At 56.2% G+C, this 56,176-nt stretch carries 54 protein-coding genes (2 of these 54 cut by a window edge); 16 read left to right on the top strand and 38 right to left on the bottom strand.

Annotated features, from left to right (window positions below; genetic code table 11):
- The 8 genes from AC2FAP_RS12960 to hycA all read right to left on the bottom strand — a co-directional run.
- A protein-coding gene (locus tag AC2FAP_RS12960; protein ID WP_485452946.1) for a formate hydrogenlyase maturation HycH family protein crosses the window boundary here: on the bottom strand, positions 1 to 85 show its 5' end (the start). 326 nt of this gene lie to the left of the window's left edge; 85 of the gene's 411 nt are visible here — the first part of the coding sequence; its start codon is at positions 83 to 85; its stop codon lies off the left edge, out of view.
- Positions 82 to 849, bottom strand: coding sequence for an NADH-quinone oxidoreductase subunit B family protein (locus AC2FAP_RS12955; RefSeq protein ID WP_014171362.1), 768 nt, complete (start codon positions 847 to 849; stop codon positions 82 to 84). Before AC2FAP_RS12955 ends, AC2FAP_RS12960 begins: the two co-directional genes overlap by 4 nt.
- Positions 849 to 1,391, bottom strand: a complete 543-nt coding sequence (locus AC2FAP_RS12950) for a formate hydrogenlyase complex iron-sulfur subunit (protein WP_014171363.1) — start codon at positions 1,389 to 1,391, stop codon at positions 849 to 851. The genes AC2FAP_RS12955 and AC2FAP_RS12950 overlap by 1 nt, the downstream gene beginning before the upstream one ends.
- 94 nt (positions 1,392 to 1,485) lie before the next feature.
- The gene (locus AC2FAP_RS12945) at positions 1,486 to 3,195 is read right to left on the bottom strand and encodes a hydrogenase large subunit (protein ID WP_014171365.1); all 1,710 of its coding nucleotides are present in this window, start codon (positions 3,193 to 3,195) and stop codon (positions 1,486 to 1,488) included.
- Positions 3,196 to 3,210: 15 nt separating this feature from the next.
- Positions 3,211 to 4,134, bottom strand: coding sequence for a respiratory chain complex I subunit 1 family protein (locus AC2FAP_RS12940; protein ID WP_449541292.1), 924 nt, complete (start codon positions 4,132 to 4,134; stop codon positions 3,211 to 3,213).
- 1 nt (position 4,135) lies between these two features.
- Entirely contained in the window at positions 4,136 to 5,950 is a 1,815-nt protein-coding gene (hycC, locus tag AC2FAP_RS12935) for a formate hydrogenlyase subunit 3 (RefSeq protein WP_449541293.1), read from the bottom strand.
- Positions 5,947 to 6,555 (bottom strand): 4Fe-4S dicluster domain-containing protein, encoded by a 609-nt coding sequence (locus AC2FAP_RS12930; protein ID WP_014171368.1) that lies wholly within the window; start codon positions 6,553 to 6,555, stop codon positions 5,947 to 5,949. Before AC2FAP_RS12930 ends, hycC begins: the two co-directional genes overlap by 4 nt.
- 70 nt (positions 6,556 to 6,625) lie before the next feature.
- Positions 6,626 to 7,090, bottom strand: a complete 465-nt coding sequence (hycA, locus tag AC2FAP_RS12925) for a formate hydrogenlyase regulator HycA (RefSeq protein WP_020883831.1) — start codon at positions 7,088 to 7,090, stop codon at positions 6,626 to 6,628.
- A 210-nt stretch (positions 7,091 to 7,300) separates the two neighbouring features.
- Here hycA and hypA point away from each other — a divergent pair, with 210 nt between their 5' ends.
- The 6 genes from hypA (at position 7,301) to flhA (ending at position 13,049) form a co-directional block, all read left to right on the top strand.
- Positions 7,301 to 7,651, top strand: a complete 351-nt coding sequence (gene hypA / locus AC2FAP_RS12920; RefSeq protein ID WP_014171370.1) for a hydrogenase maturation nickel metallochaperone HypA — start codon at positions 7,301 to 7,303, stop codon at positions 7,649 to 7,651.
- A 3-nt stretch (positions 7,652 to 7,654) separates the two neighbouring features.
- Positions 7,655 to 8,518 (top strand): hydrogenase nickel incorporation protein HypB, encoded by an 864-nt coding sequence (gene hypB / locus AC2FAP_RS12915; protein WP_410379476.1) that lies wholly within the window; start codon positions 7,655 to 7,657, stop codon positions 8,516 to 8,518.
- Complete coding sequence (locus AC2FAP_RS12910) at positions 8,509 to 8,781, top strand: HypC/HybG/HupF family hydrogenase formation chaperone (protein WP_044865611.1); 273 nt, start codon at positions 8,509 to 8,511, stop codon at positions 8,779 to 8,781. Before hypB ends, AC2FAP_RS12910 begins: the two co-directional genes overlap by 10 nt.
- Before the next feature lie 3 nt (positions 8,782 to 8,784).
- On the top strand, positions 8,785 to 9,906 hold the full coding sequence (gene hypD / locus AC2FAP_RS12905) for a hydrogenase formation protein HypD (RefSeq protein WP_446491123.1): 1,122 nt from the start codon (positions 8,785 to 8,787) through the stop codon (positions 9,904 to 9,906).
- On the top strand, positions 9,903 to 10,913 hold the full coding sequence (gene hypE, locus AC2FAP_RS12900) for a hydrogenase expression/formation protein HypE (protein ID WP_449541294.1): 1,011 nt from the start codon (positions 9,903 to 9,905) through the stop codon (positions 10,911 to 10,913). Before hypD ends, hypE begins: the two co-directional genes overlap by 4 nt.
- Positions 10,914 to 10,976: 63 nt before the next feature.
- A complete protein-coding gene (flhA, locus tag AC2FAP_RS12895) occupies positions 10,977 to 13,049 on the top strand; it encodes a formate hydrogenlyase transcriptional activator FlhA (RefSeq protein ID WP_020883827.1) in 2,073 nt (690 codons plus the stop codon).
- A 66-nt stretch (positions 13,050 to 13,115) separates the two neighbouring features.
- On the opposite strand, the gene AC2FAP_RS12890 is transcribed toward flhA, so the two are convergent.
- Positions 13,116 to 13,460, bottom strand: a complete 345-nt coding sequence (locus AC2FAP_RS12890) for a nitrous oxide-stimulated promoter family protein (protein WP_014171377.1) — start codon at positions 13,458 to 13,460, stop codon at positions 13,116 to 13,118.
- 174 nt (positions 13,461 to 13,634) lie between these two features.
- Between AC2FAP_RS12890 and AC2FAP_RS12885 the strand changes: the two genes are divergently transcribed.
- Together AC2FAP_RS12885 and mutS are read left to right on the top strand one after the other, a co-directional pair.
- The gene (locus AC2FAP_RS12885) at positions 13,635 to 13,865 is read left to right on the top strand and encodes a SymE family type I addiction module toxin (protein WP_279257796.1); all 231 of its coding nucleotides are present in this window, start codon (positions 13,635 to 13,637) and stop codon (positions 13,863 to 13,865) included.
- A gap of 113 nt (positions 13,866 to 13,978) precedes the next feature.
- Positions 13,979 to 16,540, top strand: coding sequence for a DNA mismatch repair protein MutS (gene mutS, locus AC2FAP_RS12880; RefSeq protein WP_121339778.1), 2,562 nt, complete (start codon positions 13,979 to 13,981; stop codon positions 16,538 to 16,540).
- Positions 16,541 to 16,638: 98 nt separating this feature from the next.
- Here mutS and AC2FAP_RS12875 read toward each other — a convergent pair whose 3' ends face one another.
- The 3 genes from AC2FAP_RS12875 to AC2FAP_RS12865 are packed head-to-tail and all read right to left on the bottom strand — an operon-like array spanning position 16,639 to position 18,905.
- On the bottom strand, positions 16,639 to 16,875 hold the full coding sequence (locus AC2FAP_RS12875) for a non-oxidative hydroxyarylic acid decarboxylases subunit D (protein ID WP_014171381.1): 237 nt from the start codon (positions 16,873 to 16,875) through the stop codon (positions 16,639 to 16,641).
- Between the two features lie 10 nt (positions 16,876 to 16,885).
- Positions 16,886 to 18,313 carry a non-oxidative hydroxyarylic acid decarboxylases subunit C gene (locus AC2FAP_RS12870; RefSeq protein WP_014171382.1) on the bottom strand — a complete coding sequence of 476 codons (1,428 nt, stop codon included), beginning with the start codon at positions 18,311 to 18,313 and terminating at the stop codon, positions 16,886 to 16,888.
- Positions 18,303 to 18,905: a non-oxidative hydroxyarylic acid decarboxylases subunit B gene (locus tag AC2FAP_RS12865; RefSeq protein ID WP_014171383.1), complete on the bottom strand. Its 603-nt coding sequence runs from the start codon at positions 18,903 to 18,905 to the stop codon at positions 18,303 to 18,305. The genes AC2FAP_RS12870 and AC2FAP_RS12865 overlap by 11 nt, the downstream gene beginning before the upstream one ends.
- Positions 18,906 to 19,076: 171 nt before the next feature.
- Here AC2FAP_RS12865 and AC2FAP_RS12860 point away from each other — a divergent pair, with 171 nt between their 5' ends.
- A complete protein-coding gene (locus tag AC2FAP_RS12860) occupies positions 19,077 to 19,484 on the top strand; it encodes a MarR family winged helix-turn-helix transcriptional regulator (RefSeq protein WP_020883824.1) in 408 nt (135 codons plus the stop codon).
- Here AC2FAP_RS12860 and AC2FAP_RS12855 read toward each other — a convergent pair.
- Positions 19,481 to 20,368: a LysR family transcriptional regulator gene (locus AC2FAP_RS12855; protein WP_059306823.1), complete on the bottom strand. Its 888-nt coding sequence runs from the start codon at positions 20,366 to 20,368 to the stop codon at positions 19,481 to 19,483. The two genes, AC2FAP_RS12860 and AC2FAP_RS12855, sit on opposite strands and share 4 nt — an antisense overlap.
- A 107-nt stretch (positions 20,369 to 20,475) precedes the next feature.
- Between AC2FAP_RS12855 and AC2FAP_RS12850 the strand changes: the two genes are divergently transcribed.
- Together AC2FAP_RS12850 and AC2FAP_RS12845 are read left to right on the top strand one after the other, a co-directional pair.
- The gene (locus AC2FAP_RS12850; protein ID WP_182268846.1) at positions 20,476 to 21,684 is read left to right on the top strand and encodes an MFS transporter; all 1,209 of its coding nucleotides are present in this window, start codon (positions 20,476 to 20,478) and stop codon (positions 21,682 to 21,684) included.
- Entirely contained in the window at positions 21,681 to 22,058 is a 378-nt protein-coding gene (locus AC2FAP_RS12845) for a DUF4440 domain-containing protein (RefSeq protein WP_014171387.1), read from the top strand. The genes AC2FAP_RS12850 and AC2FAP_RS12845 overlap by 4 nt, the downstream gene beginning before the upstream one ends.
- A gap of 52 nt (positions 22,059 to 22,110) precedes the next feature.
- Here the strand turns inward: AC2FAP_RS12845 and rpoS are convergent, their stop codons facing one another.
- From rpoS to cysG, 13 genes are all read right to left on the bottom strand, one after another.
- The gene (rpoS, locus tag AC2FAP_RS12840; protein ID WP_013098493.1) at positions 22,111 to 23,103 is read right to left on the bottom strand and encodes an RNA polymerase sigma factor RpoS; all 993 of its coding nucleotides are present in this window, start codon (positions 23,101 to 23,103) and stop codon (positions 22,111 to 22,113) included.
- A 59-nt stretch (positions 23,104 to 23,162) separates the two neighbouring features.
- Positions 23,163 to 24,287: a murein hydrolase activator NlpD gene (gene nlpD / locus AC2FAP_RS12835; RefSeq protein WP_020883821.1), complete on the bottom strand. Its 1,125-nt coding sequence runs from the start codon at positions 24,285 to 24,287 to the stop codon at positions 23,163 to 23,165.
- 116 nt (positions 24,288 to 24,403) lie between these two features.
- On the bottom strand, positions 24,404 to 25,030 hold the full coding sequence (locus tag AC2FAP_RS12830; RefSeq protein WP_020883820.1) for a protein-L-isoaspartate(D-aspartate) O-methyltransferase: 627 nt from the start codon (positions 25,028 to 25,030) through the stop codon (positions 24,404 to 24,406).
- A complete protein-coding gene (gene surE / locus AC2FAP_RS12825) occupies positions 25,024 to 25,785 on the bottom strand; it encodes a 5'/3'-nucleotidase SurE (RefSeq protein ID WP_025203364.1) in 762 nt (253 codons plus the stop codon). The genes AC2FAP_RS12830 and surE overlap by 7 nt, the downstream gene beginning before the upstream one ends.
- The gene (gene truD, locus AC2FAP_RS12820) at positions 25,766 to 26,815 is read right to left on the bottom strand and encodes a tRNA pseudouridine(13) synthase TruD (protein ID WP_014171393.1); all 1,050 of its coding nucleotides are present in this window, start codon (positions 26,813 to 26,815) and stop codon (positions 25,766 to 25,768) included. The genes surE and truD overlap by 20 nt, the downstream gene beginning before the upstream one ends.
- Positions 26,812 to 27,291 (bottom strand): 2-C-methyl-D-erythritol 2,4-cyclodiphosphate synthase, encoded by a 480-nt coding sequence (ispF, locus tag AC2FAP_RS12815; RefSeq protein WP_014171394.1) that lies wholly within the window; start codon positions 27,289 to 27,291, stop codon positions 26,812 to 26,814. Before ispF ends, truD begins: the two co-directional genes overlap by 4 nt.
- The gene (gene ispD / locus AC2FAP_RS12810) at positions 27,291 to 28,001 is read right to left on the bottom strand and encodes a 2-C-methyl-D-erythritol 4-phosphate cytidylyltransferase (protein WP_181216140.1); all 711 of its coding nucleotides are present in this window, start codon (positions 27,999 to 28,001) and stop codon (positions 27,291 to 27,293) included. Before ispD ends, ispF begins: the two co-directional genes overlap by 1 nt.
- A gap of 19 nt (positions 28,002 to 28,020) precedes the next feature.
- Positions 28,021 to 28,332, bottom strand: coding sequence for a cell division protein FtsB (ftsB, locus tag AC2FAP_RS12805; RefSeq protein WP_008499609.1), 312 nt, complete (start codon positions 28,330 to 28,332; stop codon positions 28,021 to 28,023).
- A gap of 166 nt (positions 28,333 to 28,498) precedes the next feature.
- Positions 28,499 to 28,825 (bottom strand): DUF3561 family protein, encoded by a 327-nt coding sequence (locus AC2FAP_RS12800; RefSeq protein ID WP_014171396.1) that lies wholly within the window; start codon positions 28,823 to 28,825, stop codon positions 28,499 to 28,501.
- A gap of 58 nt (positions 28,826 to 28,883) precedes the next feature.
- Positions 28,884 to 29,489, bottom strand: coding sequence for an adenylyl-sulfate kinase (cysC, locus tag AC2FAP_RS12795; RefSeq protein WP_014171397.1), 606 nt, complete (start codon positions 29,487 to 29,489; stop codon positions 28,884 to 28,886).
- Complete coding sequence (gene cysN / locus AC2FAP_RS12790) at positions 29,489 to 30,913, bottom strand: sulfate adenylyltransferase subunit CysN (protein ID WP_449541295.1); 1,425 nt, start codon at positions 30,911 to 30,913, stop codon at positions 29,489 to 29,491. The genes cysC and cysN overlap by 1 nt, the downstream gene beginning before the upstream one ends.
- Positions 30,914 to 30,922: 9 nt before the next feature.
- Positions 30,923 to 31,831 (bottom strand): sulfate adenylyltransferase subunit CysD, encoded by a 909-nt coding sequence (gene cysD / locus AC2FAP_RS12785; protein WP_006811770.1) that lies wholly within the window; start codon positions 31,829 to 31,831, stop codon positions 30,923 to 30,925.
- A gap of 9 nt (positions 31,832 to 31,840) precedes the next feature.
- Complete coding sequence (gene cysG / locus AC2FAP_RS12780; protein WP_333083941.1) at positions 31,841 to 33,190, bottom strand: siroheme synthase CysG; 1,350 nt, start codon at positions 33,188 to 33,190, stop codon at positions 31,841 to 31,843.
- Between the two features lie 246 nt (positions 33,191 to 33,436).
- Here cysG and AC2FAP_RS12775 point away from each other — a divergent pair, with 246 nt between their 5' ends.
- The gene (locus AC2FAP_RS12775) at positions 33,437 to 34,480 is read left to right on the top strand and encodes an aminopeptidase (protein WP_333083894.1); all 1,044 of its coding nucleotides are present in this window, start codon (positions 33,437 to 33,439) and stop codon (positions 34,478 to 34,480) included.
- Between the two features lie 54 nt (positions 34,481 to 34,534).
- Here the strand turns inward: AC2FAP_RS12775 and cysH are convergent, their stop codons facing one another.
- The 3 genes from cysH to cysJ are packed head-to-tail and all read right to left on the bottom strand — an operon-like array spanning position 34,535 to position 38,802.
- Positions 34,535 to 35,269, bottom strand: coding sequence for a phosphoadenosine phosphosulfate reductase (cysH, locus tag AC2FAP_RS12770; protein ID WP_014171401.1), 735 nt, complete (start codon positions 35,267 to 35,269; stop codon positions 34,535 to 34,537).
- A 15-nt stretch (positions 35,270 to 35,284) separates the two neighbouring features.
- Positions 35,285 to 36,997, bottom strand: a complete 1,713-nt coding sequence (cysI, locus tag AC2FAP_RS12765; protein WP_014171402.1) for an assimilatory sulfite reductase (NADPH) hemoprotein subunit — start codon at positions 36,995 to 36,997, stop codon at positions 35,285 to 35,287.
- A complete protein-coding gene (gene cysJ, locus AC2FAP_RS12760; RefSeq protein WP_149376061.1) occupies positions 36,997 to 38,802 on the bottom strand; it encodes an NADPH-dependent assimilatory sulfite reductase flavoprotein subunit in 1,806 nt (601 codons plus the stop codon). Before cysJ ends, cysI begins: the two co-directional genes overlap by 1 nt.
- A gap of 306 nt (positions 38,803 to 39,108) precedes the next feature.
- Here cysJ and queD point away from each other — a divergent pair, with 306 nt between their 5' ends.
- Positions 39,109 to 39,471, top strand: coding sequence for a 6-carboxytetrahydropterin synthase QueD (gene queD / locus AC2FAP_RS12755; RefSeq protein ID WP_014171404.1), 363 nt, complete (start codon positions 39,109 to 39,111; stop codon positions 39,469 to 39,471).
- A 27-nt stretch (positions 39,472 to 39,498) separates the two neighbouring features.
- Here the strand turns inward: queD and queE are convergent, their stop codons facing one another.
- From queE to AC2FAP_RS12740, 3 genes are read right to left on the bottom strand one after another with little or no spacing between them, the layout of a single operon-like run.
- Entirely contained in the window at positions 39,499 to 40,170 is a 672-nt protein-coding gene (queE, locus tag AC2FAP_RS12750) for a 7-carboxy-7-deazaguanine synthase QueE (RefSeq protein ID WP_020883810.1), read from the bottom strand.
- 54 nt (positions 40,171 to 40,224) lie between these two features.
- A complete protein-coding gene (locus tag AC2FAP_RS12745; protein WP_020883809.1) occupies positions 40,225 to 40,932 on the bottom strand; it encodes an N-acetylmannosamine-6-phosphate 2-epimerase in 708 nt (235 codons plus the stop codon).
- Positions 40,932 to 42,491 (bottom strand): maltose/glucose-specific PTS transporter subunit IIC, encoded by a 1,560-nt coding sequence (locus AC2FAP_RS12740; RefSeq protein WP_020883808.1) that lies wholly within the window; start codon positions 42,489 to 42,491, stop codon positions 40,932 to 40,934. Before AC2FAP_RS12740 ends, AC2FAP_RS12745 begins: the two co-directional genes overlap by 1 nt.
- A 166-nt stretch (positions 42,492 to 42,657) precedes the next feature.
- On the opposite strand from AC2FAP_RS12740, the gene AC2FAP_RS12735 reads away from it, so the two are divergent.
- Positions 42,658 to 43,482 (top strand): MurR/RpiR family transcriptional regulator, encoded by an 825-nt coding sequence (locus AC2FAP_RS12735; protein WP_020883807.1) that lies wholly within the window; start codon positions 42,658 to 42,660, stop codon positions 43,480 to 43,482.
- Positions 43,483 to 43,841: 359 nt separating this feature from the next.
- Complete coding sequence (locus AC2FAP_RS12730) at positions 43,842 to 44,951, top strand: SDR family oxidoreductase (protein ID WP_020883806.1); 1,110 nt, start codon at positions 43,842 to 43,844, stop codon at positions 44,949 to 44,951.
- A gap of 51 nt (positions 44,952 to 45,002) precedes the next feature.
- Here the strand turns inward: AC2FAP_RS12730 and eno are convergent, their stop codons facing one another.
- The 5 genes from eno to rlmD all read right to left on the bottom strand — a co-directional run bounded on the left by eno (position 45,003) and on the right by rlmD (position 52,687).
- Positions 45,003 to 46,301, bottom strand: a complete 1,299-nt coding sequence (gene eno / locus AC2FAP_RS12725) for a phosphopyruvate hydratase (protein ID WP_014885045.1) — start codon at positions 46,299 to 46,301, stop codon at positions 45,003 to 45,005.
- 82 nt (positions 46,302 to 46,383) lie between these two features.
- Complete coding sequence (gene pyrG / locus AC2FAP_RS12720) at positions 46,384 to 48,021, bottom strand: glutamine hydrolyzing CTP synthase (protein ID WP_014171412.1); 1,638 nt, start codon at positions 48,019 to 48,021, stop codon at positions 46,384 to 46,386.
- Positions 48,022 to 48,244: 223 nt separating this feature from the next.
- On the bottom strand, positions 48,245 to 49,036 hold the full coding sequence (gene mazG / locus AC2FAP_RS12715; protein WP_020883805.1) for a nucleoside triphosphate pyrophosphohydrolase: 792 nt from the start codon (positions 49,034 to 49,036) through the stop codon (positions 48,245 to 48,247).
- Between the two features lie 69 nt (positions 49,037 to 49,105).
- Entirely contained in the window at positions 49,106 to 51,337 is a 2,232-nt protein-coding gene (gene relA, locus AC2FAP_RS12710) for a GTP diphosphokinase (protein ID WP_014171414.1), read from the bottom strand.
- Positions 51,338 to 51,388: 51 nt separating this feature from the next.
- Positions 51,389 to 52,687 carry a 23S rRNA (uracil(1939)-C(5))-methyltransferase RlmD gene (gene rlmD / locus AC2FAP_RS12705; RefSeq protein WP_182268841.1) on the bottom strand — a complete coding sequence of 433 codons (1,299 nt, stop codon included), beginning with the start codon at positions 52,685 to 52,687 and terminating at the stop codon, positions 51,389 to 51,391.
- 57 nt (positions 52,688 to 52,744) lie between these two features.
- Between rlmD and barA the strand changes: the two genes are divergently transcribed.
- Positions 52,745 to 55,504, top strand: a complete 2,760-nt coding sequence (barA, locus tag AC2FAP_RS12700; protein WP_449541296.1) for a two-component sensor histidine kinase BarA — start codon at positions 52,745 to 52,747, stop codon at positions 55,502 to 55,504.
- 46 nt (positions 55,505 to 55,550) lie between these two features.
- On the opposite strand, the gene AC2FAP_RS12695 is transcribed toward barA, so the two are convergent.
- Positions 55,551 to 56,176: the 3' portion of a glycerate kinase gene (locus AC2FAP_RS12695; RefSeq protein ID WP_025203356.1), read on the bottom strand. Its footprint extends 520 nt past the window's final position; the window shows 626 of its 1,146 coding nt (coding positions 521-1,146); its start codon lies beyond the right edge, outside the window; the stop codon is at positions 55,551 to 55,553.

Below are 56,176 nucleotides of genomic sequence, written 5' to 3'. Positions count from 1 at the left end.
CCACCTGCTGCGCCGCATCCGGCGTGGCATCGTTCTCATCAATAAACTTACGGCTCAGCTGACTGAACACCACCGTTTCACTCATCGGATACGCGCCTCTTCCACCACCTGATTCAGGTTCGCGACGATCTCATTAAGACGAGGATCGTTTTCCGCCTCCAGCCAGCGCGTGACCTGATGATCGCCCTGGCTCAGCAGACGCAGATAATCGTCGGCAATCTGGCGACCATAGCGATACCCCGCGAGTCGGCGCGCCGTGCGATCGACCTTCACGCGCAGCGGCTGCACCATATCCGGGTGCAGAATTGCGGCAGCCTGGTTGTCGCGCTCACCCGGTTCACGGGCATGTATTTTCTGCTCCAGCAGCCCGAGCGCCATGGCAAAACCGTACAGCGTGGCCGCAGGCGTTGGCGGACAACCGGGAATGTAGACATCCACCGGAACAATTTTATCGGTGCCGCCCCAGACGCAGTACAGGTCATGGAAGATGCCGCCGCTGTTTCCGCAGGCACCATAAGAGATACAGATTTTTGGATCCGGTGCGGACTGCCAGGCACGTAATGCTGGCGATCTCATGGCACGGGTAACGGCACCGGTAAACAGCAAAATGTCCGCATGACGCGGCGAAGGCACCACTTTAATACCGAAGCGTTCGGCGTCGAACAGGGGCGACAGCGTGGCAAAGATCTCAATCTCACAGCCGTTGCAGCCGCCGCAGTCCACGCGGTACACATAGGCCGAACGTTTAATGTTTTTCAGCAGCGAGGCCTTCATGCTGGCGATGGATTCCTCCACCGTCATCGGCACCGGAATGCCGTTAGCGTCGCGTGGGCCGATCAGGTTTTCCATCAGCTGGCCTCTCTCATATGACGGGTAATATCGATGCGGTCCGACGGCAGCAGGCATTTCTGCCGTTTGCAGTCCGGGCAGGTTTCAAAGCTTTCGCGATGATGCTCCGCGCGGGCATCACCGTTGTGCTGCAACAGCGCGATGGCGTAGTCGATCTCTTTTTGTACGGCAAACGGGCGTTTGCAGACACGGCAGTTGCAGAGCGCGAAACGCGACTGCTGCAGAAAATCCTCTTTCTTCCAGACCGCCAGCTCGTACTCCTGCGAAAGACGGATCGCCACCGTCGGGCAAACCTCCTCGCAGCGGCCGCAGAAAATGCAGCGCCCGAGGTTGAACTGCCAGGCCAGCTCGCCCGTTTTCAGATCGGTTTCCACCGTCAGGGCATTTGACGGGCAGGCGTTAACGCAGGCAGCACAGCCGATGCACTGTTGCGGGTTGTGCTCCGGCTTGCCGCGAAAGTTTTTATCGACCGGCATCGGCTCCAGCGGATAGCGGCTGGTCACCGTCCCGGTTTTGATCACTTTTTTGATGAAGGTAAACATGTTGACTCCTGCTTATGTGCTGCCTGTGCTCCGCACCCCGGATCTCTCATCAAAAAGAGGGTCAGGGTGAGGGCATCAGCCAGCACAAAATCCCCTATTTCAGCGGCGAGTTCTTACGCTCGATGCTGTAGCGCTCCAGCTCTTTGTACGGCACCACCTGGCTTTTCTTCTTGCGCACATCCACCACCGTCATGCGGTCGGTGCAGGAGTAGCACGGATCGAGACTGCCAATGATCAGCGGCGCATCGGATACCGTATTGCCGCGCAGCATGTAGCGCAGGGTTGGCCAGTTGGCGTAGGTTGCCGCACGGCAGCGCCAGCGGTAGAGCTTCTGGTTGTCACCGGTCATGCTCCAGTGGATATCGTCTCCACGCGGGGCTTCGGCAAACCCCAGCGCGAAGCGGTTTGGAATGTAGGTGAAGCCCTCGACCATCAGCGGACCGCCCGGCAGATTATCCAGACCGAAGTCAATCATATTCAGCGCGGTGAAGACCTCGTTGATACGCACCTTCAGACGCGAAATAACGTCGCAGCCCTGCTCGCTGTGCACGGTCATAGGCAGCAGGCCGTAGCCGACGAACGGATGATCGGCGCGGGTATCGCGGGCGTGGCCGCTGGCGCGAACCATGGGGCCAACGTTACTGAAATCGCGGGCGATTTGCGGCTCCAGTCGGCCAATACCGACGGTACGCTGCTCAATGTTCGGCGTGCTGAGCAGCATATCCACCAGCTCCTGAACGTCGCGACGCATCTGCTGCGCCAGTTGGCGGGTCTGGATCATGTCATCTTTCAGCAGATCGCGACGAATCCCGCCGATCAGGTTCAGACCGTATGTTTTACGCGCCCCGGTCAGGATCTCCGCCATCTTCATGGAGGCTTCACGTACGCGGAAAAACTGCATAAAGCCGGAGTCAAAACCGACAAAGTGACAGGCCAGACCGAGGTTCAGCAGGTGCGAGTGCAGACGCTCCACTTCCAGCAGGATGGCGCGGATCATCTGCGCGCGTTCCGGCACCACAATCCCCATGCCGTTCTCCACCGAGGTGGTGTAGGCGGTACTGTGGGCAAACCCGCAGATGCCGCACACGCGGTCAGAGAGGAACGTCACTTCGTTATATCCCATCCGGGTTTCCGCCAGCTTTTCCATCCCGCGATGGACGTAGAACAGGCGGTAGTCGGCATCAATAATATTCTCGCCGTCGACAAACAGGCGGAAGTGGCCCGGCTCGTCAGACGTGACGTGCAGCGGGCCTATCGGCACCACGTTGTTCTTTTTGCTGCCGAGCTCATTGATGAACGCATAAGTCTCGCTGTCGGTGGTCGGAGCCGGACGCTGACGGTAATCCATGCTGTCTTTGCGCAGGGGATAGAGTTCGTCTGGCCAGTCGTCCGGCAGCACCAGACGGCGCTCATCCGGAAGCCCAACCGGGACCAGACCATACATATCGCGTACTTCGCGCTCGCCCCAGACGGCGGCGGGCACGCGCGGGGTGACAGACGGGTATTCCGGTTTGTTGGGATCCACTTCGACACGCACGGTGAGCCAGCACTTCTCGCCCTGCTCCATCGACATCACGTAGTAAACCGCATAGTTTCCGCACAGCTGACGCTCGTCGTTGCCGAACAACACCGACAGCCAGCCACCCTGCTGGTAGTAGAGAAACTCCACCACTTCCGGCAGGTAGTTCACTTTCACGGTCACCGTTATCTGGTCTTTGGTTTGCCAGGACTCCTCCAGCACCACGCCCGGGAAGGCCTGGTGCAACGCGGCGAGATACTGCTGACCTTTCTTTTCTTCAGACATAAAAACTCTCTTTAATCACGCCACCAGCAAGGAGACGAACGCTAAAAATGCAAAACCAAAACCGGCCCAGGTGATGCGCGACGTCGCCACAAAACGCAGACGCGCCATGCTGTTCTCAAACAGGGCAATCACCAGCACGCCGACAAGTAGCTTGAGCGCGGCAACGACCACCGCCAGCACCAGGCCGGCCGCGGAAAAGTGCGTCATCTGCCCCCACGGGAAGTAGACACCGACAAACATCTGCAGCACCACCAGCTGTTTGAGGCTGATGCCCCACTTCAGCACCGCAAAGCCGTAACCGCTGTACTCAGTCAACGGACCTTCCTGCAGCTCCTGCTCCGCTTCCGCGAGGTCGAATGGCAGTTTGCCCATCTCGATAAACGTGGCGAATGCGCAGGCGCAGAGCGCCAAAAGCAACGGAAGGGAACGGTCCACGGGCCAGTGATACACGGTATGAGTGATAAAGCTGATATGGGTTGACCCCGCGACCTGCGCAGCGACCCACAGGCCGAGCAGCAGGATCGGCTCAACCAGCACGCCGAGCATGGCCTCGCGGCTGGCACCAATCCCGGTAAACGGGCTGCCGGTATCGAGGCCGGCAATCGCGAAGAAGAAACGCGCGATGGCGAAGAGGTAGATAAGCGTAATGAGATCGCCCAGCACCGGCAGCGGCGACCCGACGGTGACGACCGGTAACGCCGTGGCGATGGTGAGCATGACGCCAGCCAGCACAAACGGTGTCAGGCGAAAGACCCACCCTGCCGCGTCCGGGGAAACGCTCTGACGTCCCATCAGCTTGAATAAATCACGGTACTCCTGGAGTACACCAGGCCCGCGACGGTTATGCATCCGGGCACGCGCCACGCGGCTCACCCCGGAGAGCAACGGCGCCATGGCAAATAGCACCAGCGCCTGAAGTATTGCCAGTAACAGACTCATGTCAGGCTCCTCGTGAAATCACAATCACAACCAGTACCGCCAGCTCGATCAACGCCAGTCGGCGGAACAGCACGGGCACGGCAGCGCTCTGCCAGCCCGGCACCCACCCCACCGGGTTAAGCCAGTCCCGCAGTTTCAGCACCGCGGCAAAGTTCTCTTTGACCGGCATGGCAAAGCCGTGCGCTGTGATCACCATGGATTGCTCGTGTGCGTAACCGCAAGCCCAGGCGGTACCGCGTGCTCGAGAGGAGAGGCGGTCGCGTCTGAAGAACAGCATCAGCACGAACGGCAGCAGCGGCGCGGCAATCAGCAGCAGCGCAATCATCGGCTGGGACACCGTGGTATGCGCCGTGGTGAGCGGCAGAGGAATGGCGTTACCCAACAGCGGCAGAAGCCACGGGGCGGCTACCCCGCCTGCGATGCAGCACAGCGCCAGCGCGACAACGCTCGCCGCCATTAATGCCGGCGCACAGCAGGCGTTTTCGGCCTCACGCGTGCGCGGTGCCCCCAGGAAGGTCACGCCGTAAACTTTAGCCATACACATCACCGCCAGCGCACCGGTTATCGCCAGCCCAACCGCCAGCAGCGGGCCGAGCAACCGGGCGATAAACACCTCACTCTGACCGAGTGCGAAGAAGGACTGATAGATAACCCACTCGCCGGCAAAGCCGTTCAGCGGCGGCAGCGCAGCCATTGCCATCAGCCCCACCAGCATGCACAGAGAGATAACGGGCATTTTTTTACCGATGCCGCCGAGTTTTTCGATATCGCGATGACCGGTGCGGAACCAGACGCTACCGGCCCCGAGGAACAGAGTGCTTTTAAACAGGCTGTGGTTGATCAGGTGATACAGGCCGCCGATAAAGCCGGCCGCAATCAGCGCCGGTTGATTGAGCGCCAGCCCGGTAACGCCTGCGCCAATACCCAGCAGGATAATGCCGATGTTCTCAAGGGTGTGGTACGCCAGCAGACGCTGGATATTGTGCTCCATCAGGGCGTACAGGCCGCCGACGAAGGCGGTGATCATCCCGGCGACCAGCAGTACAACGCCCCACCACAGCGGTGGCTGCCCACCGGTGAGCGTTATCGTCAGAATGCCGAACAGACCAACCTTCATGACAACCGTCGAGAAGAGCGCTGCGGCAGGCGCGGAGGCATGTGCATGTGCCTGTGGCACCCAGCCGTGCAGCGGGATAATCCCGGCCAGCAGGCCAAAGCCGATCACGCCAAGGAGCCAGACATCATTCCCCAGCCACTGACCGTTAAGGACGGAGAAGTCCAGCGTGCCGAAGCGCTGCCACACCAGCCAGCAGGCCAGTGCCAGCAGCAACGTGCCAAGACGCCCCAGCGCAAACCACAGTTTGCCGGAGGTGCTACAGCCCGTAAGGAATACGCCGCACAGCGCCATGATCTCGGCCATCACCACCAGCGCGCCGAGGTTGCTGGCAGTCACGGTACAGACCGCCGCGGCCATCAGCAGATTGACCAGCAGACCGTTGGGCTGAGTGTGCTGATGGCGGTGCCAGTCAATATTAAACAGGCTGATAAACACGCCGCACAGACCAAAGGTCACCAGCCAGATGGCATTCAGCGGCGTAATTTCAACGGTGTGCCGTATCAGCGGCATCACCGCTTCGACAGATTGTCCGCCTGTTAATACGAGGCCACCAGCCAGCAGCGTCATCACGCTGCCAACCGCCCCGCCGATACCGGCTATCCAGCCGCTCAGGGTTTTATGGAAAGAGAAGATCAAGGCCAACACAGCGGCGGCGGCAAAATAGGCCACCGCGCTGGTAATCATCATCACCGCGTTCATTTCGCCCCCTCGTTCAGCGCCTGAAGCAGAGAAAGATCGCCGAAATCACTGTTAATGGTCAGCTCACGCTTACGTTTACTGGTGCGAACGATGTCGCGAATATTGACCAGAATCAGCGCCTTCGTCGGGCAGGTACGCACACAGGCTGGCCCTTGTTCATCAAAGCTGCACAGGTCGCATTTGACCGCAACGGCACGCACGCCGGGAACCCAGTCAAGCAGCGTGCTCACTTTCGCTGGCGCAGGTGGCGCTGGCGGCGCTTTCGGGGAGTTGGCATTCGCCGGGATATGCAGCGGACGGCTGCCGGAAAATTCAATCGCGCCGAACGGACAGGCAATGCCGCACAGTTTGCAGCTCACGCACAGACTTTCATTCAGCTGAACCGCCCCCTCGACACGGGTGATGGCATTAACAGGACAGACTCCCGCGCAGGGGGCATCTTCACAGTGGTGGCAGAGCTGCGGCGCAGACTCTTTTTCATTACGCATGACGCGCAGGCGCGGCATGGACTGTAGCCCGTGCTGACGGTGCGTTTCCGAACAGGCCGCCTCACAGGTTCGACAGCCAATACAGACCGTCGAGTCAGCAATTACAAAACGGTTCACCGGGTCATCCTCTGGTGATAGTCATTTTTGACGAAAAACTGTCTTGTCGACACTTCTCGACACGCAATGGTCAGGCCACGTTCGCTGAGGTATTTCCATCCATCAGCTGTTTCAGGTTGACCGGGAGATCGTGTTCAACAGCGGCATACAGGCCGTTATAAACCGGCGCAATTTTTTCCAGATAGTGCTCCAGCACCTGCTGGCGATCGCGGTTACTGACGTGACCATCGACCATCCCGTCGGCCATCAGCTGCGCCTTCGCAATACACTGTTTTTCACCTTCTTTTGTTTCGACGTAGTACTCGATGGTGTGGCTGTTGAAGGTGTCTGCCAGGGTGACGTTTATCGTGAAATGGCCGAAGAGCACAAAGCGCATATCCCCCTGCGCTGCACAGCTCATGGCGTGGTGAAGACGGGCTTTTGACAGGGTGATGCCCTGAACCAGAGAGTTGCAGTAAAGGTGCCACTGCTCCTGTAACTGCTGATGGCGCTGCGCAATGTAATCCGCTTTTTCGCTAATTTCCCAAATAGTCATAAAAGGTATCCGGTTAATGGAGATAGCGGCTGTTAAGCAGATTCCATGCCAGTTTTTAATACATTGATTTTTAACCATTTTAATCAAAAGAAGCGTGTCAATCGCGTCGTGTCGACGTGTCATTTCGACAGCATTGACATCGTCACGCCTTAACAAAAATCAAGCTGGCACCGTTATTGCATTATCGGGGCAATTCATTGAGGAGGCGTCATGCACGAAATCACCCTCTGCCAGCGGGCCGTCGAGTTAATTGAACAGCAGGCGCGGGCAAACAATGCGAAACGCGTCACCGGCGTCTGGCTACAGGTCGGGGCCTTTTCCTGCGTTGAAACCAGCGCCCTGACCTTCTGCTTTGAGCTGGTGTGCCGCGGCACGCTGGCGGAAGGCTGTGAACTTCATATTGAAGAACAGCAGGCGGAGTGCTGGTGCGCGCAGTGTCAGCAATACGTCACTCTGCTTTCATCGAAGGTTCAGCGCTGTCCGCAGTGCCAGAGCAGCGAGCTTCGCATCGTGGCGGATGACGGCATGCAGATCCAACGTCTCGAAATCGAGAAGGAGTAAAATATGTGTAGTACCTGCGGTTGCGCTGAAGGCAACCTGTATATAGAAGGGGATGAACACCGTCCTCACGCCGCGTTTCGCTCCGCACCCTTTTCACCTGCCCCTCGTCCTGCAGCGGCATTAACCGGTATCACCTTCGCCCCCCGACACTCCGCTGCGGGCGACCTGCATTACGGGCATGGCGTCGCCGGTACCCACGCGCCGGGGCTCAGCCAGCGTCAGATGCTGGAGGTGGAAATCAACGTTCTGGATAAAAACAACCAGATTGCAGCACGCAACCGCGCCCGCTTTGCCACGCGTAAACAGCTGGTCCTGAACCTGGTCTCCAGCCCCGGCTCCGGCAAAACCACGCTGCTGACACAAACGCTCTACCGCCTGAACGGACGCATCTCCTGTGCGGTGATCGAAGGCGATCAGCAGACGGTGAACGACGCCGCGCGTATACGCGAAACCGGCACGCCCGCCATTCAGGTTAATACGGGTAAAGGCTGCCATCTGGATGCACAAATGATTGCCGACGCCACGCCTCGCTTGCCGCTGGCGGACAACGGCATCCTGTTTATTGAGAACGTGGGCAACCTGGTCTGTCCGGCCAGCTTCGATCTCGGTGAGCGACATAAGGTCGCGGTGCTCTCGGTGACCGAAGGTGAAGACAAGCCGCTTAAATATCCGCATATGTTTGCCGCCGCTTCGCTGATGTTGCTGAACAAAGTTGACCTGCTGCCGTACCTGAATTTCGACGTGGATAAATGCATGGCCTATGCCCGTGAAGTGAACCCGGAGATTGACATCATGCTGGTATCCGCCACCCGCGGCGACGGGATGGACGCCTGGCTGAACTGGCTGGAGAGCGAACGATGTGCATAGGCGTCCCCGGACAAATTCACGCCATTGACGGGAATCAGGCCCGCGTTGAGGTGTGTGGCATATTGCGCGACGTCGACCTGACGCTTGTCGGCAGCACCGACGAAACCGGCGCCTCACGCCTCGGTCAGTGGGTGCTGGTGCACGTGGGGTTTGCCATGAGCATCATCAACGAAGCGGAGGCCCGCGACACGCTCGATGCCCTTCAGAATATGTTCGGCGTGGAGCCGGACGTCGGGGCATTGCTGTACGGCGAGGAGCGGTAAACCATGCGCTACGTTGATGAATATCGCGCGCCTGAGCAGGTGATGCAGCTGATTGAACATCTGAAAACACGGGCGGCACGGCTGAGCTATACCGCCGAAAAGCCGCTGCGTATTATGGAAGTCTGCGGCGGGCACACGCATGCCATCTTTAAATTTGGCCTCGACCAGCTTCTGCCGGAAAACATCGAGTTTATCCATGGCCCCGGCTGCCCGGTGTGCGTCCTGCCGATGGGACGCATCGACGCCTGCCTTGAGATAGCCCACCAGCCTGACGTGATTTTCTGTACCTTTGGCGATGCGATGCGCGTGCCGGGCAAAAACGGCTCGCTGCTGCAGGCAAAAGCCCAGGGCGCGGATATCAGGATCGTGTACTCGCCGATGGACGCCCTGACGCTGGCCACCCATAACCCCGGTCGCAAGGTCGTCTTTTTCGGGCTTGGTTTTGAAACCACTATGCCCGCCACGGCCATCACGCTGCAGCAGGCCAAAGCCCGCGACATTGATAACTTTTTCTTTTTTTGCCAGCACATTACGCTCATCCCGACGTTACGCAGCCTGCTTGAAGAGCCGGACAACGGAATTGACGCTTTTCTGGCGCCGGGCCATGTCAGCATGGTTATCGGGACGGCGGCCTACGGCTTTATCGCTGAACAGTTCGAACGGCCTTTAGTGGTGGCTGGTTTCGAACCTCTTGATCTACTGCAAAGCGTGACCATGCTGGTTGAGCAGAAAATAGCAGCCCAGAGTGCAGTAGAAAATCAGTACCGCCGTGTCGTCCCCGACAGTGGAAATGTGGTGGCCCAGCAGGCGATAGCCGAGGTATTTAGCGTCGAGGGCGACAGCGAATGGCGTGGACTGGGGCTGATTGCAGAGTCCGGCGTGCGCCTGACGCCAGCCTACCGGTCGTTCGACGCCGAAGCCCACTTCCGCCCGCAGCCGCAACAGGTGTGTGACGATCCGCGGGCCCGCTGTGGCGAAGTGCTCACCGGCAAATGCAAACCCCATCACTGCCCGTTATTTGGCAACACCTGTAACCCGCAAACGGCTTTTGGCGCGCTGATGGTCTCTTCCGAAGGGGCGTGTGCCGCGTGGTATCAGTATCGCAATCAGGAGTCTGAAGCATGAATACGGTTGAAATGGCACACGGCAGCGGCGGCCTGGCGATGCAGCAGCTGATTAACCGTCTGTTTATGGACGCGTTTGATAACCCCTGGCTGGCGGAGCAGGAGGATCAGGCCCGCATTGACCTCTCCACCCTGACCGCGCAGGGCGACAGGCTGGCCTTTTCCACCGACAGCTACGTGATTGACCCGCTGTTCTTCCCGGGCGGTGATATCGGCAAGCTCGCGGTCTGCGGCACGGCAAACGACGTGGCCGTCAGCGGCGCTGTTCCGCGCTTTCTCTCCTGCGGCTTTATCCTTGAAGAGGGGCTGCCGATGGAGACGCTCTCTGCGATCGTCAGCAGCATGGCGCACACGGCACGCGAGGCGGGTATCGCCATCGTCACCGGCGACACCAAAGTGGTCCAGCGTGGCGCAGCCGACAAACTGTTCATCAATACCGCCGGCATGGGGGCGATCCCTGCCGACATTCACTGGGGCGCGCAGCAGCTTGCCGTCGGCGACGTGCTGATCGTCAGCGGATCGCTGGGCTGCCACGGGGCGACGATCCTGAACCTGCGTGAAGGCCTGGGGCTGGACGGAGAATTACGCAGTGATTGCGCGGTACTGACTCCGCTTATCCAGACCCTGCGTTCCCTTCCAGGCGTGAAAGCCCTGCGCGATGCGACCCGCGGCGGGGTTAACGCCGTGGTACATGAGTTCGCGGCGCGCTGCGGTCTGGGTATCGAACTCACTGAACGCGCGCTGCCCGTTAAGCCTGCCGTTCGCGGCTTGTGCGAACTCCTCGGGCTCGACCCGCTAAACTTTGCAAATGAAGGCAAGCTGGTCATTGGCGTGGAGTGCGCGGCGGCCGAATCCGTACTTGAACAGCTGCGGGCACATCCTTTCGGGAAAGAGGCCGCGCTGATTGGTGAAGTGGTTGAGCGCAAAGGGGTGCGCCTGACCGGGTTGTATGGCGTCAAGCGGACGCTGGATCTGCCGCACGCGGAACCTTTACCCCGCATTTGCTAGAACCGCGCCAAAAGCGGTCAGCACTGACTTTCTCTTTTTTGCCAGTTTCTATTGGAAAGCAATATGCCGTATACACCGATGAGCGATCTTGGACAGCAGGGCCTGTTTGACATTACGCGCACACTTTTACAGCAGCCCGATCTTGGCGCGCTGAGCGATGCCCTGACGCGGCTGGTCAGGCAATCAGCGCTGGCAGACAGCGCCGCAATTGTGCTCTGGCATAGCGCAAGCCATCGCGCGAGCTACTATTCAACGCGCGACAATGGCAAAGCGTTTGAGTACGAGGATGAAACCTACCTCGCTCATGGTCCTGTCCGGCGTATTCTTTCCCGCCCGGAGGCGCTGCACTGCAATTTTGAGGAATTCCGCGAAGCGTGGCCGATGCTGGCGCAGAGTCAGTTATACCCGCCTTTCGGCCACTACAGCCTGCTGCCACTGGCGGTGGAAGGGCATATCTTCGGCGGCTGCGAGTTTATTCGTCACACCGACCAGCCGTGGAGCGAGGCGGAATACGAGCGTCTGCACACCTTCACCCAGATTGTGGCCGTGGTCGCAGAGCAAATTCAAAGCCGCGTCACCAATAATGTGGATTACGACCTGCTGAGCCGCGAACGTGACAATTTCCGGATCCTGGTGGCCATCACCAACGCGGTGCTTTCGCGCCTCGATATGGATGAGCTGGTCAGCGAAGTCTCAAAAGAGATCCACCACTATTTCAAAATCGACGCCATCAGTATTGCGCTCCGGGGGCACCGGAAAGGCAAGCTGAACATCTACTCCACCCACTATCTTGATGAGGCAAATCCCGCCCACGAACAGAGTGAAGTGGATGAGGCGGGCACGCTCTCTGAGCGGGTATTTAAAAGCAAAGAGATCCTGCTGCTCAACCTCAACGAGCAGGATGCGCTCGCGCCTTATGAGCGGATGCTGTTTAACACCTGGGGGAATAAAATCCAGACGCTGTGCCTGCTGCCGCTGATGTCCGGCAATACTATGCTTGGTGTCCTGAAGCTGGCGCAGTGTGAAGAGGGCGTCTTTACCACCGCCAACCTGAAACTGTTGCGCCAGATTGCCGAGCGTATCTCCATCGCACTGGATAACGCGCTGGCCTATCAGGAGATCCACCGTCTGAAAGAACGGCTGGTGGATGAAAACCTGGCGCTGACGGAACAGCTTAACAACGTGGACAGCGAGTTTGGCGAAATCATCGGCCGCAGCGATGCCATGTACAGCGTGCTGAAACAGGTGGAGATGGTGGCGCAAAGTGACAGTACGGTGCTGATCCTCGGTGAAACCGGCACCGGTAAAGAGCTGATTGCCCGTGCGATCCACAACCTCAGCAACCGTAACAGCCGCCGCATGGTGAAGATGAACTGCGCCGCTATGCCCGCAGGCCTGCTGGAAAGCGATCTCTTTGGCCACGAACGCGGCGCGTTTACCGGTGCCAGCAGCCAGCGCCTGGGCCGTTTCGAGCTGGCGGACAAAAGCTCGTTGTTCCTTGATGAAGTGGGCGACATGCCTCTGGAGCTGCAGCCCAAACTGCTTCGCGTCCTGCAGGAGCAGGAGTTTGAACGTCTTGGCAGTAACAAACTTATCCAGACTGACGTCCGGCTCATTGCCGCCACCAACCGCGATCTGAAAAAAATGGTCGCCGACCGCGAGTTTCGAAGCGACCTCTATTATCGCCTGAACGTCTTCCCAATCTGCCTGCCGCCCCTGCGTGAACGGCCGGAAGATATCCCTCTGCTGGTCAAAGCGTTTACCGCCAAAATAGCCCGCCGGATGGGCCGCAACATCGACAGTATCCCCGCCGAGACGCTACGTACCCTCTCCTCGATGGAGTGGCCGGGTAACGTCCGTGAACTGGAAAACGTCATTGAACGTGCGGTATTGCTGACGCGCGGTAACGTACTGCAACTCTCCCTGCCCGAAGTTTCCCTGCCCGAAACCCCGGTTACAGCCACCGACGTGGCGCAGGAAGGTGAAGACGAATATCAGCTGATCATGCGCGTGCTGAAAGAGACTAACGGTGTCGTGGCCGGGCCGAAAGGTGCCGCCCAACGTCTGGGGCTAAAACGCACCACGCTGCTCTCAAGGATGAAGCGTCTGGGGATTGATAAAGAGAGCCTGGTGTAGCGTCATTCTGGCTGAGATCCCGCATGCAGGCGTTGGGATACGGTTGTCAGCGAAGCGCCTGAACGGTTACTTTTTCGGGCGATACTTTTCCGGTAATTCCGGTACCGGGCGACGGTCATCCATCAGGTGGCGTACCGTCAGGATGGGATGACGCCATAACATGCGTGGGCCAGCCCAGCGCATCACCTGCTTCATCTCTTCGCGCCTGGCAGGCTGATAGCAGTGAACGGGGCACTGTTTACAGGCGGGTTTTTCCTCACCAAAAACGCATTTATCCAGGCGCTTATTGGCATACGCTTTCAGCGCCTGATAATGCCCCTCTTCCTGCGAAGCCTGAGGACACTGTGTTTCATACAGCGCGATCATTTTCGCGATCGTCTCTTTCTCACGTGCAATGCGTTTTCCGGACATAACGGCTCACCAGACAATAAAGTGCATTTATAATACGCCTTTCAGATACTGATTTCAGGTGTTGCATTCTGTTTTCTGAAGGCTGATTCCAGTATTAAGCCCACGCCTGCAGTAAATCACTGGTATTTTATACAGCATAAGGAATGACCCTTGTCCACGTTGTCCGGAGGCCGTATGCACGAGATCGCTATCACCAAATCCTATCGCCATTTGAAAGTGGGGTATTTCAGAAAGCGTCATGAAGACCGTAACACCAAGATACCCAAACGCTACAGCGTGCATGCGGCGCTGAGCTTAAAGGGCGACTGGCTTGAAAAAGCGGGGTTTACCACCCATTCGCAGGTCAGAGTGGGGGTTGAGCAGGGAAAAATTGTCATTGAGTTAGTGCAGGAAGGCACCTCGTAATGCCGCGACATTTTTCTGCGCCGTACCTTTTTTTCATGCGACAATAGAAGGAACTAACGGCCACTGAGCCGCCCAAAGCGTATTATTTTCAAAGAAATGGACATCATAACTCCATGAGCACAATCGACAATTTCGACGCACATACGCCGATGATGCAGCAGTACCTGAAGCTGAAAGCACAGCATCCGGAAATCTTGCTGTTCTACCGTATGGGCGATTTTTACGAGCTATTTTATGACGATGCCAGACGTGCGTCGCAACTGCTCGACATCTCGCTGACCCGGCGTGGCGCATCTGCAGGCGAGCCCATTCCCATGGCCGGTATTCCGCATCACGCGGTAGAAAACTACCTTGCGAAACTGGTGAATCAGGGTGAGTCAGTCGCCATCTGCGAACAGATCGGCGATCCGGCAACCTCAAAAGGGCCGGTTGAGCGCAAAGTCGTGCGTATCGTCACGCCTGGTACGATCAGCGACGAAGCCCTGCTGCAGGAGCGCCAGGATAACCTGCTGGCGGCACTGTGGCAGGACGGCAAAGGTTTCGGTTATGCGACGCTGGATATCAGCTCCGGACGTTTTCGTCTGAGCGAACCGGCAGATCGTGAAACGATGGCGGCTGAATTACAGCGCACGAACCCGGCAGAACTGCTCTATGCCGAAGATTTTGCCGAGATGGCGCTGATTGAAGGCCGCCGTGGTCTGCGCCGTCGTCCGCTGTGGGAGTTCGAAATTGATACCGCGCGCCAGCAGTTGAATCTGCAGTTTGGCACCCGCGATCTGATTGGCTTTGGTGTGGAAAATGCCCCGCGCGGACTGTGTGCCGCGGGTTGCCTGCTGCAGTACGTCAAAGATACCCAGCGCACCACCCTGCCGCATATCCGCTCGATCACGATGGAGCGGCAGCAGGACAGCATCATTATGGATGCCGCGACGCGTCGTAATCTGGAGATCACCCAGAATCTGGCCGGAGGCGTGGAAAACACCCTCGCTTCTGTCCTCGACAGCACGGTGACGCCGATGGGTAGCCGTATGTTAAAACGCTGGCTGCATATGCCCATTCGCGATACCGGGACGCTTACCTGTCGTCAGCAGACGATTGCCGCGTTGCAGGATCGCTACAGTGAACTGCAGCCCGTGCTGCGCCAGGTTGGCGATCTGGAGCGTATTCTTGCGCGTCTGGCGCTGCGTACGGCGCGTCCGCGCGACCTCGCCCGCATGCGTCATGCCTTCCAGCAGTTGCCGGAATTGCGCAGCCTGCTCGCCGATGTGGATAGCGCGCCGGTGCAGAAACTGCGTGAAACCATGGGTGAATTTAGCGAGCTGCGCGAGCTGCTTGAACGCGCCATTATTGACGCACCTCCGGTTCTGGTGCGTGACGGCGGCGTAATTGCCCCGGGCTACAACGAAGAGCTGGATGAATGGCGTGCGCTGGCCGACGGTGCCACGGACTACCTGGATAAGCTGGAAATTCGCGAGCGCGAACGCCTTGGGCTCGATACCCTCAAAGTGGGCTATAACGCGGTTCATGGTTACTACATTCAGATCAGCCGTGGACAAAGCCATCTGGCCCCCATCCACTACGTGCGCCGCCAGACGCTGAAAAACGCTGAGCGTTACATTATCCCTGAACTGAAAGAGTACGAGGACAAAGTTCTCACCTCGAAAGGCAAGGCGCTGGCGCTGGAGAAACAGCTGTATGAAGAGCTGTTCGACATGCTGATGCCGCACCTTGCAGACCTGCAGTCAAGCGCCAGCGCGCTGGCAGAGCTGGACGTGCTGGTCAACCTGGCAGAACGCGCTGAAACGCTGAACTACACCTGCCCGACCTTTACCGATAAACCCGGTATTCGCATCACCGAAGGCCGTCATCCGGTTGTGGAACGGGTGCTGAACGAGCCGTTCATCGCCAACCCGCTAAGCCTGTCGCCACAGAGAAGAATGCTGATCATTACCGGTCCAAACATGGGCGGTAAAAGTACCTATATGCGCCAGACAGCGCTTATCGCTCTGCTCGCCTATATCGGCAGCTACGTTCCTGCGCAAAAAGTGGAGATTGGCCCTATCGACCGTATCTTTACCCGTGTCGGGGCAGCGGACGATCTGGCCAGCGGTCGCTCAACCTTTATGGTGGAGATGACCGAAACCGCCAATATTCTGCATAACGCGACCGAATACAGCCTGGTATTGATGGATGAAGTCGGGCGCGGAACATCAACCTATGATGGTCTGTCACTGGCATGGGCCTGCGCTGAAAACCTTGCCAATAAGATCAAGGCAATGACGCTGTTCGCAACCCACTATTTCGAGCTGACACAGTTGCCAGAAAAGATGGAAGGCGTGGCAAACGTCCACCTCGATGCGCTGGAACACGGCGATACCATCGCCTTTATGCACACCGTACAGGATGGTGCCGCAAGCAAGAGCTATGGCCTGGCCGTGGCCGCGCTGGCGGGGGTTCCTAAAGAGGTGATCAAACGTGCGCGCCAGAAATTGCGTGAGCTGGAAAGCCTGTCACCGAATGCCGCGGCCACGCAGATTGATGGCACGCAAATGTCGTTGCTAGCCCCGGCTGAAGAGACGTCACCGGCCGTTGAGGCGCTGGAAAATCTCGATCCGGACTCGCTCACGCCGCGTCAGGCGCTGGAGTGGATTTATCGCCTGAAAAGCCTGGTGTAATCTGCACCCGGTGGCGCAATGCTTATCGGGCCTGCCGGGAAGTAGCGGTATCTGAAACAAACAGGCCGGGTAAGGCGAAACCGCCACCCGGCTTTTTTTTAGCGCTTATCGTCGGCCAGTAACGGCGGGATCGTCGGCACCTGTGGTGCGTCATCGATATCCTTCTGCGTCATGCGAAACGCTTGCGGATAATGATCGCGGTGGGTCCGGCGTAACGGCTCCGTGTCACGCCAGGTATACAGACAATGCTGGCACTGATAGACAGTCCAGACCCCTTTCACCGGTGATGTTGCCATCACCTCAATATGCTCATCAGCACAACGTGGACATATCATCTTTTCCTCCTTATTGGCGTGCAGCCAGCATCGCAGTCAGTTTTTCGGCCCAGGCCTTGGTTTCAGGTAAATCCTGTACCGGCTGGCTGAAGTGGCCCCGGTTGTCGGGTGCAACAGGCGTGGTGGCATCAATAATCAGTTTGTCGGTAATGCCTGCCGGGCTGGAGCCCGGGTCCAGTTCAAGCACCGACATATTCGACAACTGCACCAGATCGCCCGCCGGGTTCACCTTCGAGGACAGCGCCCACATCACCTGCGGCAGGTTGAACGGGTCAACGTCTTCATCCACCATAATCACCATCTTCACGTAGCCCAGGCCGTGCGGCGTGGTCATAGCACGTAAGCCGACTGCGCGGGCAAAGCCACCGTAGCGTTTTTTGGTGGAGATAATCGCCAGCAAACCGTGTGTATACATGGCATTGACCGCCTGCACTTCCGGAAATTCTGCTTTCAGCTGCTGGTAGAGCGGTACACAGGTAGCCGGGCCCATCAGGTAGTCAATTTCGGTCCACGGCATGCCGAGGTAGAGGGATTCAAAAATGGGTTTTGTGCGGTAAGACACTTTATCAATACGCACCACCGTCATGTTACGGCCACCAGAGTAGTGCCCGGTAAACTCACCAAAGGGTCCTTCGATTTCGCGCTTGCGGCCTTCAATCACCCCTTCCAGAATGACTTCAGATCCCCACGGTACATCAAAGCCGGTCAGCGGTGCCGTCGCAATGGGATAGGGGCTTTCGCGCAGCGCACCGGCCATCTCATACTCAGATTGATCGTATTTCAGCGGCGTCGCGCCCATAAGTGTAATAATCGGATCATTGCCAAGCGTAATCGCGACCGGCAGATCTTCACCGCGCTCTTCCGCTTTATGCAGATGCAGGGCGATATCGTGCATCGGAACCGGTTGCAGACCCAGCTTGCGTTTTCCCTTCACTTCCATGCGATAGATACCGACGTTCTGCTTGCCGAAGTTATCCGCATCAAGCGGATCGCGTGAAACCACGCACGCTTTGTCGAGATAAAAACCGCCGTCACCGTCGTTCAGACGGAACAGCGGCAGGATGTCGAAAAGGTTAATGCCTTCACCCTCCACCGTATTTTGAGCCCAGGCGGGATCTGCACGGCGCTCTGGCGTGACGGGGAATTTATCCCAGCGGCGAATAAACTCATCAATCTGTTTTTTGACGGGGGTGTTCGCGGGCAGTCCCATAGAAATGGCGTGATTCTGCCAGGAACCAATGGTGTTCATTACCACCCGGGCATCGGTAAACCCGCGAATATTATCGAACCACAGCGCCGGTGCGCCGTCACCAATACGGCCTGTGGCGTTGGCTGCCGCGGCCAGGTCCGGTTCTGCATTCACCTCTTCTTCAATTTTCAGCAGTTGCCCTTGCTCATCGAGCGCCTGCAGGAAGCTTCTCAAATCATCAAATGCCATCTTTATTCTCCTGTGAAAAATGTTTTGCTTCCCGCAACCCGTTCCAGCGGCGCGCTTTTTTGTGCTCCAGACCAAACTGGTCGAGCACGCGGGTCACAATGTGATGGGTGATATCGTCGGCGGTCTGCGGGTGGTTGTAATACGCGGGCATCGGCGGCACCATTGCCACGCCCATACGGGACAGTGCGAGCATATTCTCGAGATGAATGGTGCTGAGCGGGGTTTCACGAGGAACCAGCACCAGTTTGCGCCCCTCTTTCAGCACCACATCTGCCGCACGGCCCACCAGTCCTTCGGCATAGCCTGCGCGAATGCCTGCCAGCGTTTTCATACTGCAGGGAATGACGATCATGCCGTCGGTGCGAAACGAGCCGGATGAGATAGTGGCAGCCTGATCGGCCGGGCTGTGGACAACATCGGCCAGCGCAGCCACATCCTGTGCGGTGTAGGGTGTCTCCAGCTCAATGGTGGTTTTTGCCCATTTCGACATGACCAGATGGGTCTCCACCTCCGGCATGTCACGTAATGCCTGCAGCAACGCTACGCCCAGCGGCGCTCCCGTTGCGCCCGTCATTCCAACTATCAATCTCATTCAGCACCTCAATTAATTCGTTCGCATACGAACATATTAAATACGTTACTCCCGGATCCTGTTTCTGACAATATTGTTCGTACACGATCACATTAATTGCTAAAAATTGCCGCGTTAAAATCCTGGGCAAGAGCGGCTATCATAGGGAGAGAATTTTTCGTCGGAGTGTTCATGGAACTGAGACAAGAGGCGTTTCACCTGTTACGCCAGCTTTTTCAACAGCATACTGCCCGTTGGCAACATGCATTGCCGGAACTGACCAAACCGCAGTACGCGGTATTGCGGTCTATTGCCGAAAATCCGGGGATTGAGCAAGTTGCTCTGACAGAAGTGGCGGTCAGCACAAAGGCGACGCTCGCGGAGATGCTGAGCCGCATGGAGGCGCGTGGACTGGTAAAACGCGAGCACGATCCGGCGGACAAGCGCCGTCGTTTCGTCTTCCTGACGCCGGAAGGTGAAGCGCTGCTTGCCAGCTGTAAACCGCTCGGCAATGACGTGGACGAGGCGTTTTTAGGGCGGCTGAGCAACGACGAGCGGGCGCAATTCTCCGCACTCGTCAAAAAAATGATGCGCGACTAGTTAACCCGGGTGCGCATAAAGTCGATAAAGGTGCGCACTTTCGCAGGCACATGCGTGGCATCGGGATAAACCGCATAGATGCCCTGCCGCGCAAAGGTATATTCCGGTAAAACCGACACCAGCTTGCCGTCATCAAGCGCATGGCGCACCAGCCACGCCGGCAACAGCGCCACGCCACATCCCGCGAGCGCAAAAGCCATCAGCGCCTGAGCACTGTCCGCAAACAAACGCGGTGCTTTTTTAATTTCCAGCGTGGCGGGCTCACCGCTGGCATCGTTCACCTGCCAGCGCAGCGGCGAGGCTAAGCGCTCATGAATAATCCAGTCAGCTTTCGCCAGCTGTTCAAGCGATTCTACAGGATGGTTACGCAGCCAGCCGGGCGTCGCTACGGGGAAAATAGTGAACTGCGTTATCAATGCCGCGTGGTAGCGTGAATCGGCAAGGGTTCCCAGCCGGATGGCGACATCAAAGCGCTCTGAAATCAGATCGGCATGCAGTGAAGACGAAACGTGACGCACGCGAAGGTCCGGGTGTTGCTGGCTAAACTCAGCCAGTAACGGGACCACAACCTGCGAGCCGTACTCCGGTGTGGTGGTGATCCGCAACTCCCCCGTAAGACCTGCATGGTTTGCACGGACGTCGTCCTTCAGGCGTTCCGCGTCCTTTAAAAGCGCGACGCTCCGTTGATGGAAAAGCCTCCCTGCCTCGGTTAACGTCAGTCGACGGGTGGAACGCAGCAACAGGGTGACACCCAGTTCATCTTCCAGCTGGCGGATATTGAAGCTGACCACCGCTTTTGTCAGCCCCATTGCCTCTGCTGCGGCGGTGAAACTCCCGGTATCTGCGACGGCGACAAACATCGCGGTACGCTGCAAATTAATCATTGTCAGCCCTATTACTGTCAAAAATTTTTTGACAGTATATCGCGCTTTATAACGTTTATCCGTACCTCCCTGCCCGATACGATACGCCCCTCACTGGAGGTGCCGCCATGTCGTATCGCAGCAAAGTCGCCGTTGTCTATCTGCTGGGCTTTTTTCTTGATTTAATTAATATGTTTATCGCCAGCGTCGCTTTCCCGGCAATGGCTCAGGCGTTCAACGCCACGCCCTCATCGCTTGCCTGGGTCAGTAACGGCTATATTGCCGGTCTGACGCTCGTCATCCCCTTCAGCACCCTGCTGACGCGCAGGCTCGGGCCGAAGCATGTCATTCTGCTTTCGCTTTTTCTCTTTAGCGCCGCCTCCGTTGCGGCAGGTTTGTCGTCCTCACTTGAGAGCCTGATTGCCTGGCGAGTGCTGCAGGGCATGGGAGGGGGGTTACTGATCCCGGTCGGACAGGCGCTGACCTGGCAACAGTTTAAACCCCATGAGCGTGCCAGGCTCTCCTCAGCGGTCATGCTGGTTGCATTGCTTGCGCCTGCATGCTCACCCACCGTGGGGGGAGTGCTGGTTCAGGCACTCAGCTGGCGATGGATATTCTTTGCCACAACGCCTGTCGCCGCCGTGACGTTTTTCCTGGCCTGCGTGTGGCTTAAGAATGAGAGGTCCCCCGTGAAAGCGAGCAGGCTGTTAAACCTGCCCCTGCTGGCCGACCCGCTGCTGCGTTTCTCCATGCTTGTCTATTTGTGCGTACCCGGCATGTTTATTGGGGTGAACGTCACGGGGATGTATTATCTTCAGAGCGAGGCGCACATGACACCTGCCGCAACGGGGATGCTGATGCTGCCATGGTCTCTGGCCTCGTTTATGGCGATCACCGCGACCGGACGTTATTTTAACCGCGTGGGTCCCCGGCCTCTCATTGTCGTGGGTTGCCTGTTACAGGCGCTGGGCGTTTTACTGCTGCTTAACGTCAGCCCGACTACCACAGTGTTGTTACCTGGCGTCGCGTTTACGTTAATGGGCGCGGGCGGCAGTCTTTGCAGCAGTACGGCGCAAAGCAGCGCATTTTTAACGACGGCGCGCGACGATATGCCTGACGCCAGCGCGCTATGGAATCTTAATCGTCAGATCAGTTTTTTTGCCGGGGCATTCCTGCTCTCGCAGGTGCTGAACCTGACACTGGCGTTTTTCACGCCGCTCGCCGCATGGCACTGGATGTTTAGTGTTGCTGCGGCCATCACATTACTTCCCGTCGTGTACGTCTTTCGTCTTAACAACACGCAGGTGCTTTCAGAGGTGCAACAGGAGAAACCATGACCCATTTCGAACAGGACATTATCGACGTTCACGTTATGCTGGAGAACTGGTTGGGTAAGGGCGAAGGGGATGTTGACGCCCTGCTTGCCCACTTTCAGCCGGATTTTATGATGCTCACCCCAGGTGGCGTCCATTTTGACTATAACGCGCTTGTCGGTTTCCTGGACCTTCAGCGCGGCAGCCGTCCTGGTCTGGAAATTGTTCTTGATGAGATAACGACGCTACAGACGTGGGCCAACGGCGCAGTGCTTCACTACCGGGAAACGCAAACTCGCCCGGATCAGCCCGTCAATGTGCGCTGGTCAACCGCCGTGCTCAATCAGAAGGATGGCAAGATAACGTGGCGTTTGCTGCACGAAACGGCACAACCGTAACGCAAAAGAAAAAGGCCCGTCTCACGACGGGCCTTTTTTGATGAAAGATTGCTTATTCGCGGAACAGCGCTTCGATATTCAGACCTTGTCCCTGCAGGATTTCACGCAGGCGACGCAGACCTTCAACCTGAATCTGACGAACACGTTCACGGGTCAGGCCAATTTCGCGGCCGACGTCTTCCAGTGTTGCAGCTTCATACCCCAGTAAACCGAAACGACGTGCCAGCACTTCACGCTGTTTGGCGTTCAGTTCGAACAGCCATTTGACGATGCTCTGTTTCATGTCATCGTCCTGCGTGGTGTCTTCCGGACCGTTGTCTTTTTCATCGGCCAGGATGTCCAGCAGCGCTTTTTCGGAGTCGCCACCCAACGGGGTGTCAACGGAGGTAATGCGCTCGTTGAGACGCAGCATACGGCTTACGTCATCAACCGGTTTATCAAGTTGTTCGGCGATCTCTTCCGCGCTTGGCTCGTGGTCCAGTTTATGGGACAACTCGCGCGCAGTACGCAGATAGACGTTCAACTCTTTGACGATGTGAATCGGCAGGCGAATCGTACGGGTTTGGTTCATAATCGCCCGTTCGATGGTCTGACGAATCCACCAGGTCGCGTAGGTTGAGAAACGGAACCCGCGTTCCGGGTCAAACTTCTCAACTGCGCGGATGAGACCTAAGTTGCCCTCTTCAATCAGATCCAGCAGAGCCAGACCTCGATTGCCGTAACGACGGGCAATTTTCACGACCAGACGCAAGTTACTTTCAATCATGCGACGGCGCGAGGCAACATCACCACGCAAAGCACGACGTGCGAAATAGACTTCTTCTTCGGCCGTTAACAGTGGGGAGTAACCAATCTCCCCAAGGTAAAGCTGAGTCGCGTCCAGTACACGCTGTGTGGCGCCCTGCGATAACAGCTCTTCTTCAGCCAAATCGTTATCACTGGGTTCCTCTTCTACTAAGGCTTTTTCATCAAAAGCCTCTGCTCCGTTCTCATCAAATTCCGCATCTTCATTTAAATCATGAACTTTCAGCGTATTCTGACTCATAAGGTGGCTCCTACCCGTGATCCCTGAACGAGACACCCTGGCTGGCATGCCCCGTCAACTTATCGCTGCGGCAAATACTGCAGCGGGTTTACGGATTTCCCCTTGTAACGAATTTCAAAATGCAAGCGTGTAGAACTGGTGCCGGTGCTACCCATGGTAGCGATTTTTTGCCCCGCCTTAACTTCTTGTTGTTCCCGGACCAGCATTGTGTCGTTATGGGCGTAGGCACTCAGGTAATCATCGTTATGTTTGATGATAATAAGATTACCGTAACCGCGCAGAGCGTTACCGGCATATACAACACGACCGTCTGCGGTCGCGATAATAGCCTGTCCCTTATTCCCTGCGATATCGATCCCTTTATTTCCTCCCTCGGAGGAAGAGAAGTTTTCGATAACCTTGCCGTCAGTTGGCCAGCGCCATGCAGAAATTGGCGAACTGGAGGTCATACTGCTGGCAGTCGGTTCAGTAGAGCTAACCACAGGTGCCGTAGTCGGTGCTGTGACAACAGTCGCAGTCCCTTTATTATTCGGCAACATTTTGTTAGCAGTCTGATCACCTGAATCCTCAGAATACGTAATTACCGGTTGTGAAGCAACCACCGTGGTGGATTTTTGTGCAGGCTTAACGCTGTTATTTTGCGCAGTGACATCGGCCGCTGAAACGGTGTTGCCAGGCGTGAGCGGCGTACCCGTCGCATTGCCCACCTGGAGCGTCTGGCCGACTTCCAGACCATACGGGGCCTGGACGTTATTACGCTGCGCCAGGTCACGGAAATCGTTCCCGGTGATCCACGCAATATAGAACAGCGTGTCGCCGCGTTTTACGGTATAGGTGCTCCCACCGGTATAGCTACCTTTCGGAATGTTCCCATACTGGCGGTTATACACTATGCGGCCATTTTGAGTCTGCACAGGGTGTTCCACTGGCTGAACCTGTGTTGGCTGCGTAACAGGAGGCTGCATTGGCTGAATGGGCGGATTTTGTTGTGCCGCAGCAGTGCCCATTTTAGGCGGAGGCGTGATCAACATTCCGCTGGACGTGTTACCCGAGCTGCTGGATCCTCCCACGGAACTGACGGGCGCAGGTGCATTATTAGAACTTGTACAGCCTGCCAGCCAGAGCGAAACCAGTGATAATGCCGCAACACGGCTGATGGTGAATTTAGGGCTTCCCGCGCTCATTTATCCCCCAGGAATGTGTTAACTACCAGTGACTTAAAATTTACCGTGATGACACGAATCTTTCGCGCCACACCATACGCTGAATTTGCCTTAATAACCCTGGATAATTCTGAGTCTCAGGCCAACTCCCCCTTTACCAGAGGAACAAAGCGCACGGCTTCCACGGTATCGATAATAAACTCGCCGCCACGCCGACGAACGCGCTTCAGGAGCTGTTGCTCGTCCCCGACAGGCAGAACAAGAATGCCGCCTTCATCCAGCTGCGATAACAGAGCAGCGGGAATTTCAGGTGGAGCAGCCGTCACGATGATCGCGTCAAACGGGGCGCGTGCCTGCCAACCCTGCCATCCATCACCGTGTCGTGTCGAAACGTTATGTAAATCAAGTTGTTTCAGGCGACGACGCGCCTGCCACTGCAAACCTTTAATACGCTCAACGGAGCAAACATGGTGCACCAGATGCGCCAGGATCGCGGTTTGGTACCCCGACCCGGTGCCAATTTCCAGCACGCGCGAATGGGGCGTGAGCTCCAGCAGCTCCGTCATACGCGCCACCATGTAAGGCTGTGAAATCGTCTGGCCCTGCCCGATAGGCAGCGCCACGTTTTCCCACGCTTTGTGTTCAAACGCCTCGTCTACAAATTTCTCACGCGGCACCTGGGCGAGCGCGTCGAGCACATGCTCATCGCGGATCCCCTGAGCGCGTAGCTGTTCCAGAAGAGTTTGTACACGTTTGCTTACCATTGCGCGTTCACTCCTGCGCGATCCAGCCAACCCGACACCACATCATGCGCACTATACGCAGTTAAATCTACATGCAGCGGCGTAACCGAGACATATCCTTCATCAACAGCGGCAAAGTCGGTATCCGGTCCGGCGTCACACTTGTCGCCAGGAGGACCAATCCAGTAAAGCGTATTGCCACGCGGATCCTGCTGCGGGATCACCTGGTCAGCCGGGTGTCGGCTTCCGCAACGCGTTACGCGAATGCCTTTGATTTCATTCAACGGCAGATCCGGCACGTTAATATTGAGGATGCGCCCGGTACGCAGCGGCTCGCGATTGAGCGCCCGCAGGAGAGAACAGGTCACCGCTGCCGCCGTGTCGTAGTGCGTGTGGCCGTTTAACGAAACGGCCAGCGCAGGGAACCCCAGATGGCGCCCTTCCATGGCGGCGGCCACGGTTCCGGAGTAAATCACATCGTCGCCAAGATTGGGCCCGGCGTTAATACCGGAGACGACGATGTCCGGGCGCGGGCGCATCAGCGCGTTCACGCCCAGAAAAACGCAGTCGGTCGGCGTGCCCATCTGGACGGCGATATCACCATTTTCAAAGGTAAAGGTGCGAAGCGACGACTCCAGCGTCAGAGAGTTAGACGCTCCACTGCGGTTACGATCGGGTGCCACGACCTGCACTTCCGCAAATTCGCGAAGGTGTTTCGCCAGGGTCTGTATACCCGGCGCATGGATCCCGTCATCGTTACTCAGCAATATTCGCATAATCACCCGACGTGTTGATAAGTTCCCTGACAACACTGGTGGCAAAGCTACCTGCCGGCAGCCAGAAGCGTAACTCGACGGTTACGTCGTCCCACCAGTTCCAGCTCAACTGTTGCGGATAGAGCAGCATCGCACGGCGTGCCGCCTCGACTTTTTCCCGCACCAGCAATGTTTGTAATGCCTGCATATCAGCGACAGCAGACTGCTCAGCAGCCAGCGCATCGCCCTGCGTACCCCAGTCGCCCGTGCCGGGCAAGGCTGCGGTAATCATCAGCGTTTGAGTATCCACGCGCGACTGCACATCGGCCATTTCTTCAGCCGTTGCCACAAACCAACTCCCGCGTCCCGCTAATTGTAGCGCATCGCCGACAACAACTTGATTCGCGTCCGGTTTTTTCAGCCGTTCGCTCACAATCTGATTAAACAACGCACTGCGGGCCGCCGACAACCAAAAACTGCGTTTATTCCTGTCGCGGACCGGGGCATCGCTTTGCGCCCAGCGCAGTGCGCCGAGCAGGTTGCTGCCGCCGATACCAAAGCGCTGTGCGCCAAAATAGTTTGGTACGCCGCATGCGTTGATAGCGTTCAGGCGTTTTTCCACATCGTCACGGTCCGAAATCTCACGCAGTACCAGCGTAAAATGATTGCCCTTCAACGCGCCCAGACGCAGTTTGCGCTTATGGCGCGCGTATTCCAGTACCTTACAGCCCTCAAGCTCAAATTTGCTTAAATCAGGCATCGTATTACCCGGCACGCGCGCGCAGAGCCACTGTTCGGTGACGGCGTGTTTATCTTTCTGCCCGGCAAAGCTCACTTCGCGGGCATGAATTTTGAGGAATTTTGCCAGCGCATCGGCCACAAAACGGGTATTGCAGCCATTTTTCAGAATGCGTACCAGGATATGTTCGCCTTCGCCATCCGGCGCAAATCCCAGGTCTTCCACCACAACAAAATCTTCAGGGCTGGCTTTCAGCAGCCCGTTCCCCTGCGGTTTACCGTGCAGCCAGGTCAGGTTGTCGAAGTCCGTCATTGGCTTGCCTTCACCAGCAGCGCCACGGCCTCACAGGCAATCCCTTCACCACGACCGGTAAAGCCCAGTTTCTCTGTCGTCGTCGCTTTGACGTTAACATCATCCATGTGGCAACCGAGATCTTCTGCAATGAACACGCGCATCTGCGGGATATGCGGCAGCATTTTGGGGGCCTGAGCGATGATCGTCACATCCACGTTGCCGAGGGTGTAGCCTTTCGCCTGAATACGACGCCAGGCTTCACGCAGCAGCGCACGGCTGTCCGCACCTTTGAAGGCCGGGTCAGTGTCCGGGAACAGCTTACCGATATCGCCCAGTGCCGCAGCACCCAGCAATGCATCGGTCAGGGCATGTAATGCTACGTCGCCATCAGAATGCGCAAGCAGCCCTTTTTCATAAGGAATGCGTACGCCGCCAATGATAATTGGGCCTTCTCCGCCAAAGGCGTGTACATCAAAACCGTGTCCAATTCGCATTATGCCTTCTCCTGATGGGTCGAACGGGTAAGATAAAATTCCGCGAGCTGTAAATCTTCCGGACGCGTCACTTTTATATTATCAGCGCGTCCTTCAACCAGCTCAGGATGGAAACCGCAATACTCCAGCGCCGAGGCTTCGTCCGTGATGGTCGCACCTTCTTTAAGCGCACGCGTTAAGCAGTCGTGGAGTAATTCGCGGGGGAAAAATTGGGGGGTCAGCGCGTGCCATAAATCGATGCGCTCAACGGTGTGCGCGATAGCCTGCTTGCCCGGCTCAGCGCGCTTCATGGTGTCGCGTACCGGGGCGGCAAGAATACCGCCGACCCGGCTGGTTTCGCTAAGCGCCAGCAGGCGCGCAAGGTCATCCTGATGCAGGCACGGACGGGCAGCGTCATGGACCAGAACCCATGGTGCCTCACCGGCGGCCTGAATGCCCGCCAGCACGGAATCGGCACGCTCGGCGCCGCCGTCAACAACGGTAATCTGCGGATGATTTGCCAGCGGTAACTGCGCGAAACGCGCATCACCCGGGCTGATAGCGATAATCACGCGCGTCACCCGCGGATGCGCCAGCAGCGCCGCCACGGAGTGTTCGAGGATCGTTTTATCGCCAATAGAGAGGTATTGCTTGGGACATTCTGTCTGCATGCGCCGGCCAAAACCCGCAGCCGGCACCACGGCGCATACGTCCGAAAAAGTTACTGCCATGTCGTAATCCTGGGCCTGATTATCGATTGTTTTGTGCTGAGCCCTGATTGCGTTTAGACGCATCCGGAACCAGACGATAAAAAGTTTCGCCCGGCTTAGTCATACTGAGTTCATTGCGTGCGCGTTCCTCAATCGCCTCTTGCCCGCCATTGAGGTCATCAATTTCAGCAAAAAGTTGATCGTTTCGCGCCTTAAGTTTGGCGTTTGTTGCCTGCTGAGCCGCGACGTCATCGCTTACCCGGCTATAGTCGTGCAGTCCGTTTTTACCGAACCACAGCGAATATTGCAGCCAGATCAGCAAAGCCAGCAACAGCAGCGTTAGTTTACCCATCCTGCCCCCTGAAAAACGGCATCATCATCCCAAAACGCCCCCAGATCTCTTTGCCGGGGTAACAGAGATGCCGCAACATCGCGGGCAAATGTACCACATTTTTTCCGCAGAATCGCCTTGCTCAATATCGTCACACAGTTGTTTACGGTTTGAATTATGGCTGAAGTTAGCCCATGAGCCACAAAAATAACAGACCAAACATCAGAACCACCGTCACAATCGTGACCACGGTACTGTAAAGGAGTTTGCCATTAAGCAGCGAGTGCAGCGCAATACCGACGACAACCGCCACAGGCATCAGCGCTAGGAAGAAAGGCCAGGTATAGAGAAAGAAGAACAGCGTATTACCGCCATAGATAAGAAAAGGGATGCCCAGGGCCAGCAACCACGAGACGAAGCCGACTATGGCCCCAGGAAAGGACCAGGTCGTCTCGTCGTCGGTCGCTAACGGCTCCGACCCGGTGGTAATAATGTAGTTCTCACTGTTGCGCATAGCTGATCCTGTGACCGTGACTGATCGTTCGGGAAGACAGCTCCCGAACGATACCGTCTCAGGATCTGATAATATCGTCCCGTCTGAGCAGGTCTAATAATTGGCTTACTAAATTTGTTACCAATTGTTGACCTTCCAGGTGAATTTCAGGCGATTCAGGCGCTTCGTACACCGAGTCAATGCCGGTGAAGTTTCGCAGCTCTCCCGCACGCGCTTTCTTATATAGCCCTTTGGGATCGCGCGCTTCGCAAATTTCCAGCGGCGTATCAACAAACACTTCGATAAAGCGATCCTGCCCGACGCGCTCGCGCACCATCTGGCGTTCGGCACGATGCGGTGAGATAAACGCGGTCAGTACCACTAACCCGGCATCCGCCATCAGGCTGGCCACTTCCCCCACCCTGCGAATATTCTCTTTACGATCGTCGTCGCTGAAGCCCAAATCGCTGCACAGGCCGTGGCGCACATTGTCGCCATCCAGCAGGTAGGTACTGACCCCCTGCTGGTGTAGCGCCTCTTCCAGCGCGCCCGCTACCGTGGATTTACCAGAGCCGGATAGCCCGGTAAACCACAGTACCACGCCACGATGACCGTGAAGTTTCTCGCGCTGCGCGACGGTGACCGGATGAGGATGCCAGACGACGTTCTCATCATGGGCGGCCATTACTTGCCTCCCAGCAGATCGCGCGCACCCCAGTGCGGGAAGTGCTTACGCACCAGCGCATTCAGCTCCAGCTCAAAAGCGCTGAACTCAGAGGCCACCGTAGCCTGTTCATTTGGCTCACGCACCATACCGGCACCCACGGTCACGTTGGAGAGGCGATCGATAAAGATCAGCCCACCCGTTACCGGGTTCTGCTGGTAGGGATCCAGCACCAGCGGCTCGTCAAAGGTCACGTCGACCAGACCAATGCCGTTCAGCGGCAGCTCGGTGACGTCGCGCTGGGTCAGGTTATTGATGTCCACCTGGAACTGGATACCGTCCACGCGGGCACGGGTTTTCTTACCCGCGATTTTAATGTCGTAGCTCTGACCAGCGGTCAGCGGTTGTTCGGCCATCCACACCACATCAACGGAAGCCCCCTGCACCGCTGCCAGCGTCTCCTGAGCGTCCACCAGCAGATCGCCGCGGCTGATATCAATTTCATCTTTCAATACCAGCGTGACCGCTTCACCCGCACCGGCTTGCGGCAGATCGCCATCAAAGGTGACGATACGGCTGATGGTGGATTCCACACCAGACGGCAGAACTTTAACGCGCTGACCGACCACCACGGTGCCCGACGCGAGAGTGCCGGAGAAACCGCGGAAATCGAGGTTTGGACGGTTAACGTACTGAACCGGGAAGCGCATCGGCTGGGTGTCGACCACGCGCTGGATCTCCACGGTTTCCAGCACTTCGAGCAGCGTCGGGCCGCTATACCACGGCATGTTCGCGCTCTGGGAAGCCACGTTGTCGCCTTCCAGCGCAGAGAGCGGCACAAAGCGAATATCCAGGTTACCCGGCAGCTGTTCAGCAAACGTCAGGTAACTCTGGCGGATCTCATCAAACTTCTCTTCGCTGAAGTTCACCAGATCCATTTTGTTGACCGCCACCACCAGGTGTTTGATCCCCAGCAACGTGGAGATAAAGCTGTGGCGACGAGTCTGATCCAGTACCCCTTTACGGGCGTCAATCAGCAGGATCGCCAGTTCACAGGTAGACGCACCGGTCGCCATGTTACGGGTGTACTGCTCGTGCCCCGGGGTGTCGGCAATAATAAATTTGCGCTTCTCGGTGGAGAAATAGCGATACGCCACATCAATGGTGATGCCCTGCTCGCGCTCGGCCTGCAGGCCGTCCACCAGCAGCGCCAGGTCGAGTTTCTCGCCCTGGGTACCATGACGTTTACTGTCGTTGTGCAGGGACGAGAGCTGATCTTCGTAAATCTGACGCGTATCGTGCAGCAGACGGCCGATCAGCGTGCTTTTCCCGTCATCGACGCTGCCGCAGGTCAGAAAGCGCAGCAGGCTTTTGTGTTGTTGCGCGTGCAGATAAGCTTCTACGCCGCCTTCATTGGCAATTTGTTGAGCAATGGTCGTGTTCATGGCGGCTCCTTAGAAATAACCCTGACGTTTCTTCAGCTCCATGGAGCCTGCCTGGTCGCGGTCAATCACGCGGCCCTGTCGCTCACTGGTGGTCGACACCAGCATCTCTTCAATGATCTCCGGCAGCGTCTGCGCACTGGACTCCACTGCACCGGTCAATGGCCAGCAGCCGAGGGTACGGAAACGCACCATCTGTTTTTTGATCACTTCGCCTGGCTGCAGGTCGATGCGATCGTCATCGATCATCATCAGCATGCCGTCACGCTCCAGCACCGGACGTTCAGCGGCCAGGTACAGCGGCACGATCTCGATATTTTCCAGATAGATGTACTGCCAGATATCCAGCTCGGTCCAGTTGGAGAGCGGGAACACGCGAATGCTTTCGCCCTTGTTGATCTGGCCGTTGTAGTTATGCCACAGCTCCGGGCGCTGGTTTTTTGGATCCCAGCGGTGGAAGCGGTCGCGGAAAGAGTAGATACGCTCTTTCGCACGGGATTTTTCTTCGTCACGGCGTGCGCCGCCGAAGGCCGCGTCAAAACCGTATTTGTTCAGCGCCTGCTTCAGCCCTTCGGTTTTCATGATGTCAGTGTGTTTGGCGCTACCGTGCACGAACGGGTTAATGCCCATCGCCACCCCTTCTGGGTTTTTATGCACCAGCAGTTCGCAGCCGTAGGCTTTTGCCGTACGGTCGCGGAATTCATACATTTCACGGAATTTCCAGCCGGTATCAACGTGCAGCAGCGGGAACGGCAGCGTACCCGGGTAAAACGCTTTACGCGCCAGGTGTAGCATCACGCTGGAATCTTTACCGATGGAATACATCATCACCGGGTTAGAGAATTCGGCTGCCACTTCGCGGATAATATGGATACTTTCCGCTTCGAGCTGCCGCAGGTGAGTAAGTCGTTTTTGGTCCATAACCGTTCCTTAAGCCAGATTCACCACAGAGGAGCCAAACCCCTCTGAGTCTGTTGTATGTTGAAACCAGGCGAGTGTGCTGTGCAGGTGCACCACTTCCCCTACCACGATAAGCGCGGGCATAGGGGCCTCTTTCGCCAGGGTGGCAAGATCCTGTAGCGTACCGATAGCCACATGCTGATCGACGCGTGTGCCGCGAGAAATCACGGCGACCGGCGTGGTTGCCTCTCGACCGTGTTGAATAAGTTGTTCACTGATGTCCGCCGCCTTCATCGTGCCCATATAGATAGCCAGCGTCTGACGACTCTGGGCAAGATGCGACCAGTCAAACGGGGTGCTATCCGCCTTGTAATGGCCCGTGACAAAGGTCACGCTCTGGGCGTAATCGCGATGAGTAAGCGGTATACCGGCGTAAGCCGTCACTGCGGAAGCCGCCGTGATACCCGGGACGACCTGGAACGGCACGCCCGCTTCAGCCGCCGCCTGCAGCTCTTCCCCGCCGCGACCAAAGATAAACGGGTCGCCACCTTTAAGCCGCACCACCGTTTTGCCCGCTTTTGCCGCCGCCACCAGCATCTGGTTGGTGTCATGCTGCGGTACAGAGTGCTCGCCCGCCCTTTTGCCAACGCAGATTTGTTCTGCGTCACGGCGAATCAATTCGCGCACCCCGTCGGTGACCAGATGGTCATAGAACACCACATCGGCATCCTGAAGCACCTGCAGGCCGCGCAGGGTCAGCAGCCCGGCATCACCCGGCCCCGCACCGACCAGAATGATCTCGCCGCCGCTACTGCCAGGGTTATCCAGCTCATCTTCGAGGATCTGCTGCGCCGCCGTTTCATTCCCGGCATGCATCAGGCTGGCAAAACGACCGCGGAACACGCGTTCCCAAAAGCGACGGCGTTCCGTCACGCTGGTCAGGCGCGTTTTCAGATGGTTACGCCAGAAGCTCGCTTTCTCCGCCATCCGCCCAAGGCTGGTAGGCAAAAGTGCTTCGATTTTTTCCCGCAGCACGCGTGCCAGCACCGGCGCGGTCCCGCCGGAGGAGATGGCCACCAGCAATGGCGAACGGTCAACAATCGACGGGAAGATAAACGAACACAGCGGCCGATCGTCCACCACGTTCACCAGACGGTGACGGGCCTGAGCCGCCTCTGAAATACGGCGGTTGAGCTCACGGTTATCGGTTGCCGCAATCACCAGCACCACGGTGTCGATTTGCGACTCGTCGAAATCCGCCTCGTCGACTATCCGTACCTGCGCCCCCGCTCGCTGCAGAAACGCGATTTTGCGATCGGCAACCTCACCGGTGCCGACTACCAGCACAGGTCTGTCTTTTATCGCGGCAAAAAGGGGCAGATAGTCCACAAGCTACAACTCACTAACAACAAGGAATAGTGGGACTATAGGGGGCGGCTTAGATCGAATGAAATTACGAATTGGAATGAGTAGTTACTCAATGGAATAACGCCGTGGAAAAGCAAAGATCAAAAAGTGCTTAACACGCGAATTTTCGGGCATTTAAGAGCAATTCAAATTGTGTATGGTCGATCACAGTTTCATACTAGGCGGGTTAAAATTTTGCTCTGTTTTTAAGGACTCACTATGTTTTCCGCAACGCGCCACCGTATCGCTGCCCTGGCGCTCGGCGTTTGCTTTATCCTTCCGGCCCAGGCAAAAAATCAGCCCTATGGTGAAATCGCGAATATGCAGGCGCGGCATATTGCGACCGTCTTTCCGGGTCGTATGACCGGCACGCCAGCGGAAATGCTTTCCGCCGATTATATTCGCCAGCAATTTGCTGACATGGGTTACCAGAGCGATATTCGATCGTTTCACAGCCGCTACGTCTATACCTCGCGCAATAAAACAAAAAACTGGCACAACGTGACCGGCAGTACGGTCATTGCGGCGCATGAAGGTAGCGCGGCGGAACAGATCATTATCATGGCGCACCTGGACACCTACGCGCCAATGAACGACGCCGATACCGACAATAATCTCGGCGGGCTGACGTTACAGGGGCTGGACGATAACGCGGCGGGTCTGGGCGTGATGCTCGAACTGGCAGAGCGAATGAAAGACATTCCAACCCAATACGGGATCCGTTTCGTTGCCACCAGCGGTGAAGAAGAGGGAAAACTTGGCGCGGAGAATCTCCTGAAACGCATGAGTGCCGAGGAGAGGAAAAATACGCTGCTGGTGATTAACCTCGATAATCTGATCGTCGGCGATAAGCTCTATTTCAACAGCGGACAGAGTACGCCGGGTACCGTGCGTAAACTGACGCGCGACCGCGCGCTGGCAATCGCCCGCAGCCATGGGGTGTATGCCACCAGCAACCCGGGCGGGAATCCCGATTATCCTCGCGGAACCGGCTGCTGTAATGATGGTGAAGTGTTCGATAAAGCGGGCATTCCTGTTCTGTACGTGGAAGCCACTAACTGGATGCTGGGTAAGAAAGACGGTTATCAGCAGCGGGTGAAATCGAAGGCTTTCCCGGACGGGACGAGCTGGCATAACGTGCTGCTGGATAATCAGCAGCATATTGATAGCGCACTGCCGCAGCGGATTGAACATCGCAGTCGGGATGTGGTTAAAGTGATGCTGCCGCTGGTGAAAGAGCTGGCAAAAGCTGGGAAAGCGTAGAACAGAACATGTCCCTCACCCTTTGTAAGAGGGTGAGGGAAAAGGGAACAGAATTTACCCTTCGTGCAATCCGCACTCGCGCTTAAGTCCAAAGAATCGCGTCTCTTCTTCCGCCATGCCCGGTTCCCATTTACGCGTGGTATGGGTATCGCCCACTGACAGATAACCCTGGTCCCAGAGCGGGTGGTATTTCAGTCCGTGTTTTTGCAGGTACTGGTAAACCGTACGGTTATCCCAGTCGATGATCGGCAGCACTTTAAACACCCCGCGCTGAACCGCCAGCACCGGGAGCGTGGCGCGACTTCCGGACTGCTCGCGGCGTAACCCCGCAAACCAGGTCTGCGCGTTAAGCTCTTTCAGCGCCCGGTTCATCGGCTCGACCTTGTTGATCTCATTGTATTTCTCAATGCCCTCAACGCCCTGTTCCCACAGTTTGCCATACCGCGCCTCCTGCCAGGCCGCGCTTTGCTCCGCGCGGTAGACTTTCAGGTTCAGCCCGAGCTTGTCCGTCAGCTCATCGATAAACTGGTAGGTTTCCGGGAACAGGTAGCCGGTATCGGTCAGGATCACCGGAATGTCCGGACGAATCTGGTTCACCAGATGCAAACTCACCGCTGCCTGAATACCAAAACTCGACGAGAGCACATAATCACCCGGCAGGTTTTCCAGGGCCCATGCCACGCGGCCTTCGGCGTCGAGCTTTTCAAGCTGCGCATTGGTTTCTGCCAGCGCCAGAATGCGATCGACTTTTGGCAGTTCGTTTAGGGCGTTTAGATCGAGTACGGACATAATTACCTCTCGTGTTTACTCCCAGAAATCCCTTGCGGGATCGAGCACCGGGCGAATAATGCCCGCACGCACCGTAAAGTCGCCGAAGCCTTCACCCGCTTCGCGCTCTTTCGCCCAGCGCCCGACAAGCTCGTCGATAGAATCAAGAATTTCCGGCTCGGTGATGTTCTCACGGAACATGCGCGGAATACGCGTTCCGATACGGTTGCCGCCGAGGTGCAGGTTATAGCGACCCGGCGCTTTACCCACCAGACCCAGCTCGGCCAGCATCGCACGGCCACAGCCGTTCGGGCAGCCGGTGACACGCATAACAATATGCTCGTCCGGAATACCGTGTTTTTCCAGAATCGCTTCCACCTTATCGGTGAATGACGGCAGGAAACGCTCTGCTTCCGCCATCGCCAGCGGGCAGGTCGGGAACGACACGCAGGCCATTGAGTTTTCACGCTGCGGCTTCACCGCGTCCATCAACCCATGGTCGCGCGCCAGTTTCTCAATCTTCGCTTTCTGGCTTTCCGGCACGCCGGCAACGATCAGGTTCTGGTTAGCGGTGATACGGAATTCACCTTTATGGATCTTCGCAATTTCCAGCAGACCGGTTTTCAGCGGGCGGCCCGGATAATCAAGAATACGGCCGTTTTCAATAAACAGCGTCAGGTGCCATTTATTGTCGATGCCTTTAACCCAGCCAATACGATCGCCACGTCCCGTAAATTCATACGGACGGATCGGCTCAAACTTAATCCCCGCGCGACGCTCCACTTCCGCTTTGAACGTCTCTACGCCCACGCGCTCCAGGGTGTATTTGGTTTTCGCGTTTTTACGATCCGTACGGTTACCCCAGTCGCGCTGCGTGGTGACAACTGCTTCAGCCACGGCCAGCGTATGCTCCAGCGGCAGGAAACCAAACTCGCTTGCGGTGCGGGCATAGGTTTTCTTGTTACCGTGTTCGATGGAGAGACCGCCGCCCACCAGCAGGTTAAAGCCCACCAGCTTGCCATTTTCGGCAATCGCCACGAAGTTCATGTCGTTGGCGTGCAGATCGATATCGTTCTGCGGCGGGATCACCACGGTGGTTTTGAACTTACGCGGCAGATAGGTCTGGCCGAGGATCGGTTCTTCGTCGGTGGTGGCCACTTTTTCCTGATCGAGCCAGATCTCCGCATAGGCGCGGGTGCGTGGCAGCAGGTGCTCAGAGATCTTCTTCGCCCACTCATAGGCTTCGGCGTGCAACTCGGACTCGTACGGGTTCGAGGTGCAGAGCACGTTACGGTTCATGTCGTTGGCCGTGGCCAGCGCGTCCAGCCCGACAGAGTGCAGCATCTGGTGTACCGGCTTCACGTTCTTCTTCAGAATGCCGTGGAACTGGAAGGTCTGACGGTTGGTCAGACGGATGCTGCCATAAAGGGTATTTTCACCCGCAAACTTATCGATCGCCTGCCACTGTTTCGTGGTGATCACCCCGCCCGGAAGACGGCAGCGCAGCAGCATCGCATGACGCGGCTCCAGCTTCTGTTCTGCACGTTCGGCGCGGATATCACGGTCGTCCTGCTGATACATACCGTGGAAACGGATCAGCAGAAAGTTGTCGCCTTTAAAGCCGCCGGTGAGACCGTCATTCAGATCTTCAGCAATGGTGCCGCGCAGATAGTTGCTTTCCAGCTTCATGCGCTCGGCGTCTGTCAGTTTACCTTCGACCACCAGTGGCCCTGGATGTTTTTCGCTCATTAGTAGACATCTCGCTGATAACGGCGCTCAACGCGCAGCTCACTTAAAAATTCATCCGCCGTTTCGGCATCCATACCGCCGAATTCGGCAATCACTTCCAGCAATGCCTGCTCAACGTCTTTCGCCATGCGATTGGCGTCGCCGCAGACATAAATGTGGGCACCGTCATTGATCCAGCGCCACAGCTCTGCGCCCTGTTCGCGCAGTTTGTCTTGTACATATACTTTTTCTTGCTGATCGCGGGACCAGGCCAGGTCGATGCGTGTCAGGACACCTTCTTTGACGTAACGCTGCCACTCAACCTGGTAGAGGAAATCTTCCGTAAAGTGCGGGTTGCCGAAGAACAACCAGTTTTTACCCGGCGCCTCATCTGCAGCGCGCTGCTGCATAAAGGCGCGGAATGGCGCAATACCGGTCCCCGGCCCAATCATGATGACCGGCGTTTCCGGGTTCGCAGGCAGACGGAAGTTGTCGTTGTGCTCGATAAACACGCGCACTTCACCGTCTTCCTCCACGCGATCGGCCAGGAAGCTTGATGCCCCGCCCGCACGGGCACGGCCTTCGATGTCATAACGCACCACGCCCACGGTGATATGCACTTCGCTCTCCACTTCGGCCTGCGAAGAGGCAATGGAGTAGAGACGCGGCGTCAGCGGACGCAGCAGGGCAATTAGCGCATCCGCATCCAGCTGTGCCGGAGAGAAACGCACCATATCGACAATCGGCGTCGTCGCGGCGTAATGCTGCAGCTTCGCCTTATCCCCCACTAGGGGCAGCAGCGATTCACTGCGCGTTAAGGTGGCGTAATTTTCAACGATGTTTGGCGTGTTGACCGTCAGCTCGAAATGCCACTGCAGCGCCTCAGAGAGCGGCTGCGTGTTACCGTCGACGGTGACAGGCTCATCGCCTTTCAGCCACAGCAGTTCGACCAGCTCTTTAACCAGCGCCGGATCGTTCTGGTACCAGATCCCAAGTGCATCGCCCGGCTGGTAACGCAGACCGGAATCACCGAGATCGATTTCAATATGCCGCACGTCTTTCTCAGAGGCGCGACCGGTAATTTTCTGATTAACTGCCAGGCTCGCTGCCAGCGGTGCCTCTTTGGTATACGGGCTGGTGTGAATATCATTGACTGCACCCGCCGCGGTGACGGCAGCCTGCGCTGGCGTCTCTTTCGGCACGCGTGCTTTCAGCACGTCAACGATGCGCGCACGCCATTCAGCGGCGGCGGTCTGGTATTCCACATCCGCATCAACGCGGTCCAGCAGGCGCTCAGCGCCCAGTTCCGCCAGTTTGCTGTCGAAATCTTTACCGGACTGGCAGAAAAATTCGTAGGAGGTGTCGCCCAAGCCAAACACGGCAAACGCTGTCCCGTTCAGTTTTGGGGCTTTTTTCGAGAACAGGAATTTATGCAGGGCCACCGCTTCTTCAGCCGGCTCACCTTCACCCTGGGTTGAGGCAACCACCACCAGCAGTTTTTCGGACGCGATCTGTTTGAATTTATAGTCCCCGGCGTTCACCAGGTTCACGTTCAGTTTGGCGGCCAGCAGGTCGTCGCGCAGCGCTTCGGCCACACGGCGAGCATTGCCCGTCTGCGAGGCAGAAATCAGCGTAATCGCCGGAATTTCTACCGCAGTTGCCGGTGCAGCAGCCACAGCGCCCGGTTGCTGGTTAAGCATTCCCCAGAAATAGCCGGAGACCCAGGCAAGCTGGGTGGGAGAAAAATCAGAGGTGGCAGCCTGAAGGCGCGCCAGTTGCTCCGGGTTCAGGGGAAGCAAATTTGAAGGTGGGGCCTGTGTTGTCATGCGTCGTTATGTTCCAGTAGCCAAGCGGACTTTAAGCGAATAAATCCAAACTGAAGATAAGGTTAACGGCGAGGATAATAACAATTAAAGAAGGGATGGAAATAATAAATAACCAAATGGACTAACCTGTTTTAGTTATCGTTCTTAACGATAAAAACGATTAACTAACCCATTGAAATTTAGTAATAAAACAGTAGTCCTTTCTCGTATGCACCACGTTGCGGCAACAGAGCCGTTTTAGTTAATGATAAAAATTGTGCTTTCCGGTACTATGCGGCGGTTTTTTCCGCATTACTGAGAGCAATAATGTCCACCACACTGTTTAAAGATTTCACCTTCGAAGCCGCCCACCACCTTCCGCATGTTCCTGAAGGGCATAAATGTGGCCGTCTGCACGGGCACTCGTTTATGGTGCGTCTTGAGATAACCGGTGACGTCGATCCGCATACCGGTTGGATCATGGACTTTGCCGAGCTGAAGGCGGCATTCAAACCGACCTACGATCGTCTGGATCACTACTATCTGAATGATATCCCGGGTCTTGAAAACCCGACCAGTGAAGTGCTGGCTAAATGGATTTGGGATCAGATGAAACCGCAGGTGCCTCTGCTGAGCGCGGTGATGATCAAAGAGACCTGCACCGCAGGCTGTATCTATCGCGGTGAGTAAAAAAAGCCCGGAATATCCGGGCTTTTTTTAGGCGATGTTCAGGTACTTGTGCGTCTGCATCGACAGCCGCCAGTTGCGGGCAATACAGGTTTCAATACACAGGCGCGTGGCATCCTCTTTCTGGCTGATAGGCTGCAGCGCGATGATCCGCTGCTTTTCATCCGTCAGCGTGGCGAGCAGTTCATCCAGCGCTTCGATATCACGCACGCGGCCAACCGGGTGTTTAATCTCATCAGCACGCTCCAGCGCCTGAGAGAGTACATCGTAGCCGCCGCGCATGTTAACTTTCGGCGAAACCGTCACCCAGGTGGTGTGAGAACAGCGCACTTCATGCGTGCCGCTGGTTTCAATCTGACAGCTGTAGCCGTTCTTTTCGAGCAGCTCGGTCAGTGGCGTCAGGTCGTGGATGCAGGGTTCACCCCCGGTAATCACCACGTGGCGCGCCGTCCAGCCCTGACGGCCAATGATCGCCAGCAGATCTTCTGCACTTCCCGCGCCCCACTTATCGCTCTCTTTGGTTTTAGCCAGAATGCTAAACAGCGACACTTCCCGATCTGCGAGTTTATCCCACGTATGTTTGGTATCACACCAGGCACAGCCAACCGGGCATCCCTGTAATCGAATAAAGATGGCGGGAACGCCGGTAAAGTAACCCTCGCCTTGCAGGGTCTGGAACATCTCGTTAATCGGGTACTGCATAGTCATCTCAGTTAAGGGGATAAACGATAAGTATCGCAGATCCCCGTCAGATGGTCATGCTCCATCGGTGCTTTGAGCGCCAATCGCTGCCATAAACCGTGCAGTAATTTGCTGTGGACGGGTGATGGCCCCGCCGACAACGACCATAAAGGCACCAAGTTCCAGGCACCTCGCCGCCCGTTCAGGTGTATCAACGTTGCCTTCGGCCACCACGGGAATGTCGACGGCAGCCAGCACCTCTTTCAGAAACGCGCAGTCATTGTCCGGTAGAGCATGGCCTGCGGTTTCTGTCGTATAACCGTAAAGCGTGGTCCCCACACAATCAAAACCCAGCGCCTGCGCCGTCACGGCCTCTTCTGTTGTGGAAATATCCGCCATCAGGCGTACCGACGGGTACCGCGTGCGGATATGCGCGACCAGCGTCGCCAGGTCTTCGCCGCCAGGGCGCTGTCGCGCAGTCGCATCCAGGGCAATGATTTCCGGAGAAACCGTCATCAGCTCATCCACCTCTTTCATCGTGGCGGTGATAAACACCTCACTATCCGGATAATCGCGTTTGATGATGCCGATAACCGGCAGAGCTACCTGCTGCTTGATGGCTTCGATATCCACCACGCTATTGGCACGGATCGCTGCCGCCCCACCCTGCGCGGCGGCCAGCGCTATTCGTGACATAATAAACGCGCTATGCAGAGGTTCATTCTCCAGCGCCTGGCAGGAGACGACCAATTTTCCCTTCAGGTTATCCAGTACAGTTTTCATTACGATAAGATCTCTTCCACTTCGTTTTTAATAATCGTGACATGCGGCCCATAAATGACCTGAACACCGTTGCCGCGGACGATAACGCCGCGCGCGCCGGTCGCTTTCAGCGCCGATTCATTCACTTTGCTGCCATCCTTCACCGTGACGCGAAGACGCGTCGCGCAGCAGTCCACCTCTTCGAGATTGTCTTTGCCACCTAACCCGGCGATCACTGCAACGGCACGCTCGCTCTGCGAAAAGGTCACTTCATCCGCCATCGCCTCTTTCTCACGCCCCGGCGTGGCAAAATCAAAGCGATTAATCAGATAACGGAACGTAAAGTAATAAAGGAAGAACCACGGCACCCCTACCAGCGGTACGAACATCCAGTGGGTTTTGGCCTCGCCCTGGAGAATGCCGAACAGCACGAAGTCGATAAAACCGCCTGAGAAGGTTTGCCCGATAGTGATGTGTAAAATATGGGCGAGCATAAACGCCAGCCCGTCAAACAGGGCGTGAATGACGTACAGCACAGGAGCAACAAAAAGGAATGAGAACTCAATAGGTTCAGTAATCCCCGTCAGGAACGAGGTCAATGCCGCCGAAAGTAACAGCCCCGCGACGCGTTTTTTGTTCTCCGGCTTTGCCGTGTGGTACATCGCGAGGCAGGCACCCAGCAGACCAAACATCATCGTGATGAAGCGTCCGGACATGAAACGCGACGTGCCTTCATAAAACTGGCGTGTTGTCGGGTCGGCAAGCTGGGCGAAGAAGATCCGCTGCGTACCTTCAACCAACTGACCGTTAACGATCTCGCTGCCGCCAAGCGCGGTCGTCCAGAAGGGAAGATAGAAGATGTGGTGTAAACCAAACGGCCCGAGCATGCGCAAAATGAAACCGTACAGCATCGTCCCCAGATAACCGGTGGCATCCACAAGCCCGCCCAGACCGAAGATCAGCTTCTGGAAATGCGGCCAGATGACGGTCATTAATGCCCCGACAAGTATTGCCGCCAGCGAGCTGACGATCGGTACAAAACGTGAGCCGCCAAAGAAACCCAGGAACTGCGGAAGCGCGATCTTATTGAACCGATGATGTAACGCGCAGGTCACAAGCCCGATGACGACCCCACCAAATACGCCGGTTTCCAGCGTCTGGATCCCCAGCGTCATTCCCTGCCCTACGGCACCCGGGTTCTCAAGCGCCAGTTTTCCGGTCAGGATCAGCAGCGCATTGATGGTGGCATTCATCACCAGAAAAGCGAGCAATGCCGCCAGCCCCGCGGTTCCTTTATCATTTTTTGCCAGCCCGACGGCGACCCCGACAGCAAACAGCACCGAGAGGTTGGCGAACACAATCGAACCGGCACTGCTCATAATGGTAAAGATGGCCTGCAGCCACGCAACATCTAAAAACGGGTAGGCCGTGAGGGTATTGGGGTTTGATAACGCGCCTCCAATCCCCAGCAACAAACCCGCCGCGGGCAAGACGGCGATGGGCAACATAAATGATTTGCCAAAGCGCTGCGCTTTCTCAAACCATCCGCCAGAAGAAGCCCCACTGAACATTTGCATCATTTTTTCATCCCCTCGTGTATAGATGAAAATTTTTACCACATTAATTATTAATAGTGAAAATTATCATCAATAACCAGGAGGACGATCATACTTTTTCGAAATGACTGGCATCTTTCCCCCGCTTTCCGCCACACTAGTCGACAGAAGAATGCATTAAGGATCTCGCATGTCAGACCATGAAAACCTGCTGCTGAAGCTACGCCAGGAGGCTTCCGGGTACAGCCCAACACAACGAAAACTGGGTGAGTTTGTCCTCAACGATCCTGCCCGGGTGCTTTACCTGACGATCACTGAGCTGGCGCGCGAAAGTCATACCAGCGAGGCCAGCGTGACGCGTCTTTGCCGCACGCTGGGCTGTAAGGGGTACACGGAATTCAAAATGGCACTTGCGCTGGACATTCAGCAGGGTCAGCCAGAGCGTCAGGCCGGGGATGAAATTGATAGCGTAGTGGAAGAGTCTGTACAGGCTCTGCAGGATACCGCCAGACTGCTCGACAGAGCGCTGCTGGAAAAGGCGGCGCAGGCACTGCATCAGGCGCAGTCAGTCCAGATTTATGGGGTCGCTGCCAGTGCGATCCTCGGCGAGTATCTGCATTATAAGCTGTTGCGCCTGGGCAAACCTGTGCAGCTCTTCAGCGATATGCACCGTGCAGCCATGAATGCGACCACCCTCTCTAAAGCGTCGCTGGTGGTAGCCATCTCCAGTTCAGGCTCAACGCGGGATTTACTTCACGTCGTAAAACTTGCGCGCAAACGTGGCGTCCCCGTGCTGGCGCTCAGCAATACGCCGCGTAGCCCGCTGGCGTCCCTGAGCGATATGCTACTGGTTGCAGCCAAACCCGAGGGGCCTCTTAGCGCAGGCGCACTCAATGCCAAAGTGGGCGTTATGTTGCTGGTCGAGTTGCTTACCCACTCCCTTATTGCAATAGACGGTCATTACGGCGAGGTCAGCCAACAAACCGCCAGCGCAACGCTTCCGCTGTTGCTGTAAAAAACCTTCGCAGGCTATATATCAATAGCCTGCGAGTTCGTTATTTTAAGTGTACTTAAGCATCCGTTAAATTATTTACCGCATCAATGAATGATGTTACAAAGTATTTTTATAATTACATTTTGACTTAATATTCCCACGACACAGGAAGCACATTAATAATATATAAATCAGTAATTTAAAATAAATATCTTTATAAATTGAATTTTCTTCCCTCCTGCAATGTCCAATCTCACCCCCTGAATTCCTTACCTTAAAATAAGCTTAAGAAACGGTAAGGCTGCCCATTTTTTTATTTAAACGCCGTTTACTTTCGCCCGCCTACAATCCGCCTCATCAATCATAATGAGACGGTATCAATGAAAACCTTACTGATTACAGGCGTGACCGGATTTCTGGGTGGTGCAGTACTTGAAAAAATCCTGACCGGCGAAAGCGCCGTAAATTTACTTCTGCTTGCGCGCGCCAGTGACCCGCAAGGTGGGCTGGCGCGAGTGCAGGAGAATATGCGTAAGTTCAACGTGCCTGAGCATGCACTGGCCTCGCTGAGCGTGGAGAATATCCTCATTGGTGATCTCAGCCAGCCGGAAGCCTTCCTGAACGATCCGCGCCTTGAACAGGTGACGCATGTCGTTAACTGCGCGGCCGTCGCGTCATTTGGCAACAACCCGCTTATCTGGAAGGTGAACGTCGAGGGAACCCTGGCGCTGGCGCGCCGCATGGAACGGGTGTCGACCCTACAGCGCTTCCTGCACGTTGGCACGGCGATGTCCTGCACGCCGGAGCAGGATTCGCTGGTCGCCGAAAGTGCAGAATTCAGAGAGAACGCCGAGCATCTGGTGGAATATACCTATTCGAAATCCACCATTGAACAGCTGATGCGCCAGCACTGTCCTGACCTGCCGCTGCTCATCGCCCGCCCGTCTATCGTCGTCGGCCATACCCGTCACGGCTGCACACCTTCAAGCAGTATTTTCTGGGTCTTTAGCATGGGGTTAATGCTGCAAAAATTCATGTGTTCGATGGAAGACAAAATCGATGTCGTTCCGGTGGACTATTGTGCCGACGCGCTGTTAATGCTGCTTACCAGTAATGCACGTTCAGGGGAAGTGGTACATATTTCTGCCGGGGAAGAGAACAGCGTTCGCTTTGCTGATATTGATAAGGCAATGGCGCAGGCGCTGGAGAAAGCCCCTGTCGGAGATCGATACGCCCAGGTGAGTTACGAAACGCTGGTCAGAATGCGCCGCGAACTGAAGGATATTTTTGGGCCGTGCAACGAGCGCCTGATGCTGAAAGCAATGCGTTTATACGGTGCTTTTGCCACACTCAACGTGCGCTTCAGCAATGATAAGCTGCTTAGCATGGGCATGCCTAAGCCACCCCGCTTTACGGACTATATTGCCCGCTGCGTGCAAACCACTCAGGGGCTGACCATTCCGGAACAAATGGCGGTCGATTTTAAATAGCCTAAAAAATGCCAGTCTTGCGACTGGCATTTTCATTTTAAGGCTTAGCGATTATGCCTGGCCTTTGATCTCTTTACGACCGTTGTATGGTGCTTTTTCGCCCAGTGCTTCTTCGATACGAATCAGCTGGTTGTATTTAGCAACACGGTCAGAACGGCTCATAGAACCGGTCTTGATCTGGCCAGCCGCGGTACCAACAGCCAGGTCAGCGATGGTAGCGTCTTCAGTTTCGCCAGAACGGTGAGAGATAACAGCGGTGTAGCCAGCGTCTTTCGCCATTTTGATCGCAGCCAGCGTTTCGGTCAGAGAACCGATCTGGTTGAATTTGATCAGGATGGAGTTAACGATGCCTTTCTCGATGCCTTCTTTCAGGATCTTGGTGTTGGTCACGAACAGGTCGTCACCCACCAGCTGGATTTTGTCGCCCAGTACTTTAGTCTGGTATGCGAAGCCATCCCAGTCAGATTCGTCCAGACCGTCTTCGATAGAAACGATTGGGTACTGTTTGGTCAGGTCTTCCAGGAAGTGAGTGAACTCTTCAGAGGTGAACGCTTTGTTGCCTTCGCCAGCCAGAACGTATTTACCGTCTTTGTAGAATTCAGACGCTGCACAGTCCATCGCCAGAGTGATGTCTTTGCCCAGCTCGTAGCCTGCTGCTTTAACCGCTTCAGCGATAACAGCCAGTGCTTCTGCGTTAGAACCCAGGTTTGGCGCATAGCCACCTTCGTCACCAACAGCAGTGTTCATACCTTTAGCTTTCAGAACTTTAGCCAGGTTGTGGAACACTTCAGAACCCATACGTACTGCTTCTTTCAGGGATTTCGCGCCAACTGGCTGAATCATAAATTCCTGAATATCAACGTTGTTGTCTGCGTGCTCACCACCGTTGATGATGTTCATCATCGGTACAGGCATGGAGTATTTGCCTGGAGTGCCGTTCAGTTCAGCGATGTGTTCGAACAGTGGCATACCTTTAGCAGCCGCTGCAGCTTTGGCGTTCGCCAGGGAAACAGCCAGGATTGCGTTAGCACCGAAGTTAGATTTGTTTTCAGTACCGTCCAGATCGATCATGATCTTGTCGATGCCAGCCTGGTCTTTAGCGTCTTTGCCAATGATTGCCTGAGCAATAGGGCCGTTTACGGCGCCAACAGCTTTCAGTACGCCTTTGCCCATGAAACGGGATTTGTCGCCATCGCGCAGTTCCAGCGCTTCGCGGGAACCAGTAGAAGCACCTGACGGAGCAGCTGCCATACCGACGAAACCACCTTCCAGGTGAACTTCGGCTTCAACGGTCGGGTTACCACGGGAGTCGATGATTTCACGACCGATGACTTTAACGATTTTGGACATTAGATTTTCCTCAGTACAAGTTAAACTAAAACTCCAGACAAACAACGCGTACCAGAGGTACGCGTTGCCGTTCTAACTTTTTTTACTTCGCCTGACGCTTCTGGTAATCGCTGGCGGCTTTCACAAAGCCTGCAAACAGCGGATGCCCGTCACGTGGCGTTGAAGTAAATTCCGGGTGGAACTGGCAGGCGACAAACCACGGATGGTTTGGCACTTCGATGATCTCGACTAACTGATCATCCCCGGAGCGGCCCGCAACACGCAGACCCGCAGCTTCAATTTGTTTCAACAACATGTTGTTGACTTCATAGCGGTGACGATGACGTTCGGTGATAACCGGCTCGCCATACAGCTTGCGAACGACGCTATCGTCGGACAGCTGGCAGGCCTGTGCGCCAAGACGCATCGTGCCACCCAGGTCGCTCTTCTCGGTACGGACTTCGACGTTACCTTCTTCGTCGCGCCATTCAGTGATAAGCGCCACGACAGGGTACTTACAGTCTGGCACAAATTCCGTAGAGTTCGCGTTTTCCATTCCCGCTACGTTGCGCGCAAATTCGATCAGCGCAACCTGCATACCCAGGCAGATACCGAGGTATGGAATATTGTTTTCACGCGCATAGCGTGCGGTGGCGATCTTGCCTTCTACACCACGGTAGCCGAAGCCGCCAGGGATAAGGATCGCATCCAGATCTTTCAGAATTTCAACGCCACGCGTTTCAACATCCTGCGAATCAATCAGCTTGATGTTAACGGAGACGCGGTTCTTCAGACCACCGTGTTTCAGCGCTTCGATAACTGACTTATAGGCATCTGGCAGTTCAATGTACTTGCCAACCATGCCGATAGTCACTTCGCCAGCCGGATTCGCTTCTTCGTAAATAACCTGTTCCCATTCAGACAGGTTAGCTTCCGGACAGTTCAAGCTGAATCGTTTACAAATATAATCGTCCAGGCCCTGTGATTTCAACAGGCCCGGGATTTTATAAATGGAATCGACATCTTTCATTGAAATAACGGCTTTTTCCGGCACGTTACAGAACAATGCAATTTTCGCGCGTTCGTTCGCCGGAACCGCGCGATCGGAACGGCAAACCAGGATGTCTGGCTGAATACCGATGGAGAGCAACTCTTTAACGGAGTGCTGAGTAGGTTTGGTTTTCACTTCACCTGCGGCTGCCATGTAAGGCACCAGCGTCAGGTGCATGAACAGCGCGTTTTCACGGCCAATATCAACCGCCAGCTGACGAATCGCTTCCAGGAATGGCAGGGATTCGATATCACCCACGGTACCGCCGATTTCAACCAGCACCACGTCGTGGCCTTCGCCGCCCGCAATAATGCGTTCTTTGATAGCGTTAGTGATGTGTGGGATAACCTGAACGGTAGCACCAAGATAATCACCACGGCGCTCTTTACGCAGAACGTCGGAGTAGATGCGGCCTGTCGTGAAGTTGTTACGACGGGTCATTTTAGTGCGGATGAAACGCTCGTAGTGGCCAAGATCCAGATCGGTTTCAGCGCCGTCTTCAGTAACGAACACTTCCCCGTGTTGGATTGGACTCATGGTGCCCGGATCGACGTTGATGTACGGATCCAGTTTCATCATGGTCACATTGAGGCCACGGGCTTCAAGAATGGCTGCGAGGGAGGCTGCGGCAATGCCTTTACCCAGAGAGGATACGACCCCGCCGGTCACAAAAATATAGTTCGTTGTCATGCTGAACCTGAGAAGTTAGGGTGAAACGATGGAATAACCAGGACGGGAAAGTAGTATACCCGAACACGGCGAGCGCCACAAACTTTCATTCTCCGTCTCCTGTTCAGCCAATGACAAACATAAGGAGTGAGAAAATAGCCCCTTTTGGGTAAATGTTTTTGACGCAAATCAAGCGCTTGTCATTTAAAAAATCACACAAATTGCGCTTGATCGCAAAATTTCGTTAGAGATCAGTTTCCTGGCGTTTTACTTCTTGCCAGACTTCTTCCATCGCATCGAGGTCAATTCCGCTCATTTCCAGGCCGCGCGAGGCCACAATCCGCTCAACTTCGCGAAAGCGTCGTTCGAACTTAATGTTGGCTTTTTGCAGGGCGGTTTCCGCTTTTACACCCAGATGGCGAGAAAGGTTGACGGTCGCGAACAGCAAATCGCCCATCTCTTCTTCAAGCTTTGCTTCATCTACCACGGCCTGTTGCGCTTCGTGCATCACTTCGTCGATCTCTTCATGCACTTTTTCCAGCACCGGGCCAAGAGACGTCCAGTCAAAGCCAACCGCGGAGCAGCGTTTCTGAATTTTATGCGCCCGCATCAGCGCAGGCAGGTTCAGGGGAATGTCATCCAGTGCCGAGTGCTGGGATTTCTCCGCGCGCTCGGCGCTTTTAATCTGTTCCCAGCGCGCCAGCACTTCCGCGCTATCACCTGCGGTGGCATCGCTAAAGATATGCGGATGACGGCGTTCCAGTTTGTCGCTGATGGCAGCGCAGATGTCCTCGAAGTTAAAACGCCCCTCTTCCTGCGCCATTTGCGCATAGAACACCACCTGGAACAGCAGGTCACCCAGTTCGCCACGCAGGTCGTCAAAATCCTCGCGTGAAATGGCGTCAAGCACTTCATAGGTCTCTTCGAGGGTGTACGGGGCGATGGTGGCGAAAGTCTGCTCTTTGTCCCACGGGCAGCCGTTTTCCGGATCGCGCAGGCGTTTCATGATGCCAAGCAGGCGGTCGATTTGGGTCATAATTCTGTCCTGATTAAAAATAAATGCCGGGTAAAGGCTACGCCTTACCCGGCTTACAGAAAGGTGGGCTTACCCGCCGTGCAGACGACGTGCGTCAATCACATCCGGGACCTGGTTCAGTTTGCCAAGCACGCGGCCCAGCACCTGCAGGTTGTATATTTCGATGGTCATATCGATGGTGGCAAGCTGCTCGCGCGTATCGCTGCGGCTGGCCACGCCCAGCACGTTGACCTTTTCGTTCGCGAGAATGGTCGTAATATCACGCAGCAGGCCGCTACGGTCGTTTGCGGTGACGCGAACCACCAGCGAGTACCCCGCCGAGTAGCTCTCGCCCCAGACCGCTTCCACAATACGTTCCGGTGCATGCGACTGCAGCTCAGCAAGCTGGTCGCAGTCTGAACGGTGAATGGAAATCCCGCGTCCCTGAGTGATAAAGCCAACGATATCATCACCCGGGATTGGCTGGCAGCAGCGGGCAATGTGGTGCATCAGATTACCCACCCCTTCCACCACAACGCGGCCATTGTCTTTGCTGCGCTGTTGTGGCGCATAGGTTTTCTGCTGCAGCTGCTTCAGCGCCGCCGCATCCTGCTCCGCCGCGCTTGGCTTGTTGAACTGCGCCTGCAGGAAGTTCACCATCTGATTAAGACGGATATCACCGCCGCCAATCGCCGCCAGCAGCTCATCCAGCTCGTTGAAGTTGTAGCGCGGCAGCAGGAATTTCTCGGCCTCTTTCAGGCTTATGCCGATATGTTCCAGCTCGTCGTCGAGGATCTGGCGACCGGCAAGAATGTTCTTGTCACGATCCTGCTTACGGAACCAGGCGTGAATTTTTGAGCGCCCGCGGCTGGTGGTAACATAGCCCAGGTTCGGGTTAAGCCAGTCACGGCTCGGGTTAGGCTGCTTCTGCGTGATGATTTCAATCTGGTCGCCCATCTGCAGCTGATAGGTAAACGGTACGATACGCCCGCCGATTTTCGCCCCGATGCAGCGGTGCCCCACATCACTGTGGATGTGATAGGCAAAGTCCAGCGGCGTGGAGCCTGCTGGCAGGTCGACCACGTCACCTTTCGGCGTAAAGACGTAGACCCGGTCGTCAAAGACCTGGCTTCGCACTTCATCCAGCATTTCGCCGGAATCCGCCATCTCTTCCTGCCACGCAATCAGCTTACGCAGCCAGGCAATGCGGTCTTCATGACCAGAGCGCACGCCACCTGACGTCCCCTCTTTGTATTTCCAGTGCGCCGCGACGCCAAGCTCAGCGTCCTCGTGCATCTGTTTGGTACGAATTTGAATCTCGACCGTTTTGCCGCCAGGCCCCAGCACCACGGTATGAATAGACTGATAACCGTTAGGTTTCGGGTTCGCGACATAGTCATCGAACTCATCTGGCAGATGGCGGAAGTGAGTATGTACTATCCCTAACGCGGCGTAGCAATCCTGCAGACGCTCCGCAACGATGCGCACGGCGCGCACGTCAAACAGCTCATCAAAGGCGAGATGTTTCTTCTGCATTTTGCGCCAGATGCTGTAGATGTGCTTGGGTCGACCATAGACTTCAGCCCGCACATTCTCTTCTTTCATCGACTGGCGCAATCCGCTGACGAACTCCTCAATATAGTGCTCGCGGTCAATGCGGCGCTCGTGCAGGAGTTTTGCAATCCGCTTATATTCTGCCGGGTGAAGGTAACGGAAGCAGTAATCCTCCAACTCCCATTTCAGTTGACCAATCCCTAAGCGGTTCGCCAGCGGTGCATAGATGTTCGTACACTCTTTCGCGGCCAGTACGCGCTCGTCTTCCGGCGCATCTTTTACTTCGCGCAGGTGGGCAACGCGTTCAGCGAGCTTGATGACCACGCAGCGGAAATCGTCCACCATGGCCAGCAGCATCCGGCGAACGTTATCAACTTGCTCAGAGGAGACGGAATCGGTATGTGCGGCTTTGAGCTGGCGGATTGCCGCCATATCCCGTACGCCGTGGATCAACGCCACGACGGATTGCCCGACGCTGTCGCGCAGCACGTCTTCAGTGACGACATCCGCATCGGCAAGAGGGAACAAAAGCGCGGCCTGCAGCGTTTCGATATCCATGTTCAGCATGGATAAGATTTCAACCATCTCCACGCCGCGCCACAATAACAGTTCGGCGTCAGGATGCCCCAGAGTGGTGCGCTGACAGTAGGCCCAGGTTTCGGTTAAGCGTTCACACGACTGCTGGCTGGAAATCCCCAGACTTGCTATCCATTTTTGTGGGTCAAACTCCCCAGCTTTATTAAGATGTGCACTTCTTACCGCAACCATTGTCCTCTCCTTTAGGGACCAGGGCCTGTCGAAGTCGACAAGCCAAACTAATTAGATGTGCTCAAACAACACCATCGATTCCAGATGCCCAGTGTGCGGGAACATGTCCAGCATTGCCAGACGCTGAATCTGGTAACCCGCACGGATTAATGCCTCACTGTCTCGGGCAAGCGTTGCCGGGTTACAGGAAACATAGACCACGCGCCTGGGCGCGAGTTTAATTATATGTTGCATTACACCCGGCGCACCTGCGCGCGCCGGGTCGAGAAGAATTTTGTCAAACCCCTGCGTCGCCCACGGCTGCTGTGTCACATCTTCCTCAAGATTTTGGTGAAAGAATGTCACATTTTGCAAGCCGTTCTGTCGTGCGTTCTCCTGCCCTTTAGCCACCAGCGCCTCAACGCCTTCGACGCCCACAACGCTTGCCGCCTGCCGGGCCAAAGGCAGCGTGAAATTGCCCATTCCGCAGAACAGGTCAAGTACCCGATCGCTCTTCTGCACATCGAGCCACATCAGCGCTTTCTCAATCATTTGCTGATTGACGCCATCATTTACCTGAATGAAATCGCGCGGACTGAACGTTAAGCGTAGCCCGTTTGACGCATACCAGGGCGCTTCACCTGTCAGTTGCTCAAGTATCTCGCTTTGGGGGGCAAGGAAAAGCGCCAGCTCGTGGGAATGCGAAAAGCGTTCCAGTTTTTCGCGATCTTTTTTCGACAGCGGCGCGGTGTGGCGCAGCACCATCAGCGGGCCATTGTTGGCCATGACCAGTTCGACGTGCCCGAGGTGACGAACGCCGTCCAGTCCGCAGAGGCAGGCGTGCACGTCAGGAAGCAATGCCTCAAGACGGGGCACCAAAATGGGGCACTGCCTGATATCGACGATATCGCTGGAGCTGGCTTTGCGAAACCCCATCTCCAGCCGCTCAGTTTTTGGCTGATAGCTCAGGCTCAAACGCGCGCGACGACGATAGCCCCAGGGCTGGTCGGCGATGATCTCGTTGACGTCGTGCTTAAGCAGGCGGGCCAGGGCGCTGCTTTTACTTTTTTGCTGTAATTCTGTGCTGACATGCTGTTGCTGGCAGCCACCACAGACGCCAAAATGCGGGCAGCGAGGCTTCACGCGGTCCGGGCTATCGTTATGACGCTGCTTAACCTGCCCGCGTGCAAACTGGCGTTTATCTTCCGTCAGCGTAATTTCTGCTCGTTCTGTTGGCAGTAAACCTGTTATAAACAGTGTCTTACCATTGTGACGCGCAACCCCCTGGCCAAAGGGATCGAGGTCAGTGGCTTCAACAGTTATGATCTGACGCGTCGTCACGCGTCGCTTTGCAGAGTAGAATTGCGCCATCGCCGAGATTTTTCTCACATAAACATAATTATCCTAATTGTCCCATAACGGAACGCCATGACCAACTACAGCCTGCGCGCGCGCATGATGATTTTGATCCTCGCCCCCACCGTTCTCATCGGTTTGCTGCTGAGTATCTTTTTTGTGGTGCACCGCTATAACGATTTGCAGCGGCAACTGGAAGATGCCGGTGCCAGCATTATCGAACCGCTGGCCGTCTCCAGTGAGTATGGGATGAACCTGCAAAACCGCGAATCGATAGGTCAGTTAATCAGCGTGCTGCACCGCCGTCATTCGGATATCGTGCGTGCCATCTCCGTTTACGACGAGCATAACCGCCTCTTTGTCACCTCGAATTTTCATCTGGATCCAGCGGCCCTGAAAATTCCTGACGGTACGCCCTTTCCGCGCCACCTCACCGTGCTGCGCCGCGGCGATATCATGATCCTGCGCACCCCGATTATTTCGGAAAGCTATTCACCCGATGAATCCGCCCAGTCTGACGCCAAATCCAGCGACAATATGCTCGGATATGTGGCGCTGGAGCTGGATCTCAAGTCGGTGCGTCTGCAGCAGTACAAAGAAATTTTCATCTCCGGCGTTATGATGCTGTTCTGTATCGGGATTGCACTTATCTTCGGCTGGCGCCTGATGCGTGACGTGACGGGGCCCATTCGCAACATGGTTAACACCGTCGACCGCATTCGCCGGGGCCAGCTCGACAGCCGGGTGGAAGGGTTTATGCTGGGCGAGCTCGATATGCTCAAAAACGGCATTAACTCGATGGCGATGTCGCTGGCAGCGTATCACGAAGAGATGCAGCACAACGTCGACCAGGCGACCTCTGACCTGCGCGAAACCCTGGAGCAGATGGAGATTCAGAACGTTGAGCTGGATCTGGCGAAAAAACGCGCGCAGGAAGCCGCACGTATCAAATCCGAGTTCCTCGCGAATATGTCCCACGAGCTGCGTACGCCGCTCAATGGCGTGATTGGCTTTACCCGTCTGACGCTAAAAAGCGAGCTGAACCCAACCCAGCGCGATCATCTGCACACCATTGAGCGCTCGGCCAACAACCTGCTGGCGATCATCAACGACGTGCTGGACTTCTCCAAGCTGGAAGCCGGCAAGCTGATCCTGGAGAGCATCCCGTTCCCGCTGCGCAGCACGCTCGATGAAGTGGTGACGCTGCTCGCACACTCGTCGCACGATAAAGGCCTGGAGCTGACGCTCAACATTAAAAATGACGTGCCGGACAACGTCATTGGCGACCCGCTGCGCCTGCAGCAGGTGATTACAAACCTTGTCGGTAACGCCATCAAATTCACCGAAAGCGGCAACATTGATATTCTGGTGGAAAAGCGCTCCATCAGTAATAACAAGGTTCAGATTGAAGTTCAGATCCGCGATACCGGAATCGGTATTCCGGAGCGGGATCAGTCCCGTCTGTTCCAGGCGTTTCGTCAGGCCGATGCAAGTATTTCCAGACGTCATGGCGGCACGGGGCTGGGTCTGGTTATCACACAGAAACTGGTTAAGGAGATGGGGGGAGATATCTCTTTCCACAGCCAATCAAACCGGGGCTCCACGTTCTGGTTCCATATCAATCTGGACCTTAACCCGAACGTGCTGACCGACGGTCCGGTAACCAATTGCCTGAAAGGAATGCGCCTTGCCTACGTTGAGCCGAACGCCGCAGCGGCGCAGTGTACGCTTGATATCTTAAGCACCACGCCGCTGGAGGTGATCTACAGCCCTACCTTCTCAGCGCTTGCCGTGGAGCATTACGACATCCTGCTGTTGGGGGTCCCGGTCACCTTTACCGGCGAGCTCACCATGCAACAGGAACGGCTGGCGAAAGCCGCATCGATGACCGACTACCTGCTGCTGGCCCTGCCGTGTCATGCCCAGATCAATGCAGAAGAGTTAAAAAATGACGGGGCCGCCGCCTGCCTGCTTAAGCCACTTACCGCGACCCGCCTGCTGCCAGCACTGACGGAATACTGTCGTCTGAGCCAGCACGCTCTGCCGCTGATTGACGATGAGCAAAAATTGCCGATGAGCGTAATGGCGGTGGATGATAATCCGGCCAACCTGAAGCTGATTGGCGTGTTGCTTGAAGATCAGGTTCAGCACGTAGAGCTGTGTACCAGCGGTGCGCAGGCGGTTGAGCATGCGAAACAGATGCAGTTCGATTTAATTCTGATGGATATTCAGATGCCCGGCATGGATGGCATTCGTGCCTGCGAGCTGATCCGTCAGCTCCCGCATCAGCAGCAAACGCCGGTGATTGCGGTCACCGCCCACGCGATGGCCGGTCAGAAAGAGAAGCTGCTGAGCGCCGGAATGAATGATTATCTGGCCAAACCTATCGACGAAGAGAAGCTGCACAGCCTGCTGTTACGCTATAAGCCGGGGCATATCGGCGGAACGTACACGGTATCGTCCGAACCGGTGGAAATCAGCGTCAATCAAAACGCCACCTTTGACTGGCAGCTTGCGCTGCGCCAGGCGGCGGGTAAGCCTGATTTGGCCCGCGATATGCTGCAAATGCTGGTCGCGTTTCTGCCGGAAATTCGTAATAAGGTCGAAGAGCAGCTGGTGGGTGAAAACCCGGAAGATCTGCTGGAAGCCATTCATAAGCTGCACGGTAGCTGCGGCTACAGCGGTGTGCCGCGGCTGAAGAATCTCTGCCAGCTGCTGGAGCAACAGCTTCGCGCGGGCACGCCGGAAACAGAGCTTGAACCGGAATTTCTGGAGCTGCTGGATGAGATGGATAATGTGACGCGGGAAGCCATGAAGGTGTTAGGTAACTAGCGTTGCCCTCTCCCGCCGGGAGAGGGCAAACAGGATTGCCCGCCGTTCAGAGCCTGAACGCCTGCCCCACTTTCAGCACTGCAGCGATATTGCGTGCGGCCATCCGCACATTGTCGCTGGCATTTTCCAGCGCGTCCTCCAGCGAACAGATGGTATAAATCACGCTGAATACCGCGTCGATGCCGTGATTATGTACCACCCCGACATCCGCCGTCAGGCTACCCGCAATACCGATGACCGGTTTATTAAAGCGTTTAGCCACCTTCGCGACGCCCACCGGCACTTTGCCGTGGATCGTCTGACTGTCGATGCGCCCTTCTCCCGTAATCACCAGATCGGCGTTAGCCACCTGTTCTGCCAGATGCAGCGCATCGGTGACAATCTCAATCCCCTGACGAAGCTGCGCACCGCAGAAAGCGTAGAGTGCCGCCCCCATCCCACCCGCCGCACCGCCGCCGGCAAGGTTGATGACGTCGATATCCAGATCCCGGGCAATGACCTGCGCGTAATGCGCCAGGGCGTTATCCAGGGTCACAATCATCTCCGGCGTGGCGCCTTTTTGCGGGCCAAAGACCGCGGATGCCCCTTCGTCTCCGGTGAGCGGATTAGTGACGTCACAGGCGACTTCAATCCGGCACTCCGCCAGACGGTTATCCAACCCGCTCAGGTCGA

It is taken from the genome of Enterobacter cloacae complex sp. 394I7 (genome assembly GCF_057320345.1).
This window is presented reverse-complemented; position numbering and strand designations above follow the sequence as displayed.

What these genes read in the sequence shown, in the direction of transcription:
- queD (WP_014171404.1), top strand. Translation starts at nt 39,109, where the DNA reads ATGTCCACCACACTGTTTAAAGATTTCACCTTCGAAGCCGCCCACCAC.
- AC2FAP_RS12855 (WP_059306823.1), bottom strand. Translation starts at nt 20,368, where the DNA reads ATGATTAATTTGCAGCGTACCGCGATGTTTGTCGCCGTCGCAGATACC.
- cysC (WP_014171397.1), bottom strand. Translation starts at nt 29,489, where the DNA reads ATGGCCGCCCATGATGAGAACGTCGTCTGGCATCCTCATCCGGTCACC.
- AC2FAP_RS12955 (WP_014171362.1), bottom strand. Translation starts at nt 849, where the DNA reads ATGGAAAACCTGATCGGCCCACGCGACGCTAACGGCATTCCGGTGCCG.
- AC2FAP_RS12945 (WP_014171365.1), bottom strand. Translation starts at nt 3,195, where the DNA reads ATGTCTGAAGAAAAGAAAGGTCAGCAGTATCTCGCCGCGTTGCACCAG.
- hypB (WP_410379476.1), top strand. Translation starts at nt 7,655, where the DNA reads ATGTGTAGTACCTGCGGTTGCGCTGAAGGCAACCTGTATATAGAAGGG.
- AC2FAP_RS12940 (WP_449541292.1), bottom strand. Translation starts at nt 4,134, where the DNA reads ATGAGTCTGTTACTGGCAATACTTCAGGCGCTGGTGCTATTTGCCATG.
- AC2FAP_RS12890 (WP_014171377.1), bottom strand. Translation starts at nt 13,460, where the DNA reads ATGTCCGGAAAACGCATTGCACGTGAGAAAGAGACGATCGCGAAAATG.
- AC2FAP_RS12740 (WP_020883808.1), bottom strand. Translation starts at nt 42,491, where the DNA reads ATGATGCAAATGTTCAGTGGGGCTTCTTCTGGCGGATGGTTTGAGAAA.
- truD (WP_014171393.1), bottom strand. Translation starts at nt 26,815, where the DNA reads ATGACGGACTTCGACAACCTGACCTGGCTGCACGGTAAACCGCAGGGG.
- AC2FAP_RS12950 (WP_014171363.1), bottom strand. Translation starts at nt 1,391, where the DNA reads ATGTTTACCTTCATCAAAAAAGTGATCAAAACCGGGACGGTGACCAGC.
- AC2FAP_RS12885 (WP_279257796.1), top strand. Translation starts at nt 13,635, where the DNA reads ATGCACGAGATCGCTATCACCAAATCCTATCGCCATTTGAAAGTGGGG.
- AC2FAP_RS12800 (WP_014171396.1), bottom strand. Translation starts at nt 28,825, where the DNA reads ATGCGCAACAGTGAGAACTACATTATTACCACCGGGTCGGAGCCGTTA.
- rpoS (WP_013098493.1), bottom strand. Translation starts at nt 23,103, where the DNA reads ATGAGTCAGAATACGCTGAAAGTTCATGATTTAAATGAAGATGCGGAA.
- cysJ (WP_149376061.1), bottom strand. Translation starts at nt 38,802, where the DNA reads ATGACAACACAGGCCCCACCTTCAAATTTGCTTCCCCTGAACCCGGAG.
- AC2FAP_RS12870 (WP_014171382.1), bottom strand. Translation starts at nt 18,313, where the DNA reads ATGGCATTTGATGATTTGAGAAGCTTCCTGCAGGCGCTCGATGAGCAA.
- relA (WP_014171414.1), bottom strand. Translation starts at nt 51,337, where the DNA reads ATGGTTGCGGTAAGAAGTGCACATCTTAATAAAGCTGGGGAGTTTGAC.
- rlmD (WP_182268841.1), bottom strand. Translation starts at nt 52,687, where the DNA reads ATGGCGCAATTCTACTCTGCAAAGCGACGCGTGACGACGCGTCAGATC.
- ftsB (WP_008499609.1), bottom strand. Translation starts at nt 28,332, where the DNA reads ATGGGTAAACTAACGCTGCTGTTGCTGGCTTTGCTGATCTGGCTGCAA.
- AC2FAP_RS12745 (WP_020883809.1), bottom strand. Translation starts at nt 40,932, where the DNA reads ATGAAAACTGTACTGGATAACCTGAAGGGAAAATTGGTCGTCTCCTGC.
- cysD (WP_006811770.1), bottom strand. Translation starts at nt 31,831, where the DNA reads ATGGACCAAAAACGACTTACTCACCTGCGGCAGCTCGAAGCGGAAAGT.
- hycC (WP_449541293.1), bottom strand. Translation starts at nt 5,950, where the DNA reads ATGAACGCGGTGATGATGATTACCAGCGCGGTGGCCTATTTTGCCGCC.
- AC2FAP_RS12860 (WP_020883824.1), top strand. Translation starts at nt 19,077, where the DNA reads ATGGAACTGAGACAAGAGGCGTTTCACCTGTTACGCCAGCTTTTTCAA.
- AC2FAP_RS12910 (WP_044865611.1), top strand. Translation starts at nt 8,509, where the DNA reads ATGTGCATAGGCGTCCCCGGACAAATTCACGCCATTGACGGGAATCAG.
- AC2FAP_RS12735 (WP_020883807.1), top strand. Translation starts at nt 42,658, where the DNA reads ATGTCAGACCATGAAAACCTGCTGCTGAAGCTACGCCAGGAGGCTTCC.
- ispD (WP_181216140.1), bottom strand. Translation starts at nt 28,001, where the DNA reads ATGGCAGTAACTTTTTCGGACGTATGCGCCGTGGTGCCGGCTGCGGGT.
- hypD (WP_446491123.1), top strand. Translation starts at nt 8,785, where the DNA reads ATGCGCTACGTTGATGAATATCGCGCGCCTGAGCAGGTGATGCAGCTG.
- AC2FAP_RS12865 (WP_014171383.1), bottom strand. Translation starts at nt 18,905, where the DNA reads ATGAGATTGATAGTTGGAATGACGGGCGCAACGGGAGCGCCGCTGGGC.
- cysI (WP_014171402.1), bottom strand. Translation starts at nt 36,997, where the DNA reads ATGAGCGAAAAACATCCAGGGCCACTGGTGGTCGAAGGTAAACTGACA.
- surE (WP_025203364.1), bottom strand. Translation starts at nt 25,785, where the DNA reads ATGCGAATATTGCTGAGTAACGATGACGGGATCCATGCGCCGGGTATA.
- barA (WP_449541296.1), top strand. Translation starts at nt 52,745, where the DNA reads ATGACCAACTACAGCCTGCGCGCGCGCATGATGATTTTGATCCTCGCC.
- cysH (WP_014171401.1), bottom strand. Translation starts at nt 35,269, where the DNA reads ATGTCCGTACTCGATCTAAACGCCCTAAACGAACTGCCAAAAGTCGAT.
- AC2FAP_RS12730 (WP_020883806.1), top strand. Translation starts at nt 43,842, where the DNA reads ATGAAAACCTTACTGATTACAGGCGTGACCGGATTTCTGGGTGGTGCA.
- AC2FAP_RS12875 (WP_014171381.1), bottom strand. Translation starts at nt 16,875, where the DNA reads ATGATATGTCCACGTTGTGCTGATGAGCATATTGAGGTGATGGCAACA.
- pyrG (WP_014171412.1), bottom strand. Translation starts at nt 48,021, where the DNA reads ATGACAACGAACTATATTTTTGTGACCGGCGGGGTCGTATCCTCTCTG.
- flhA (WP_020883827.1), top strand. Translation starts at nt 10,977, where the DNA reads ATGCCGTATACACCGATGAGCGATCTTGGACAGCAGGGCCTGTTTGAC.
- AC2FAP_RS12845 (WP_014171387.1), top strand. Translation starts at nt 21,681, where the DNA reads ATGACCCATTTCGAACAGGACATTATCGACGTTCACGTTATGCTGGAG.
- mutS (WP_121339778.1), top strand. Translation starts at nt 13,979, where the DNA reads ATGAGCACAATCGACAATTTCGACGCACATACGCCGATGATGCAGCAG.
- cysN (WP_449541295.1), bottom strand. Translation starts at nt 30,913, where the DNA reads ATGAACACGACCATTGCTCAACAAATTGCCAATGAAGGCGGCGTAGAA.
- hycA (WP_020883831.1), bottom strand. Translation starts at nt 7,090, where the DNA reads ATGACTATTTGGGAAATTAGCGAAAAAGCGGATTACATTGCGCAGCGC.
- queE (WP_020883810.1), bottom strand. Translation starts at nt 40,170, where the DNA reads ATGCAGTACCCGATTAACGAGATGTTCCAGACCCTGCAAGGCGAGGGT.
- hypE (WP_449541294.1), top strand. Translation starts at nt 9,903, where the DNA reads ATGAATACGGTTGAAATGGCACACGGCAGCGGCGGCCTGGCGATGCAG.
- mazG (WP_020883805.1), bottom strand. Translation starts at nt 49,036, where the DNA reads ATGACCCAAATCGACCGCCTGCTTGGCATCATGAAACGCCTGCGCGAT.
- AC2FAP_RS12775 (WP_333083894.1), top strand. Translation starts at nt 33,437, where the DNA reads ATGTTTTCCGCAACGCGCCACCGTATCGCTGCCCTGGCGCTCGGCGTT.
- eno (WP_014885045.1), bottom strand. Translation starts at nt 46,301, where the DNA reads ATGTCCAAAATCGTTAAAGTCATCGGTCGTGAAATCATCGACTCCCGT.
- ispF (WP_014171394.1), bottom strand. Translation starts at nt 27,291, where the DNA reads ATGCGAATTGGACACGGTTTTGATGTACACGCCTTTGGCGGAGAAGGC.
- AC2FAP_RS12830 (WP_020883820.1), bottom strand. Translation starts at nt 25,030, where the DNA reads ATGGTAAGCAAACGTGTACAAACTCTTCTGGAACAGCTACGCGCTCAG.
- nlpD (WP_020883821.1), bottom strand. Translation starts at nt 24,287, where the DNA reads ATGAGCGCGGGAAGCCCTAAATTCACCATCAGCCGTGTTGCGGCATTA.
- AC2FAP_RS12850 (WP_182268846.1), top strand. Translation starts at nt 20,476, where the DNA reads ATGTCGTATCGCAGCAAAGTCGCCGTTGTCTATCTGCTGGGCTTTTTT.
- hypA (WP_014171370.1), top strand. Translation starts at nt 7,301, where the DNA reads ATGCACGAAATCACCCTCTGCCAGCGGGCCGTCGAGTTAATTGAACAG.